A 57,671-nucleotide genomic window follows, 5' to 3' on the forward strand; every position below is an offset into this window, starting at 1 on the left:
CACCCCTGCATCATACCAAGAGGGCTTTTTTCTTTCAAGTCCCCGAAAACCTTTCTAACAGGAATGCTCCTTAAATGTTTATATTTTCACGCGTTTCAAACGAAGCGCGTTTGTCACAACGGATACAGAGCTAAATGCCATCGCTGCCCCAGCGATCCATGGTTGTAATAACCCAGCCGCAGCGACTGGAATGCCAACGCTATTATAAAATAATGCCCAAAACAAGTTTTGCCGAATGTTGCGCATCGTTTGCCGACTCAGTTCAATCGCTTTTGGAATGTGCAGCAAATCGCCACCAACGAGCGTCACGTCCGCCGTTTCAATCGCGACATCCGCTCCTGTGCCAATCGCCATCCCAATATCCGCTTTCGCAAGAGCTGGAGCGTCATTAATGCCATCACCGACCATCGCCACTCGTTTCCCTTGCTTTTGCAATTCCTCGACGATGTTCGCTTTGTCTTCCGGAAGCACCTCTGCATAGACATGATCGATACCGACCTGTTTGGCGATCGCTTCGGCTGTTCGTTTGTTATCGCCTGTCACCATATACACATCGATGCCCATTTGTTTTAATGTCGCAATGGCTTGTTTCGATGTTTCTTTGATCGTATCGGCAACAGCGATCATTCCAGCAAGCTGTCCATCGATCGCAACAAGCATGACTGTTTTTCCTTCGCTTTCAAGCTTTATCATTTGTTCCTCATATTCTGCAATATCGACTGCACGTTCATTCATTAACTTGCGCGTACCGATGAGTACATGCTTTCCGTTTACCGTCGCTTCCACTCCATGACCAACGAGCGCTGAAAATTGCGTCAACGGTTGCGCGACGATTCCGTTTGCTTTTCCGTACGCCACAATCGCTTGCGCTAGCGGATGTTCGGAAGCGCTCTCGGCCGAAACGGCATAGTCGAGCATATGTTCTTGAAATGACAAAACATCTGTCACTTCTGGTTTTCCTTTTGTCACTGTTCCGGTTTTATCGAGTAAGACCGCGTTGATTTTATGCGTTCCTTCTAAATACTCACCTCCTTTAAAAAGAATGCCATGTTCTGCTCCTTTGCCTGCACCGACCATAATCGATGTCGGCGTTGCAAGACCGAGCGCACAAGGACACGCAATGACGAGAACGGCAATCGCCACTTCCAGCGCAGTTGGTAAATCATTTGGAGCCACAACGAAATACCAAATGAGAAATGCTAACACGGCAATTCCGACAACAATTGGAACGAAAATGCCGGAGATCGTATCCGCCATCCGCTGAATCGGAGCTTTCGACCCTTGCGCTTCTTCAACGATTTTAATGATATTGGCGAGTGCGGTATCTTTCCCGACTTTTTCTGCGCGAATGGTTAGTACCCCATTTGTATTAATGGTTGCCCCGATCACATAGTCGCCTTCCTTTTTATCCACCGGAATCGATTCACCGGTAATCATCGATTCGTCTACGGAGGATGCTCCGGCAATAACCGTACCGTCTACCGGGATTTTTTCTCCTGGCTTAACAAGGATCGTATCGCCGATTACCACTTCCTCGAGCGGAACTTTTCTTTCTTCCCCATGACGAATGACAGTAGCTTCCTTTGCCTGCAGGCTCAACAGCTTAGAAATGGCTTCTGTTGTTCGCCCTTTCGCAAGCGCCTCAAAGTATTTTCCGACAAGCACAAGCGTAATCAAGACGGCACTCGTTTCAAAATATAATCTTGGCATATATTCAGGATTCCCAAGCGTCCGAAAAGCTTCATACAAGCTGTAAACGTACGCGGCTGATGTGCCAAGCGCCACGAGGACGTCCATGTTCGCGCTCTTGTTTCGTAACGCCCGATACGCCCCGACATAGAAAGGACCGCCGATGTAAAACTGAACGGGTGTCGCTAAAAGAAGCTGGAACCACGGATTCATCAAGAGATGCGGCATCGGCAAGCCGATATGAAACGGCATATGGGCAACCATTGTATAAAGCAAAGGGAGCGATAAGATGATGGAAATGGCGAGTTGCCGCTGTTTTTGTTTAAGCCACTCTTCTTTCCGGCCAGCATCGTCTTGTTCTTCGTTTCGAATTTGCCCTTTGTACCCAAGCTTTTTGATTTTCTCTAAAATGGCTTCGACCGACGTTACGCCTTCTTTATATTCGACCACCGCACTATTTGTCGCTAAATTCACCGTAGCGCTTGTCACGCCCTCCATCCGATGTAACCCTTTTTCAATCCGTGTCGCACATGCGGCACATGTCATGCCTTCAATATCGAGCGTCACTTTTTCAGCCGCCACGCCATACCCTAACTTTTCAATTTTCGCTTCAATATCGGCAAGGCTATATTTATTCGGGTCGTATTGAACGGTCGCTTTTTCCATCGCTAAATTGACGGTCGCTTCCACGCCGTCCATTTTATTAAGCACTTTTTCAATGCGGGCAGAACAGGCGGCACATGTCATGCCAGTCACCTTCAGTGTCACGGTTCTTTGTTCATCCATCCACCTTTCCCCCCTTATTTTGAGAATTGCTTAATGACATCCATTAATTCACGAATCGATTCTTCTCCGCTTCCTTCGCGGATCGCTTTCGACACACAATGGCTGACATGGCGTTCTAACAAATTCAATCCGACTTTATTTAACGCGGCCGTAATCGCAGAAATTTGCACTAAAATATCGATGCAATACCGATTGTCTTCGACCATTTTTTGCACCCCGCGCACTTGTCCTTCAATGCGCTTCAAGCGCTTCATAATGCTTTCGATTTCCTGTTCCGTTCGTGGAACCATTTTTTTATCCATATTATGATCTTCGCAATGGTTCATGAAATATCACCTCTCTGGTTACATTATACCGGTAATGGGTATACAACACAACAAAAGAGATTGTTGACACATCGTTATCGTCAACAATTTTCCATCATTTATTCACATTTTTTTCGACAGCCGTTCAAACTCCTCTAAAGAAATCTCTCCTTTGGCTAATCGTATTTTCAAGATTTCCATCGGAGAGAGTTCTTCTTTACGATCATTGATAAAGCGATATAAGAGATAAAAACCAACGGCGATTAATACAACCCAAAATAACATCATCCCAACCATCATGAAAGAACCGCCAAACATCATTGAGTTCCCCTCCTTTTCCTAACTTTAAAACCAATAAGTGATCGTATCTAATATACCAAGTAAAACCATCACGATTCCGGCTGCCTTTTGAACAACCCCCCCTACCTGCCTTCCTTTTTTCATCAGAGTGCCGCTAAATCCTAAGTACCAAAGGACAAAGATAAAGAAAATAACAGGTACAGAAGTTCCAACGGCAAAGATGCTCGGTAATAGCACCCCATAAGACGTTGAATAGACGAGAGGCATGAGAGTGACAAAAAACAGCACAAACATCGTTGGACAAAAAGCTAACGAAAAGCCAAATCCCATGAAAAACGAACCGATTTTTCCTTTTCGCCATCTCTCAGGCACTTTGAACAAAGTAACGTTCCAATACATTTTAAAAAGCCCAAACAAATATAAGCCTACAAGAATGAGAATGGGACCAACGGGCTTTCTTAACCACGGAAAATACAATGTTAGCGTACTTTGAATCTCTTTCCCCATGAGCCAGACAATCAAGCCTAAACCGGAAAAAGCAACGATTTTACCGAAAATAAATAAAAGCAACTCTTTCCAAGCCATTCCTTTTTGCAAAGACTGATTACTGTATAACGTGATCACTCCTAAATTACTGGTGAGTTGGCACGGAGCCATCGCTCCCACGATACCAAGGAGAAAGGCTGACAAAATAGGAATCGCTGTCATGCTATTTGCCATATTAAGAAACGGTTGACTTAGAAAGTTACTGATTTGACTCAAGAACGAATACACCCTTCTTCTCACCTTCTTCTTTATCTGATGTATACATTGTAGCAGTGAATTTTGCAGAAATTGTGGAGCGGTATATTTCAGTAAGCAAAAAGACATGCACCCGCATGTCTTTTTATATTTTCCCTTTCGATGCTAGTTTTGTCCAGCTTGCACCGTTATTTTTTGTCATGAAAATATCCCCGTTCATCGTCGCAATCACTATTTCGTTGTCATTTGCTGGATTAGAAGTGATATACATGATATGATCCTTTTCATCCAATGCAGGAACGGAAAGAACTTCTTCTTGTTTTGTGTCTAGTGATTGTTTGATTAGGATCGGCTTATCGTTCTCTACAGCTGCAAATACAATGGATTTTTCTTGGAACGCAAACGTCGTCGTATTGATTTTTCGCGTGAACCGTTCAAACGTATTCCCATTATCTCTTGAAACAAAAATTCCTTCCGATGTACTAATTCCAACCATATTTTCATCCGTTGGGTGGGCAGCAATCGTTCCCGCTGCCGTTTGCGGCAAGCCGTCCAATTGACTTGGCGACCACGTTTTGCCGTCGTCTTTACTGTAAAATAGCCCTTGTCCGAGCGTTTTGTTTTCTTCTTGGTTCACGACATAAATCGTATGGCTTTTATAGCCTACTGCCATATAATGAAAATCAGATTCTTTATAAAACCCTAAGTTCATCAACGTTTGTCCATGATCAAGACTTTTTACAAGACCAAGCGGATTTCCTAAAGATGAACCTTCTTCCGGATGCCCTGATGAGTAAAAGCCGTCGTCTGTAGCCGAAAAGCCCATATAATCATGTTTATTGGAAGTCGTTTCATACCACTTATTATTTTGGTAAACAAGTAAACCTTCATGTGTAGCAAAGTAAATCGCATTTTGGTTGCCTGCATAACCAATTCCATGTAAATGTTCGAACTTTCCTTCTTTTTTTTCTTTAAAGAAAGGATTATTGGTAACAGATACATTCGATTTTGCTTGTTCTTTGCTTGTAATAAAGGCTTGCTCTTTTTCGTTGGATGATGAACAAGCGCTTAGAAGAAAAATGGCTGATGTCATGATGATCGCTTTCGTCATTTTTGTCATGATTGATTCTCCTTTGTATAAACGTAGATTTTGTATATGCAAGATGTAATGGGGCGTTTACGTCTTGTTCTGAACAACTTTTTTCCAAGTAAACAGAAATAAAAAAACAGCAAAAACAGTCGATATCACTTTCCCTTGCCATGTCCAATTCATCACTTGATACACCGAGTATGCTTCTAACAAAAGGGCTGGGAGCTTTCCAAGCGAGCTGGCGGCTGTAAAAAGAAGGAGCGACATGCTCCCGATCGCGGCAACGAACGTGACTATTCCTGATGGAATAAACGGAAGAAGACGCAAAGATACAACAAGCAAAAATGCTTCTTTTCCTTCTGCCGCAAGCAAACGTTTGACTTTCGGATAGGAAAGCCATTTCGTTTCCGAAAGTTTCCGAAAACCTTTTCGATACAACAGAAACGAAACAATCGCGCCAACCGCTTCCCCTACAAACGATAAAAAGGTGCCTTTCCAAAAGCCAAATACCACCAAATTAGCTGCAGTGAGAAATACGCTCGGTACAACGCCTAAAATACTGATCACGATATTGATTGCAATACTAATGAGATAAGCAACGCTTTCATATGTATGAAACAGTGTAATGAGCCTCTCTTCCATTTCTTTTTACCTTATCCCCCCCATTTATATCCTACACCCCAAACGGTCTGCAAACATTCATCGATTGGAAAACCAACTTGACGGAGCTTTTCGCGAATATTTTTCACATGCGAATCGATTGTCCGTTCTTCTGTATTGGCGTTATACCCCCATAATGTAACGATGATCTGTTCTCGGCTAAATACTTGGTTTGGATGTGTGAGAAAAAGACCTAAAATGGCAAACTCTTTTGGGGTGAGAAAAATATCGTGCCCATCATAGTGGACTTTATGCTGCTCTTCATCCCAAACTAAGCCGTTAAACTCGAGTTTCGTTTGTTTTCCGACCGAACGGCGCAATACCGCCTCAATCCGAGCGAGCAATTCGGATTCGTCAAACGGTTTTGTAATATAATCATCCGCGCCAATTTTTAGTCCTTGAACAACATCTGTCGTTGCATCCCGTGCAGTAACCATAATGATCGGAACGTTTGAAAACTCCCGTATTTGTTGGCACGTTTCCCATCCGTCCATCTCTGGCATCATCACATCCAGCAACACAAGGTCCGCTTTATTATTTTCTAAATAGCGAATCGCCGCTACTCCTGACTCGCATTTCACACAACGGTACCCGTTTGGGATCAAATACAACTCTAGTAAATCCAACATTCGTTTTTCATCATCCACTAGTAATATCGTGTACATGTTCATCCCCCTTCGGTAACGTAATAACTATCTTTGTCCCTTTTCCGAATTGGCTCGTGGCGGAAATCGAACCGCCGTGCGCTTCGACAATTTCTTTCACAATCGCCAAGCCTAATCCCGTCCCTCCACCTGTTCTCGATCTTGATTTATCCACCCTATAAAATCGTTCAAAAATATGCGGCAAATCTGCTTCGGGAATTCCTATTCCTTCGTCGGAAATCATGATCATCACGTTCTTTTTCTTCATTTTTACGTCAATGGAAACGGTAGAACCTTGGTGAGAATATTTTAACGCATTGTCCAAAAGATTCATCATCACTTGCTCAAACCGCTGTTGGTCGATATGGACGGTGATGTTTTCCTCGCAGCGGTAGACAAGAGCCATATTTTTCGTCTGAAAAGCAGGATACATCTTCTCGTATATTTTTTTAAAAAAAAGACATAGTGGAGTTGGCTCTTTCTCGATTTGAAACGAATGTTGATCCATTTTCGCGAGTTCAAACAAATTTTTCACTAATTTTTGCATATGCTCTGCTTCTTCATAAATAATGGACAAATATTTTGCTCGTTCTTCCTCGGCGATGTTCGGTCTGCGCGCAATGTCGGCATATCCTTTCACATAAGTAAGCGGAGTGCGCAACTCGTGTGAAATACTCGCTAAAAATTCATTTCGTTCTTTCTTTAAATATTCCAAATCGGTCGCAAGGGTTTGAATCGCTTTTCCGAGCTGTGCTAACTCATCTTCTCCTTTTACTTGCAAACGAACTGAAAAGTCCCCCTTGCTTAGTTTCTCAGTCGCTTGTTTCATTCGAACGAGCGGAATCGTAATCACCCTCGATAAAAAAAAAATCGTCAAAATCGTCAAAAAGACAGAAAGAATGCCGACAACGAGAAAATGGTGTTTTAATTTGGCAATCATGTTTTGAATGGAAGCCGTCCGCTGAAACATATAGACATGTCCTTTTGCTTTGCCGTCCATCCGAATCGGGCTGGCGGTGGCGATATACGATTCATTTTTCCAGTTGCTTTGCACGACCATTCCGCTATGTGGAATGTGGCGGACATCCACAGACGGAATAAGTTTTTTCGCAAACGGCAAAATATGATCAGAAAAATACAACATATTCCCTTTCGCATCGGTAATGACGACATCCGTTTCCGCTTCCGACTCCATCATGACGACATGTTCTAACGTGGAAGGGTGATAGCTTTTTTCCAATACATCCCGGTGATTGTTTCCTCTTGCCAGCAACTGCTCAAATTCTTCATTAATCCTCGCGTTCACAAGTGTCACGTATAACGACGCAAATAATACCGCTTCGATTCCTAGTACAAAGACAAAAAACAATAGCCCTAACTTAAACGAAAGTTTTCGCACAAAAATTCCTTCCTTACTGGCGTTTTTCTTCATTATAGCAAAAAAAATATGGAGAAAATGTGGAGGGACGATATGCACCTGTGGAGTTGTGATAGTGGACTAGCATGATCGCTCCGATATTTGCATCGAGTATTTCTATATTTATCCAACATTTTTTTAGATTAAACATCGCTTTCTTGATTTTGCAAAATTTCAATTCCTTCTGCCTCTATAAACTTCTTCTCACATTTTCTTTGTTCAAAAAACTAGTCGATCATGATAAAATATTATCCAATTAGGAAGATGGAGGAAATCAAATGCATAAAAATATGTGGATGTTTCTTTTTACAATCGTTGGAATATCACTCTTTTACTTCATCCAAAAAGATGATGATATCATAACAAAAGCGAACGTAATTATTTATACCGATGGAAAAACATCATCTGAAAAAGAAATAACAGACCTAAAAACATTACAATCATTACAGCGCGTATTTACAAAAATTGAATGGAATCGATATATAGAAGTGAAAATGGTTAGACAAGAAGATGCCGAGCTCATTATGTTCAGACAAGTGAAACAACATATGCCTGAAAAAACGCTCCAGTACAGAATATGGTTCGAACATGCAGACGTTGGGGCAACGATAATAAGCAGTGATCCAGAAGAAAACATAGGTACGTTAAACAAAAATGATGCAGAAACATTAGAGGACATCATATATCAAAAATAACAAAGGGGCGGAGAGGGGAAAAACAGAGAATGGAAACACTAGTCACGATATGTTTGGAAATGTTGGGTGGATTGTTAGATTTTTTATTGTTAGGCCAGTTTAGTTACCTCAGCGCAAAACGAGGATTGAAACATATGCAAGCAACAAAAGTCATTGAAACACAAAAAACGTTCGATCGAAACACTGTAAAGCGTTTGTTAAAAGATCCGAGCATTTCTACCTATTTATTTTCAAAAACAAACTACAAAACACTTTTACATGATAAAGATATACAAAAACAGTTTAACGAAGCGATCAGCAAATATGTATAAATCGCCCACGACAAAGGTGGGCGATTCGTTTTATTCCTCACCCCAAATATCTTGCAACGTCCATGCCTCAACAGAAAGCACGGTCAATTTTCCACCCTCTGCAAATAATTTGATTCTTTGGCTCGTTTCAGAAGGATATATTCTCCCTGTCATGACAAGTCGCCCGTCGTTGACAAATAGTTCAACAGAAGAACGGTCAATGAAGAAATGAAACGTGACGACGTCTCCTTTCTTATCCAATACAGCGCGACGAATACCGCCCTCTCCTTTTCCGGAACGGTTTCGGTCAAACGTCACGATGGAGTCTTTCACATCATAGCGGAACATCGTTTCTTCGCTTCCGTCTTCTGAACAACGCACTTTGACACCAAATGCGTTCCCATGAAAATCACCTAAGGAAAAACGAACAAGCAACTCAAGTCGGTCACCTTTCATCGGCAACGCATATGTTCCCTCATTTACTGAAATCGATTCCAGACGCATATGTTCTTCGCGCAATAATTGTAATTCCGGCACTGGCTTCATCAACAGTTTCTCATCATCCGTCAATTCCAACAGACGCGGAATCGTTAACGCCCCTGCCCATCCGTGTTGTTGCGTCGGCATTTGTGACTCCCACATATCCATCCAGCCGAACAAAATACGTCGCCCTCGTTCATCTTCAAACGTTTGCGCGGCATAAAAATCAAACCCTTTGTCGAGTTCCTCAAACGCTCCGTGCGCTAGTTTTCCCGTTTCATAATCAAGCGTACCAACAACATAACCTGTTTGATGAAGGTTTTGAAAGCGATCGCCTTCTGGTTCGATTCCTTGCGGTGAGAACAACAAAATATCTTTGCCGTTCACATGAAAGACGTCTGGGCACTCCCACATATAGCCTAAACGACCATCGCTCTCCGCAAGAATGTTTACATATTCCCAATGGCGTAAATCTTTCGACTTGTATAAAACGACTTTTCCGTTATTCCCCTCTCTTGTCCCAAGCACCATATACCAGTCGTCGCCACGTTTCCACACTTTCGGATCGCGAATATGCCCTTGGCAGTCAAATGGTGGCTCAGAAAGCACCGGATTTTTCGGGTCTTTTTCAAAATGGATGCCATCTTTGCTTGTTGCAATACATTGATATTGTTTCAGTTCTGTTTGTTCTTCATTTAGCCAAACGTTTCCTGTGTAAATGAGTGTCAGGACACCATTATTATTGACTGCGCTTCCAGAGAAACAACCGCCTTCGTCGTACCACTCACTCGGTGCAAGCGCAATCGGTGCACGCTCCCAATGCACAAGGTCTTTACTTTTCACATGCCCCCAATGCATCGGCCCCCACTTTGGACTGTCGGGATGGAACTGATAAAATACATGGTACTCTCCATTCCATTGAATCAATCCGTTTGGATCATTCATCCAGTTTACCGGCGCCATAATATGGTATGCTAAGCGATACGTGCTGTCCATTTTTTCTTTTGCCTGTTGTACTCGTCTTTCTGCTTCATAAATGTGCTTCGTGTGTTTCGACATACATTTTCCCCTTCCTCTTTGTTTATATATCAAGAAATGAAAAAATATCATGTGTAGAGAACTGTATATTTGGAAACAAAGTTGAGACAAAATGATCGTTTTGCGCATCATATACTTCTTCTAGTTGCAAACGATCGTTATAAAGGACATATTTTTCAATCGTCTGATGCTGATAATCAACAATCCAATATTCCTTTACCTCTGCTTTTTCATAGTAATAACGCTTTAATAATCGGTCATTTCTTGCAGTGCTTGGAGAAAGAACTTCGACAACAAGGTCTGGGGCGCCATAACAACGCTTATTGCGCAGTTTCTCTTTCTCACAAACAACCGAGATGTCCGGTAACACCGTGACATTTTCTTTTCCTTTTTGCTCATCTTGGAAAAGAAACACAACTTGCAAATTGCTTCCAAACACAAAACAAGGGCTACCTTTTAACGCGAATGTGATTTCCCCAACTACATTCGCTACAACCCCCTCATGCTCGTATGAGGCTGGAGCCATGAGCACAGGAACACCTTCGTACAACTCCATTCGTCGTTCTCCGACAAGCTCAAAAAACTCCGCAAGCGTATACAGCTGTTTTTCTTCACGCTCACTCATCCATCTCACCTTCACTGGTTTTTCCGTTCCTATTCATCCATTGCTCGACATGATGCACAGCGATGCCAGCAAAGTTTTTTGTTCGTGCGTAGTACTTCTGAACAATCGCCAATTGCTCGTTCATGTACGCCTCGTCTTCTTCAAAAAACGAAACGCTATCCCCTTCGTCAACTTGTCCTGTTTCAACACCTACAACAATTTGTTTTTCGTACTTTTTAGCTATTTGCATTTCTTTTTTTACAATGTTAATGATTTTCTCCGCTTCATCGCGATACGCCATGATCGTCACACCGTCCGCATGTGCAATCACCCATTCCGCTAAGTTCGTACTGCCGTATGATACTTCATCAAACCAAAACGGAATATCGACTTCAAAACGTAACGATCGTTCTTTCGCAAGTTCATGTGCTCGTTGTAACAACGTTTGATATGAAGCGACCGCCTCTTTTTCATTCGTTCGCCACCATGCGTGCAAATACGGCTCAACATCTAAGTGTACACCGAAAAACTTTTCATTCTTCTCGGCAACGCTTTCATATTGGTCAAACCATCGAAATAAACGTTCTAGTTCTTCTCCGTTTTCAATCCAATTTGGGGCGCCATCGAGCGCATACACACGAATTCCTTTTTCAGTTGCCCGACGGACAAATTGGCGATACGTATCGACGGGGACCTCAACATCGATTTGGACGTATACATCGCTTATTTGCTTTTTTTCTAAAAATGACAAGACACGATCTTCATTTTCCACAAGCAACCATGGATTCCAAAGCCATGTTGCGCGCACTAGTTGTTTTTCTTGTGCGAACAAACATACTCCTCCTGCAACGAGTACAATTAAAAATGTCATGATACCAACTACTTTTCTCAATTTACATCCCTTCCCGCATATCGACTATTTTTATTTTACTATGTTTTGCGTAGAAAAGAGAATGACACAACAACTTTTTTCACATCATATATAAAAAAAGTGGGGATGAAAAATGAACGTACTTTTCTTATTTTTATCTTTCTTACTTACTGCATCAACACCTGTACATCGAACGAATGATGATATCGTTTGGAGCGTTCCGACAAATGAAAAAATGGTTGCCATTACATTTGACGATGGACCAGACATACTATACACTCCTGACATTTTAGCGATTTTAAAACAATATGATGCGAAAGCGACTTTTTTCGTCGTCGGATTTCGCGCGGAAAAGTATCCTGACATGATTAAACGTCAAATGAACGAAGGGCATGAGATCGCCAATCATACATATAAACATATCGATTTTCGTGGAAAATCAAAACAAACGATTGAGGAAGAAATAAAAAAAGGAGGCGATGTACTGTATCACATTACCGGAAAACGCCCGACGTTATTTCGTCCCCCGCTCGGCTACTACAATAAGCAGATCATTGACACCGCCAAACAACAGGGATATACCGTTGTAATGTGGTCAAAACATCAAGACACGTATGACTGGCAAAATCCTGGAACAAGACGAATTGTCCGCCGTGTCGTTGAACATATTCAGCCTGGACAAATTATTTTATTTCATGACCACGGAAGCGGTAGCCGAAAACAAACTGTTCAAGCATTAAAAGAAATTTTACCGATTTTAAAAGAAAAAGGATATATATTTGTTACTGTTTCCGAGCTGTTAAAACACCATCCAAACTATCGCGATTTGAATTTGTAGCTCCTTCCATATGAGCATATGTTTTGCATTTGTAGACAATCCATCTCATAATAAAAGGGACAAATATTGGAAAGGAGCATGGAGATGAACAGTTTACAAGATGCCGCGATGTTACATAACGGTGTCCGTATGCCTTGGCTTGGTTTAGGGGTCTATAAAGTGCAAGAAGGCGACGAAGTCATTCGCTCTGTTCGCACAGCGCTTGAAGTCGGTTATCGTCACATTGATACCGCTGCATTTTACCAGAACGAAGAAGGTGTCGGTCAAGCGATTCGCGAATCAGGTATTCCTCGCGACGAAATTTTTGTCACAACGAAAGTATGGAACTCCGATCAAGGATATGAATCAACGTTAAAAGCGTTTGATACAAGTTTAAAAAAGCTCGGGTTCGATTATATCGATTTGTATTTAGTGCATTGGCCTGTTAAAGGAAAATATAAAGAAACGTACAAAGCGCTTGAAAAGTTATATAAAGACGGTTTTGTGCGCGCGATCGGAGTGAGCAACTTCCAAATTCATCATTTAGAAGACATCCTTGCCGATTGCGAGATTAAACCGATGGTTAATCAAGTGGAGTTTCATCCACGTTTAACACAAAAGCCACTTCTTTCCTTTTGTAAACAACACGACATCCAACTCGAGGCGTGGTCACCACTTATGCGTGGCGGCGATTTGTTGAACGAGCCAACGCTTGTCAACATTGCGCAAAAATATGGCAAAACATCGGCTCAAGTTATTTTACGTTGGGACTTACAACACGAAGTCGTCACCATTCCGAAGTCTGTCACACCTGAACGCATCGCACAAAACGCAAACATTTTTGACTTTACTTTAACAAAAGAAGAAATGGATGCGATTGACGCGCTAAACGAAAACCACCGCATCGGTCCAGATCCGGATAACTTTGATTTTTAATATACATAAACCCGAACAGCGTCCGCATTAAGCGAACACCGTTCGGGTTTTTTCTCTTCTCATCCCTAAAGGAACGTATACGCAAAACGGTTCACTTTCCATATAATCTCCCGTGACCGCATATGCCCGAGCACGCGATCCGCCACAAACGTAACGAAATTCACAAATGCCACATTTCCCTTTATATAAATCTGGCTGGCGCAACTGTTTCATCACTTCCGATTCGCGATAAATGTGCGATAACGGTTGCTCGCGCACATTGCCGCATACGATCGGAAGTAAACCACTTGGCATGACATCTCCTGTATGGGAGACGAAAACGAAACCGTTGCCGTCATTGACACCTTTTGGCGCTCGTTTTAATCCATCAATCATCGAAGCATGGTCAGTCGTAATCGCATGCTCATAACGAATATCCCCTGCATCAATGCGTTTTTCACGCATTTTTTGTTGAATGACAACACGACGATAATGTTGCGCCGCTGTCGTTTTAATATCATACGGTGCTGTTTTACTCAATTCATACAACCAACGAAACACTTCTTCATGCTCGGTTGGAGTAATGCAATCATTCATTTGCCCACGACCAGTTGGTACGAGTAAAAAGATATACCACATCACCGCCTTTAACTCCGCAACTAATTTCGCCATTTGTTCTAAATGATCGTAGTTATAACGCGAAATGACCGTGTTGATTTGCAGTGGCATATGTAACTCGTTCAAATAACGAATATTTTCAATTGTTAAATCAAACGAACCCGATGTACCACGAAATCGGTCATGGATGTCGGCCGTCGGTCCATCTAAACTAAACGCCCAGCGCGACAATCCGATCTCTTTTGCTTTTTTCATTTTTTCTTTCGTTACATTCGGGGTTGCGCTTGGTGTAATGGAAACACGCATTCCTTTTTTTATCGCATACTCAGCAAGATCAAACAAATCTTCGCGCATCATACAGTCCCCGCCCGTAAACACAAGCATCGGATTGTTCATGTCATATATGTCATCAATTAATCGAAGCCCTTCTTCATATGTTAGTTCGCGCGGATCGGGGAACGGTTGAGCATCGGCACGACAATGGACACATTTTAACTGACACGCTCTCGTCACTTCCCAAATGACAATAAACGGATTTTCGTTATAATCGATCGCACGCGCATGTTTATGCATCTCTCATCACCAACTTTTTGTGTTATTGTTCACATTCATTATAGACTTCGTATTGCATCATGCACTCACGCGTTTTTGACGATTTTTTTAAACATAGCGCTTTGCTATGGTACAATGAAAACAGGAAAATAAAGGAGTTGAAAAAAGATGAAATCAGAAAAAGAAAAAATGGTAAGTGGTCAATTGTATCGGGCTACCGATCCAGAGTTAGTGAAAGAACGAGAACATGCTCGTCGCTTAACAAGGCTATTTAATCAAACGTTAGAAACAGAACATGAACGACGCATTTCTTTATTAAAAGAACTATTTGGCTCAACAGGTCAAAACGTATATGTTGAACCCCCTTTTTATTGCGACTACGGATACAACATTCATGTCGGGGAAAATTTTTTTGCGAATTTTAATTGCGTTTTTTTAGATGTATGTGACATTCGTATCGGGGACAACTGTCTCATTGGTCCCGGCGTTCATATTTATACGGCAACGCACCCCATTGATCCAATCGAAAGAGCGTCCGGTTTAGAATACGGAAAACCAGTAACGATCGGCGATCATGTATGGATTGGTGGCGGAGCAATCATTAATCCGGGCGTAAACATCGGAAATAACGTTGTCATCGCTTCAGGAGCTGTTGTCACAAAAGATGTTCCTGATTACGTAGTCGTCGGAGGCAATCCGGCAAAAATTATTAAAAAACTGAACGAATAAAAGGCTCCCGTGCAAAGGAGCCTTTTATTTATGCAAAATAAACGACATAAATGACCGCCGCAAGTACGATGCGATAAATCGCGAACGGAACGAGACGCACGCGGTTAATTAAACGTAAGAAAAAGCGAATAGCTAACAATGCAAAAACAAAAGCACTAATAAAACCAACAACGAAAAATGGTAACGCATCAAACGTGATGTACTCCCAGTTTTTCAACAACGAAATGGCGCTTGCTCCTGCCATAATTGGCACTGCCATAATAAATGTAAAATCAGCTGCAGCACGATGGCTCATGCCAACAAGTACGCCACCTGAAATGGTCGAACCTGAACGCGAAAACCCAGGCCAAAGCGATAAACATTGAACAAGACCGACAATAAACGCCTGCTTATACGTAATGTCATCTACAGTTTGTGCTACTGTTCGTTTTCCGAAACGATCCGCTGCGATCATCAACAAAGCTCCAAGCACGAGCCCAATAAGCACCGTTTTTGTGGAAAATAAATGTTCATCAATATAGTCTTCAAATAAAACCCCCAACACTCCAGCAGGCAAAAGACCAACGAAAATGTGCATCAGCGTCAAGCGTGGTCCTTTTCTCACTTCACCTTTTCGTAAATAAAGCAACTCAAAAAATTTATCTTTAAACACAACAACCGCAGCTAAAACTGAACCGAGCTGGATGACGACTTTAAACGTATTCGCCCCATACTTTCCTAAAAACTCGCTCGATTTTAGCCACATGTCATCAACAATAATCATATGGCCTGTCGATGAAACAGGTGCAAACTCTGTCGCTCCTTCCACTAGCCCTAAAATGAGCGCTTTAATTAGCTCTATGATATGCATGTATGTCCATCCTTTCTTGTTTGGTTAAATATGTATAATCCCTTACAGGCGCCTACTCTATTGTACTACAAACATTTTCATTGTACTACTTACATGCGAAAATTACTTAAAACAAGAAAAAAACGGCCACGCACAAAGGTGCGTATGGCCGTCTTTTAAGAAGTCGATGCTATTTTTCGTTTATTCTGATATTCACTCACATATCTGCGAAGATACGGAATTACCCATCGATCAATCCCAAACTTTCCTGCATTCGCTCCTGCAACAAGAATGAAAAATGTTAATAAAACCATTTGTGGGTTTGTACTTGTTGTACCTGAAAACATAAATGCGAAATTCATTACAGCTCCCATCAGAGCAGCAAATGTTGTAAACACACCTAAAAGTAACGCAATGCCGACAAGCACCTCTCCCCATGGTACGAGAAAGTTAAAAAATCCAACATTTGGCAACGCTACATGTTCAATAAAGGATGCCCACCATCCTTGTACTGCTGGATGCTCCCCTGTTGCTTTACCAAGCGCTCCTTTTAAAAATCCTGTCGCATCAAATCCCCCTGTTACCTTATGCCATCCTGCCATAAACCATTCATAACCGAGATACAAACGAAACACTGTCAAAACGGCCGCTGCGCTTACATGCTCACGTAACCATTTTACTACCATGTTTCATCTCTCCTTATTTATTATTTTTATTACATCTTTATCATACCACTTTTTTAATTACGAAAATTGTTTTTGCTCAACATTTCACATTATGTTCAAGAACATTTGACTATATTGTTACGAAAATATATTGAAAGCAACTATTGCCTGAATATAAAAAATAATTATATAACAGTTATTGATTTTTTAAATCTGTTATAATACAATGTAACTAACAAAAGAAACGTGCGAAAGGGGTTTTGTTTATGGATATGTATACGAAAGCTTACCAAAGATACGTTGAAAAATGTCGTGAGTTCGGCATTGAAGCAATTGATTTAATCGAATTTATTCGCAATTTGACAACTGAACAAGTCCAACATATGATCCAGAGTTAAAGATTGGAGTGAAACGATGAACGGAGATACGGATGTAAACGTATAAATCCCCCATTTTATTCTGTAAACAGAATGAAATGGGGGATTTTTATAATTTTTTGATAAAAATATTTTTTATACTTTACTATTAAATATTAATTTAGTATAATTCTAATGTACTAATCATTATCACTTCATTGTGTATACAACTGAGAGACAATTCATTTTATTCATATGCTAGAAAGGGGAATAAAAGAATGGAAAACAAAAACGAACACGTATCCAAATGCCCATTCCATGGGAGCGTGACAAGTCATGCTTCAAACAAAACAACAAACAAAGACTGGTGGCCAAATCAACTAAACTTAAACATCCTTCATCAACATGACCGAAAAACGAACCCACATGACGAAACGTTCGATTATACGGAAGAGTTTCAAAAACTTGACTATTGGGCGTTAAAAGAAGATTTGCGCAAACTGATGACGACAAGCCAAGATTGGTGGCCTGCCGACTACGGCCATTACGGACCGCTATTTATCCGCATGGCTTGGCATTCGGCAGGAACGTATCGCATCGGTGACGGACGAGGTGGAGCATCAACAGGCACGCAACGTTTTGCCCCGTTGAACAGCTGGCCGGACAATGCGAATTTAGATAAAGCACGTCGCCTGCTGTGGCCGATTAAACAGAAGTATGGCAATAAAATTTCGTGGGCGGACTTAATCGTATTAGCTGGCAACGTAGCCATTGAGTCGATGGGTGGAAAAACGATCGGGTTTGGCGCTGGCCGTGAAGACGTATGGCATCCAGAGGAAGACATTTATTGGGGTGCGGAAAAAGAATGGCTCGCTTCGGAACGTTATACAGGCGATCGCGAGTTAGAAAATCCGCTTGCTGCTGTGCAAATGGGACTCATTTACGTCAATCCAGAAGGTCCGGACGGTAATCCAGATCCGCTCGCAGCCGCACGTGACATTCGTGAGACGTTTAAACGAATGGGCATGAACGATGAAGAAACGGTAGCGCTGATCGCAGGCGGTCATACGTTTGGTAAAGCGCACGGAGCTGGCGATGCATCGCATGTCGGTCCGGAGCCAGAAGCCGCTCCAATCGAAGCACAAGGATTAGGTTGGATCAGCTCATACGGAAAAGGAAAAGGACGCGATACGATTACAAGTGGCCTAGAAGGCGCTTGGACACCTACACCTACAAAATGGGATAACAGCTATTTACAATTGCTTTTTGAATACGAATGGAAGCTAACAAAAAGTCCAGCTGGTGCGTATCAATGGGAAGCAGTGAACTTAAAAGAAGAACATCTCGCTCCAGATGTCGAAGATGCGAACAAGAAAGTGCCACCGATGATGCTGACGACCGATTTAGCGTTACGGTTCGACCCAGCATATGAAAAAATTGCTCGCCGCTTTTATGAACATCCTGAAGAATTTGCTGATGCGTTTGCACGCGCATGGTTTAAACTTATTCATCGCGACATGGGGCCGAAAACGAGATATCTCGGTCCAGAAGTACCGAAAGAAGATTTCATTTGGCAAGACCCGATTCCAGCAGTCGACGTGGAATTAACTGATGCAGAAATCGAAGACATCAAAACGCGCATTTTGCAATCAGGACTAACAGTGAGCGAGCTTGTAAAAACAGCTTGGGCGTCCGCTAGCACATTCCGCAACTCCGATAAGCGCGGCGGCGCAAACGGTGCGCGTATTCGACTCGCTCCGCAAAAAGATTGGGAAGTAAACGAACCAGAGCGACTTGCTAAAGTGCTTTCCGTTTACGAAGATATTCAACGTGAGCTTCCGAAAAAAGTGAGCCTTGCCGATTTAATCGTACTTGGCGGTAGCGCCGCTGTCGAGAAAGCTGCACGCGACGCTGGTTTTGACGTTCGTGTACCGTTTATGCCTGGACGAGGCGACGCAACCGAAGAACAAACCGATGTCGAAAGCTTTGCCGTATTAGAACCGGTTGCGGACGGATTCCGTAACTACCAAAAGAAAAAATACAGCGTCACGCCTGAGGAGCTGCTTGTCGACAAAGCGCAGTTGCTTGGCTTAACCGCTCCAGAAATGACTGTATTAGTTGGTGGATTGCGCGTGTTAGGGGCAACGTATCGCAATCTTCCTCACGGCGTATTCACAGACCGTATCGGCGTGCTAACGAACGATTTCTTCGTCCACCTCGTCGACATGAACTATGAATGGGTACCAAAAGAAGACGGCTTGTACGACATTCGCGACCGGAAAACAGGAGAAGTTCGTTGGACTGCCACACGTGTCGACTTAGTGTTCGGTTCGAACTCCATTCTCCGTTCGTACGCCGAATTTTACGCCCAAGACGACAACAAAGAAAAATTCGTCCACGACTTTATCAAGGCTTGGGTAAAAGTGATGAACGCTGACCGCTTTGACCTGCGGAAAAAAACAAAAGCATCCGTTACAGTGTAAACGAAAAAGCAGGCGGACGATTGTCCCCTGCTTGTTTATTTCTCATAAATAACGACTCCGTAACGCTTAATTTGCTGTGCGATTTCTTTGTTCAACGAGTCAGCAAACAACACATCAAACGAATAAATGCCAACGATTTCATCAATCGCATCGATGACTTTCCACTTTTGCTTTCCTATATAATCGATGCACAAGTCAATATCGGAGTTGTAGCGCGCCGTTCCTTTCGCCCGCGAACCGAATAAAATAACTCGTCGGATCTCTTCTTCACTTTGAAAATATGCCATTAAGCGTTCAAATACGGTTTGGTTAATTCCATATGTTTTCACGATCAATCACTTCTTCTTTTATTTTTTGCAACAACGCCTCGATTGGCTGGACATATTCATCAACAATTTTTTGCTTAATTTGTTCATAATCTTCTTCGTTATATACATGTGCCGTTGCATTACGCGAACTTAACATATCGTTCCATATGTCAATATGTTCAATCCACCCTTCTTTAAAAGCCTGCCGATAGCACGCCCTCGGACTGTGTAATTCTAACCCAGAAGCTTTAAAAATTTTCGACAACAACTTCCAAAGTTGATCTTCGAGAATTTCATATTTCTTTACGATTGAGTCCCGATATACTTCTTTCATTAACTCATCTTCCGCTGGAATTTGCTTAGAGGCAGCAATAACATTTTTCAAATGAAGCAATAAGCGAAACGCATATTGATAGGATAAAACAATCGATTCTTTGTAGTTCTCCAATGAATGGCTCACATATATACACCCCTTTCCGCGTATTTTTATTATCGTGTACTACCTCTTCTGCTTTTTTCTTAGCTTCCGATCTCCCCACCACGTCTCTATACCTAGAAAAACACCTGGAAAGCCTAATACAACAAGAACGAATCCAAGTACTCAGTCAAATGAGCCCATCGGATCACTTAGTCTAAAAATACCGCTAATCCCAAGCAAGAAAGATAAAAGGCTAAATATAATTAGTGCAAATGCGTTGTTTATGTACATGTATCTCACCTTCCTTTTTTTTCATTATACAACATCCTCTCCTCATTTTCGTATGAAATCACAAAAAGGACGCCTAAATGACGTCCCTTTTTCCACCTTGCATCCGCATCACTGTTACACCTTCTCGATTAGCCATACGCACATCTCGCAACATTCTTGAAAAGTCTCGCCATTGATTAAGCACCGCTTGAATGAGTTGCACCGTTCCGTAACAAGCATCCGTATCTAATGTTTCGTCGTCTGTATGTTCCCACTCGTATCCTGCAGATAAGTTTACACTTTGAATGCCCTGTTCTGCCCAAATTCTCGTATCGCTGCTTCCACCAGCAGTACATTTCCAACCAGTTAATCCCGCATCGTAAGCTACTTGTTCAAAAAACTGTCCATAGCGAATATCGCAAAATGGCTGAGTGGTACCACATGATGTGACGATATCCCCTGTTCCCCGCCGATCAACGACAATCGCCGCATCTACATCCCATAGAAAATATTTCTCTAGCTTCCGCGCTCCAACAAGCCCGCACTCTTCTTCTACGGTAAAAACAAATTTTATCGTTCCGTTAAATGAAGATGTGTCAAGCCATTTCGCCATTTCAAGCAACACCGCCACCCCAGCGCGATCATCCGCTCCTAAAATCCCTTCGCTGCTCGACCAAATCTCTCCTTGTTTCACAATCGTTCTTCCTGGTACGAAGGATTCTACCGTATCTAAATGCGCATTCAGCAAAATCGTTGGTCCATTCCCTGTTCCTGTTTTGCATGTCTTTTGCGCCAGCAAATTTCCGTAGCGATCGATTGTGATGCGATCGACATATGGCGCAAGTTTTTCATATACAACTGCACGAATAGCATCTTCGTTCCCACTCTCCCCTGAAACGCTAAGCAATTCTTCAAGCTCATGAAGAAATAGCATTTTGCGGATATAGGCTTCCCCTTGTTCTAACCAATCGATTCGTACTTTCCGCATTTGTTCAGCAAGATCAAGGAGTCGTTCTCTTTTTACGGAAAACACGACCCTAGGAAAACGAGATGGCCGCAAACTCACATCAACTTGCAATGCATGGAACAACTGCATCACTTTTTCCATATTCGTCTGCTCATCGAAAGATACATAAGGACGATGTTGACCATGACCATCACAACAACACACTGTCCGCAATCCAAGACGATTCAACTCACGAATGACACCGCTCATATACGTATCTAACTCAAATACTTTTGGTTCTTCTACCCCGATTGCTTCCCAAACTCCACGCTTTGGAAAATCGACTACTTGTAGCCATTGTTTTTCGCTAATCGGCGGGCTATCAATCGTTAATACATCAGCAAAAAACAAATACTTCACATTCGCTTTATCCAAGCTTTCTAATAAAAACTCAACGTTTTCTTTTCTCTCATTCGTGCAAATAAACTCATTTGGACTTTTTTCCTCTACCACAAACCCTTGGCGAGTAAATAATTGATTCCATGTTTTCATCTCATCATCGCTCCTTTTCATTATTTACAAACTTAGTATAAAAAAAGAGCGATGACACACATGTCATCACAATTCGTCACGAAACAAAAACGTATAGTCACTGCGATACATGACGATATAATCGACAGAGCCGTTATAATAGTAGGCGGTTTCCCCTCGAAACTGACATGAGTCGATCAGAGCAGGCACTTGAACATATCGCAGCCTTTCCCGAAGACGCCTTATTTTTTGAACGAACGTATTTGTAGGAATGTCCCCAACCCGTCTCAATTGAAAAAATGCCTCCATATCATATTTCGTTGCCGGACGCGCTTCATTTGTCTTCACTAAAAAATAACAAAGCATCTCCGCAGGATCGCGTGGCAAACATACTTTCCTATCGTGATAAGATACAACGTTTTCATGATCGGAAAAATAAAGAACGACTGTATTTTTAGGAGGATCCATCATCACTTGTTCACATTGTTCTTTTGAACAATACTCTTTTCCGCTCGACGTCCGTTTCGTAAATGCTTGCATCGTTAAAATAGCTTCATTGCGCTGCAACCATTCATGCAAAAATGAAAGTTCCGCAGGTTTCTCTTGATCGCTTATGTAATCAGGAAATTTCTCAAGCGATTGATACGTTTTTTCTGCCACAAACAAAGCGCTATTCGCCAAATACAGATGAGCATAATATAGCTGTCGTTCATTTAAGCAAAACTCCGGATTCGAATATCCCTTTTGATATCCAAGCGCTTTTTCAAAGTAACGCTGCGCCGTTGCGTACTCTTTCTCCTTATACGCTAAAAATCCGAGACGATAATGGGCAATCGGATTTTCCGAATCATATCTCAACGCTTTTTGAAACGCTGTTTTCGCCATACGCTCATCTTTTTTCAGCTGCGTTTTCAAATACGTCCCGTAACGAATCAAATATTTGACTAGCTGTTTTTTCACATATTCAAACCCGTGTTCTTTTCTCTCTTCTATCGAACATCTCGATAAGCGACGGCATATTTCTTCATACACACCTACAATTTCATGATAAATCCAATCTTTTGCCTCACCGCTATTTAGCTCTTCAAGAAGTTGTTCCTCACGATCATATAATTCATCTATGGTCATTTGTGATAATCTTCTCATAAAAAATGCCCCTTTAGTGTCTGGCACGGTTCTTCTTTTCCTTCTGCAATCTGCTCAGTCGCACTTGTTCAAAATAACGCGTGAACTCTGACTCTCCTGAATAAGACAGACATAAGTATTCTTTCGCCCTTGTCATGCCGATATATAGTAACGAAACTTCTCGCTCACGGTCTTTTTCAAGCGCAAACGGCATATTGTCGACATTGACGATAAAAACAGCTTGGAAATCGAGTCCCTTACTGCTTTCAATCGTACTAATTTTAACGGTTTCTTCATCACGGGAAAATTCCCTCTTTGCTGTTTCATCTTCCGCTAGCCAATAATAAGGCACTTGCTCTTTTTTCAACGCCCGCTGAATAACCCCAATAATATTTTGTTTATACGTTCGTTTCACCCGATACAAAATAAGCATTTCCGAGTACGGTACGTTCTTCTCGTCATGCAATCGTTTTATTTGCCTTGCAACAAGTTGCATCTCTTGTCCAAAGCTTGCTGCTTTCACAATAGCCGGCTCCGGTCCTTTCCGCCGCGTGCTTTGCGGGGCAATAATTTCTCCTTCAAACTCGCGTTGGGCAACTTTATCACTTAATACCGAATGTTCACGATAAAAATCCCACGCAAATTTCACAATTTGTGCCGTATTGCGATAATTAATCGTCAATACTTTTGAACGGCCTTGAAAACTTAATCCCGTATCTTGCACATATGAGCGTTTTCGTCTATAAATCGTCTGTGCACGATCTTCCACAAGAAGAAGCGATTGTGTTTCTGGGTTTAGTAGCTTACTAACGAGCGCAAGCCATTCGGAAGAAAAGTCTTGCCCTTCGTCAATCAAAATTGCGTCGTACATCGGCAAAATCGCTTCTTTTTTATCAATCTTTTCTAATATGTGCGAAATTTTTTGTTCTGATATTTTTAAATCATGTTTCAACCATTCGTGAAAGTTGCGCACGATAATTTGCTCACTCGCTGTGTTTGCCATCGCATTTTCTTTTGTAAAATCAAAATCGAATAGCGAATCAGGTTCACTTAACATGTGCGCAAGCATTTGTCGAATCCCCTGCGCTAGCGAAATGTTATAACACAAAATTAAAATTTTCCAATCGGGATGTTGTTTCGCCAACAGTTTTGCGCGACTAGCTAAAATAAGCGTCTTTCCGCTTCCTGCTACTCCGCGAATCAGACGGTTTTTATCTCCAAGCTGTTTTGCTAAGTTTTCTTGATGTAAATCCATCGCTTTAATGTCGTGAAGCGATAAAAGCACTTGATCTTGATACGGGGTTGGTGGACGAAACTCCGCGCTGATGCGCACCTCTGGAAAAAGATGATAACGGATCGCATCAATTTCCTCTTTCGTTAACGGCGTGCGCAATCGATACGGAACGACAAACATATTCCATATTTTTTCAAACAACACTTCTTCGCTAAATGTTTCTTTGTCTGGATCAATTTCATCCCGCAACAGACAAAAATTCGGATCAATAACTGGATACAATTGCTTTTTCACTAAATCTTTTTGCGAGATTCTTGTAAACACAACCCCATAACCGTAAGGAAACTTTAACTGAAACTGATACTTTCCTTCTAAGTGGACTAAATTTTTGTCTTTTTTTAACACATCAACAATGTGAAATGCGTTATCTCTCGCTTGCTTAAACGGGCTTTTTACTGTCGCCTGCTCGCCAGCGCTATTTACAATCGTCCATTCATCATTATTCAAATGAAACAACGTCGACAATGTGTAGTCTTTCACTTCAAGCACAACAAGCCCTAAATCAGGTCCGATAATGACAAAATCCGGACGTCTTCCCCGAATCTCCGGTTCATAATAGACAATATAGTCATCTGGTAAATACGTTTTTAGCGTTCGAAACAACAGCCGCTCCCCTGCTGTTGCACTCGAACGAATCGTTTCCGGAATCGTGTACGCCATCTCAACCAGCTCCAGTGGAAAATAGGATTTTTATACCATTATAATATAAAATAGGTGGGTTGTGGCTAGAAGAATGAAAGTTTCTTTAATGGTCAATAAAATCGCTCACTCGAAAGTGGAGTGAGCGATTAATTTTCCGACAGTCGAAAAAAATGGCGAACAGTGCCAGGCACTGTTCGCCAATCTTATCTCTCTTACATTTCTCAATCTTCCCATGCTCGATACTGGGCGGGGCGGTATGCAGTTGTTAGGGAACAGTTCCCGACACCACTGCCATCATTCGTTCACTCCGTGTTCACGAATGATGAAATATTGCACGTGTACTTTGGCAACCATCATGTCGTCAAAGTCTAAAAACGGAGATTCGGTCGAAATAAATTCATCCGTTAACCATTTTTTTCAGCTCTGCCAAAGAACGTCCTTTCACAAGGTTCCCAATTTCCTGACCATTTGATAAGAAGAAATCCACTGCACACTCTTTCAAGATTGCTTCTCCTTCCTACTCACTACGACTCAATCATTATTTTTCAGCGGTGTTAGCTGAGTATTAGCACTCAACTAACACCACAGGTAACAGGTATTTATGAATAAGAACATACACAAGGAACAGTGTCGTCCGGCTTCTTCAAAAATCTCTCTACACCTTCTCGCTCCATCTGTTCACGATATTCTTTTAAGGTAAACGGTTTTCCATCTTTTTTTAAGATAGAGACATTTTTTTGAAAATAACTACGAAATCTCTCTTCCATCTCTTCCTGTTCTTTATAACGTTCCGGCCAAATTTTGTAAAGTTGCGCATAGTGTTGAAATCCTCCTCGTACACAACGTCCACCGCAATTTGCATGAGCAAATCCTAATTCATACATGCGTGGTAGCCTAATTCCCCATTCATTCTGAATAATTGTCTTTACATCGATATCAGCCATAAACGTTTCAATCATCGGAAATCTAGTCTCCACAGGCTCAAGTGGCACATGCTGATAAAACTCTCTTAAATTATCAGCTCGATGCTTTTCGTGTGGACCAATTCCAAAATATAAAATTGGTTCTAAGTTATGTTCATCTCGCAGCTCTTCGATGAACATAACAGTCTGTCTAACCTTTAGTTCTTCTGAGCATTTAGCTAATCTAGAGTTACCTAAAAAACGGTAATCATAAAAAACTTCTTCTGGCGTACGTCCATCTATTCTTTCAGTAATCTCAATTCCTATATACTCCGCAACCTCTTCCATAAAACGATAGTTATCTTCATCTTCCCAAAGTGTATTGGTAAAAAAGAGGATACAATTTTCTTTTCCATATGTCTGAACCATTTGGTACGCGACATAGGCGCTAGCTGCTCCTCCACTAAACATAGCTACGTGTACTTTTTTTCTCTCAGCCACGGTAACACTCCTTTATTTAACAAATTCTTTTACCAGTTCATAAATCAAATATTCAATCTCTTCTTGCGGGACAGTTCTTCCACCATTTTTAATAATTCGATAAACATTTTGATAAAGTGTTTGTGATTTAGGAGAAAGATTTACCCGAGAAATAACCTTTGTGTCCCCATCAACAACTAAACGAATATTTTCCTCCTTGTTAGCATTTCCGTTTGCCAACTGACTACATTCATTACTTATCTGATTAAAAAACATTTGCACAGTATTATCAGACCACGCATCAAAACTTACTCCTACCATATGATCAATTAACAAGTCAAGCCAATTTTCAGAATTCGACTCTAAAATAGTTGATACAAGAGGATTTTGTTTTTTAAAAACCGGATCCTGCTTATGAGCCCAGCAAACCAACTCATCGTAAGAGGAAACTTCTACAATCTCATATACGTTTCTCTTGATTTCTTCTTTCATGCTGGTATAAAAATTTTCTATAATCTCTATATGATCTTTTAGAACATTTAATTTGTCCTGATATTTTTTAACTAACTTCTCAAGTGCATGATTAGGATTTACCTCCATCTGACGGATTTTCTCTTTAAGGTAAATTAAATCCTCTTCCATCTTAGAAGTTACCTGTGTGAATCTCGGTAACGATCTCATCCACCTTAATGTGGCTTTTACCACTCTGATGTGCTTAGGAGCGCCTTTCAATTCTTCATCTATATATCTTTCAAAAATCTCCTCGAGCAAATTAAACAAGTCTTCATATTCACGACCAAATTCGTAATAAAAATAGATGTAATTCTCGGCTTCAGCGACCATTTTAAACAAGTTTTCCCCGTTAATTTCTGAAACATACATATCATTTCTATAAAAAGAAATGTTATCCCACTTATCACGTAAAAGACTAACAATGTAAATAGGGATTAGCGGCTCTCGAATCCCAAATGGTGAATTTCGAAGTATATCCACTAAATCTCTTAAACACCCTGATGGGTTTTTTTCTAATTTTTCTACTAATGCTTGACGTAACAATCGAAAGTTTTCATTTTTTATATCATTTAAATCCCCAATATTTAACTTGTTATTCTTGAATATCGTAGCATAAATTAAGTAATCGGGTCCATTCCCAGTGATATTGAGATGAGGTTTATCGTAATATTTGATGACATGATCTACAACATTGTATGCAGCCTTCAACTGAACACGATTAACAAACTTCCTATTAAATGAGTCATTTCTCACTTCAGGGGTATAAGGATAAATACTAAACATAATTTTGGATAAAACTGATTCTAAGATATACTCATTTTTAATTTCTCCCCTTTCACCACATACAATCCACTCTACATTCCTTTTAAAGTTAATATATTGATCCAAAAATTTCTTAATATTAAAAGACACTTCTTCCTTTTTCAAGATCAACTCCTGTTTTAAATATGGATCATTTTTTAATAGCTCACCATCTCTTAGAAGTGCACTAACTACCTCATACTGTTGAACGTACTTATCTACTGATACACATTCGAAATTAGGAATGCAATAAATATCGTATACATCTTTTTGAGTCTCCAATATTGCAATTACTTTTTCTCGATCTTTAATAGAATCTAATAATACGAAATAAATCAATAAATCAGATTGTTTTTTATAGCTCGGAATTGATAAATCTCCGTTTAAAATATCAGAACTAAAAACTAAATGAACAGATGCGAAGCGAGTCATACTTTTTACATCATTATATTCATTAGCTAAATAAAACTTCTTAGTCAGGTGCTCTTCAAGAATTTGTACCTTTTTGTCCTTCGATAAATTCAGTAGCGAGATCCTGCTCCCTATTAACTCATCAATATTGAATGAACTACCGTCAAACAATTCCCAATAACCGCGGATAGAATTAAATCGGACAGCTTTCACTTCTGAAAGTTCATTTAAAAAAACTCTTACTTCGTTAGTGTTCATATCCATAGCAAAAGCGATAAATTCTAAGGTCAAAGGACACTTTGACTGCATACCCGACAAATTCCACAATGTAATAAACTTTAGAATATTCCAATGATCTTTTGATAAATTAGGAATTTTTTTTATTAATTTTTGATATATATTTAAATCATCAAACTCTTCGTATACTTCCATTTCCTCTGTACTTGGAAAGAAATAATCAAACAAATTAGAAGCTGTATATACACCGTTATGACTAGATATAAAATTAAGAAACCCTCCTACTTGAAAGCTTTCTAAAAACGTAAATAAGGTTCTCTCGTTTTGCCCAAAAAGACCAGAAAGTGCAGGCAATAAAACCAAAGATACCGGATGAAGCGGATACGCTCCTTCAATCACTAATTCTTCGATTTCTACTTGGTTCAACTCAGGAAAAATAGGGAATTTGCGCAAAAAACGCACGTACTCTTCTTTCTTGACTTTTGTAATCTTTTGTTCCTTATTTAACTCACCGATAACATTTTGTATTAATCTTATATAGGTTGCTCGATCATTTTCAATGTGATAAAGAGCGTACCTTTTTTCAATTCTCTGAAACTCACTTTTATACTCGTCACTATACTTTAAAAAATAGTGCCGCAAATTCTTATGAGTAATAAACATTAAATGTAAATTATCAACATTATGATCAGCGAGCTCAGCCAAATCTTGAATATCCTGCATTGTTTGATGAACTTGTCCAATATGCATATTTTGAAGAAAGCGTCCAAATTCATCATACACCATGAAAATCCCCATATTTTTTTTATCGAGCTCTCCTAACACATAACGTATTTGAGATATAAAATCTTCTTCATATTCTATTATAAATTCAGCTCCCGACGTAAGAGAAGGGTAGATACTTTTAAACCATTCAACTTCTTTTTCGTTAAAACTAAGTAACTCTAACCTCCAAAGCTCTAAATCTTTCTTATATTCATGTAGCAGTTTTAGAAAATTCTCGTATGTTTTAGGATAATCATTCTGCCAAATATCTATAACAGATAGGATTCTTGACACAACTCCTGGAACGGTAATCGAAAGTCTATTTTCTCTAAGCGTTCTTATTATTGCTGACAATACAGATTGACGGAAAGCACCTTCGTATCCATTTAAAATTACTGGTAAGTATACTCTTTCATGGTTACGTACTCTCTCTAATTCTCGATAAACATCATCATCGACTCGATTAAATTTTTCTACAAGTGAATCGAATACTTCTCTCTCAACTACTTTTGAAACAATGCCACTCACTAAAGTACCAAGAAGAGATTTTCCAGTTCCATAAGGACCAACAACAATATGCGCTTTTGTACCAACACCATTAAATCCTCTTAGCAATCCTCTGAGTACTTGTGCATGTGAAGGAGTAGGGATATATCTTTCGAAAAATTCTTTTTTTCCAAAATCAAACTTGATGTTAACACTAGCCTTAAAGCTCATACTAAAACCTCAACCTTTCTTTCATACTCATATTTGATATAGTCAATTGCAGAAATGGATGGGAGTTTTACAGTATCAAGATTGTTAGTACGTATAAAAGAAATCTTATATATTGGATGATTACTCAAAATTTCTAATGCCCCCACAATAGTAGCTCGATTCATATTGAACACTCTGCCCCACAATCCTTCTTCTGTTACAATTTCATCAACCGCTACCACTTCTACCCCTTTTCTTTCTCCGTAATCCAACAGCGAATACATTAAAGCTGTTAAACCTATATTCTCTAAGTCTCCTTCCTTCTTTCTTATGACACCACCCATATCTTCTATCAATCCTATCTTGTGAAGTGGACTTTGAATAATCTCTTCTGGATCAAAGGTGGTTTGTCCAGCAGTATACAATTTAATTAAACACTCGATGTCACGTTTTAACGATTTTACTGATATTTCTCTTTTTTCTTCTCTACTAACCCATTCAACAAATAATTGCAATAGCTCTTCTTTAGAAAACATTGGTTGACGCAAAATATTGAAAAACCAATACCAAACAGTAGCAGGCTCCCTTTCTTTAGTTAGTTCATAGTGCAAAATAGATGCTGTGTCACAAAATCTAACAAATTTGTCAAATTCATATATCGTGTAACCTAATGGAGTTATATGATGTATTTTCTTTTGTTCACTATTAAACTTTTCTTCCACCATACGAGTAGCAACAAGCCAAAAGCGTAGTGATTGTAGCATGTTTTTTCCAAGACCAATTATTTCGAATGAATCTTTATTATAAAAAAATCTTTCATCGTTCATTAAATGTTTTATACCTTTACTCAGCCAGCGATCTCGTAAGTAAAAGCTTTGATGTTGACCGTAAGCCATTCTTTGTCTCCTCCTACTATTGTTGGAACATTTCATCCAATACAGTAATGTAGCGAAAAGAAGGCATCTAGATAAGTCATTATCTAGATGCTTCATTTTTCTCAAAATACTTTAGTAAGGCTCTCTTTACCTCAGGTGTTAAATACGGACTCTTTCCGCGAATTGGATTTCCATCTGTTCTAGCTAGAAAATCACCCTTTCCAGCCAGCTTTTCTGCTCCTTCTTGGTCTAGAATAACGTGCGAGGCAACAGCATCCGCCGCCTTCAAAGCCAATCTTCCTGGCAAATTAGAGCGTATTTTTGTGTTGATAATCTCAGCTTTCGGATATTGAGTACAAATAATCAAGTGAATTCCTGCAGCACGTGCTTTCTGCCCTAATCGCTGTATAGATGTTTCTACCCTTTTTGCAACTTCCTTATCTTGAATCATAAAATCTGCAAATTCATCAAAAACAACAACAATTCTCGGTAACTTTTGACCAGTAATACTTATAAATTCTTCTAAATTACTTACATATTCTTTATTCATCATTGAATAACGCATATCCATTTCATCAACCAATGATTCTAAAGCCTTAACAGCCTCATGGATATCCGTAATTACTCTCATCGTATGTTTCTTATTCTCGTAAAAATTGAATTCAACTTGTTTAGGATCAATAAATAGAAACTGGACATCTTCAGGGTTATATAAACACATGATACTTAGAATTATCGAGTTTAATGTAACGCTTTTTCCGCTCCCTGTTGTACCTCCAACAAGTAAATGAGGGGTAGTAGAGTCAGATAAATCAACACTTACTACATTGTTTAAGGGATCTAGACCTAAAGGAGCAATCAGATTTGTGTTATTAATCTTGGTGCCTAACTGTTCTCTCACGAGTTTCATAAACTCTTCAAAATAGATAGTATCAGGTTTTTCACGAACAATATCCATATATATTCCTCGATTATCAATTGCAAAGTTCGGTTCATTGTTTAGCTTAAGCCAAACTTGAATATCTTGAGATCGTGAAGTAATTTTCTTTGTTGTTATTTCACTTGGTACATCTAAATAAAATCTTATTACACTCGATCCCACTATACTCTCCTTAATCTTAATGTTTAACCCATTTCTCAAAAAATTTCGCACTAAAATTTGTTCTAAATCTTTTGTTATACCTTGGTAATTCTCTGTGTTTTGTTGATGTATTATACTTACCCCTTGAAGCGCCAACTCTTCTGGATAGCCATGCTGAGAAGAACAATTGTACTCCTCATAGTTTGAGTTTGTTTGTGATCCCTCGGCCTTTTCATCATCTATATTTTGTTCACTTTCTTTTGCATTAGTGAAATGATTTTCGGATACTTCATGACGATAAATACTATTAATTTCTTCGTCACTAATAGCATGTCCATCTTCTGTATTATGCTCTTCATATTGAGGAACAATGTCCTCATCCGCGCCTAAACAATGAAGAATATAGTGACGATTGTGGATAAAGTTGCTACATTGATCTATTACTTCTATATATACACCTTCTTGAACTTTTTTCCATGTTCTATCAGTAAGATTAGATGTATAACAGTAGACATCAATCGATCCGGCTAAATTCACTTCTATATCATTAGGCGACACTCGTTGGAGCTGTTTTAGGATCTCTACTTGTTCAGGAGAATAGGCTCTTTTTTCAATTAAGTAGTGCACTAACTCATCTCTCCAATAAGCAGCATCAAAATGACCCTCTGAGAACAAGAATCTGCCCTTGTACTCATTCAAACCTACCTCTACTTGCTTAAACGCATCTAATCTTTCACGTTCTAAAGTGAGATGACTTACAAATTTTAATTCAATTACTTCAAAGTCTATAACAATTTTTCCATTACGCATATAAATAATGGTAGAAATTAGATCTGGGCGTCTTTTGTTAGAAGAAAACCATGGTAGTTCATCACATAAAGACCATACATGTAGAATGGCATCTTCTTTTTTTCTCTTCTCTATTGATAAATAGGTTGCCAGCATTTCATGTGCATACTTACCTGGACCAATGACTTTTAAAACTAATGCACCTGAAATATCTTTTACTTTGTTTACTGCATCAATTATAACATCCCGATGAATATTATTATTTTTTAGGATATTAGACAATTTTTTATATAATCGATCGTAATACGCGTGATCCTTAGAGTCATTACTAAGTTTTCTTATATACTCAGAGGAAGATAAAATGAGCCTAAAACTCTTAGTCTTACCTACTCTAGACTTATATTGAATGATTTGAGCTTTAGATGATGCTTTTTGCAACAATGACTTATCTAAGAAACGATCTATAATCATTACCCAGTTAAAGTGATCATGCATAAAATCAATTAAAAGCCCGTCACTGAAATGACTCGCTGATATTGTAACATTGAGAAGATGTATCTCGTCTTTCGATGGCATGCACTTACTATGAATAATGTATTGCATTTGATAAAAATGTTGCAAAACTTCCGGGATACGATCGCTCACATACGGGATACGTTTAATTGCTTCTTGATCAGAAAGTGGTTCTTTATAAGGAGCTATGAACCAATCATCTGTATTCTCTGGTTTTATTTTTTGAAACATGTACCTTACATGATCATTTTGTCCAAAATAATCCATAAGCACTACCATGTCTGCATCAAACATTTGTGAGTTAACCTGTGAAGATATTTCCCTTATGTTTTTACCATCCAATATATTTATTTCTAATTTAGGGAACTTTTTACTTATTTCTGACGTTCTATATTCTTCCCTTAATTCAATCCAGCTATTTAGTTCTTTGTGCAACTGAGCCGCTTGGGTACTGTGAACAGTTAATTTCAATTTGGATAGCTTAGGTATTTTTCTGAAAAGTTCATCAACTGTTTTAGTTACGACATCAGCACCTTGACAATATAAGAATAGAAGGTCTAAACCATCTTTAGCGTATGGATAAACTTCTAGGTAATTTTTAACAACATTTACAACTTCACCTGAAAGCTCTTTAGCAAGGTAGTTGCTTGAACTAGCTGATTGTGTACTAGTAACAAACAGTCCATTCCCGAACTTCCCTGTTACTTCTAACAAATATGTTTGTTCATCCTCGTTTACAAAATATCTAGGAGACAGCTTTGAGTATCTGTCTATAATGTAGTTGAGATAGTCATCTATTTTATAAATAGTGAGTTTTTCTTCTGTTGCTTTTCGCAACCATTCTTCCAACTGCTGGTTGACTGATTTCATTCGATTTCCATAACTCAACAACCGAATTGGATTAAATACACTAACAATTCTCTCACAAGGTGCACTGGCCTCTTCACTCTCTAGATTAAATATATCTATTACGCCAATGTACTGTAGCCCCTTATAAATAGAGTTAACTACATTTACAGATGAGTATATATTGGATAAAAGTTCAAGAAGTTTCTTATTCAATTCATCGTAATCAATGTTACATAATCCTTCTTTTGTAGCCCCTTTTAGGATGACTAGATATTCATCGATAAAACTACTAAAACGTTCGAAGTGTTCACCCATTCCTTCAATTTTAGCAGTCATGTAGTGCTTTACTTTATTTTCAACAAATCTCTTCACATCAAATTTTTCTACTTCCTGCTGTGAATATACTCTAACATAAGGAAGTTCGTCCTTTTGCACTTCTTCAAGTAGCTGATAAGCCTCGTTCTCTGTAAAATTGAGTACTTTAAACTTTTTCGATCCTAGAATTTGTTCATCCACAATTAGAGACAACTCAAACGTAATATCTGTTTCACTAGCCTCATTAAAATATTCTTGAGGAATGCTCCGCTCATCAAATTGAACAATAGGAATGATATTAGACAAATTACGGAAATATAAGACTAATAGTTTCTGTGCCTTTTCGCTTACTTTAGAATTATCTAGTCTTAATCGGAAGAAACCCTTATCTAAATTCTTTTTATCTATATTTTCATCAATCAAAATAAAACCTTCATATAATAAGGCAGCATGTATATCTTCATACTCGGATGGATGTTTTAACTTTTCTACTAACCTATTTATAGACTTAATAATACTTGGATAAACTGAGAGTTCCTTTCCGTACTCCTCAACAAATTCTTGAATATCTTCAGGATTCTCCTCTCGATTGATGGCTTCAAGCCCTCTCTCAATTTTCTCTTTATCCTCACGTTGTTCAGGGCTTAGAATGTCCCTAACTCGTTCAACTAATGTTCGCTTTACCTTGAAGTTAAAAATTCCTTCAATAATTTCATAATCATACTTTAATAAAGCCTTATCAGCAGATCGAATAAAAGAAATAGCTTCTTTCCGAAACTGCTCAGGAGACACCTCATCCCATAGTTCACTTATCCAATTATTACTCTCCTCATATTCCAGAAAAGCGTTTAATTTATCTAATAGGTTTTCTGTGTCTAATAGCGATGAACCTTTCTGTAAGTTAGCTAACATGTAGTTGCTTCTTAATCGTTCAACACGTTTCTTATTAATTTGCAGCTTTGAGTCCCTGAATAATCCAAAAATAGGTAAACTATGTTGTATTTTATGAATGATGGCTGGACCATTATCGTTTAAAATAGAAACTACAAATTCAACAAGATTACGAAGCTGTGGCTCAGCCACACCATTCATCATCTCTAAAAAGATTTTAAGTTCTTTAATTTCATCCGTTGCTAGCCGAAACTCGTCTGCCAATAACTCGTATAGAACATCTAATCCTTTTTGTGAGAGGAGATAAGATTCGTCTATAGCAAATAAGTTTTCTAAACTTTGTGCCTCTGGAGTCATCTTGTTAATTATTAAAACTAAAGCTTGATTAGACTGTATATTGTTTCTTAACCATGTACTCGTTTCATGCTGTTGAAATTCAAATTGATTGAATCCTGAAATAGGAGTAATAGTACGAATAACAGGATCATAATAACTCGTAAGAGAAGTCATCTTATCTACTAACTCCTCTAAAACAAAACAAATATCTCTTTCAGTAAGTCCATTAATCTTTATAAATAATTTTTCCGAACGCCCTTTCTGTTTTCTAAAGTGGTTTAGTAACACTGCTCTAACCCATTTGGCTAGAAATTGCTCACTAGTTATCATAAAATCACCTTTTCTTTTATTGATTGATAAGGATTTTTTATCATAGCAGTAGCATCAGAATATTCTATCAAAAGACCATTTTTCTTCAACTTCTCTCTTAAGGCATTCTCGTTTCTCTGAAAATAACTAATATTTAATCGAGACTGTTCATATAGACCACTAATTTTTGCTTGCTCTTCTCCTATAACAAATCCATATTTTGTATATATTAAACTTAAGAATTCGGAAAATTCCACCGAACATTGTGGTTCGACATTGGTGAGAACAAGCATTTCAACGAATTTATCAGTCATGAAGTAGCGATAATTCGTACCAACACGAAATCCCCCCATTCCACCATCTCTGATTACTCCTCTGACAACAGCAAGCTGGTGCTTTTTCAACTGAGAGGAAACTATTTCTTGTACAACATCTGCAGCTTGATCAACGAAATCATCCACAGATTTACACATATTTAATAGCTTTTCTATGCGCTGTTTTCCGTTTTTAGTTTTACCAAATCCTACATATTCGAAAAATTGTTTAGGATTTTGACGCCATTGTTCCAAACCACCAATTTGCTCTTCTATCTCCTTTATCTTCATAATAAATTGCTCTTTTATCATTCGATTAAACATTTGTTGGATCATAATTTCGTTTTGTTGAAAGGATTGAGCAGAAAGCTTCAATATCTGACTGACTTGCCCATCCATGCAATCTACAAACATCAGTACTCTATCGTCTATACATTGCTTTGTCCGATCATACATATAACGTGCTAACTGAAAACACACCAAACTCACTAGCAAATGAAACATTTCATTAATTTCTAACTTCAAATGAATAAGTTGATGAAATTCCTTTGCAAACTCAGGAAACAGTGGGTGATCTGTTACCGGTAGTTCTGGATATTCTCGTTTAGTATTAGGGTCTTTTTTTAACAATCCATAATCTGAATCTTTCGTCTCCACGTCACCATCTAATATCTCTTTCATTTTTTTAACTATATTGCTAATAGGTTTATTTTTTTGAAGCAATTCTCTCATTCTATTTTGGATTTCTCCCCTAATATCTCTTGCATGTTCGGTTCCGTAGGATAACATTAAATAATAAAGTTCTCCTCCGCGTGCGAAAAAGTTTCTCTCATAACTCACATTTTCACCCTTTTTTCGTAATTCAAAAAAAAGTAATGATTCGTGCAATGGATATAGACTCTTTGCATACCATGAACGATTTGCTAGATTTCCCTTTCCATCGTAAAGAGGAACCTCGAGATTCCTAAAAAATTCTCGAACGACCGCTACTCTATCTTTATCTCCAATTATTTCGTACAGTTTCTCTTTTTTGTTTTCCTCTAACTTAACAATTCCATTTTTACTTCCTTCTTTATCTCCCTCGAAAATAAATTTTCTGAACCCCTCGGCCTTTTCCCTTTTATACTTGTCAGAATTTAATCGATAATCAGCACCAACTAATACATTTAAAAACTCTAAGACGTATTCAGGTCCTCTTTGCCCATCCATAAAACGATGCCCCCATACTTGGGCAGCTACTTGTGCTGCAAAACCTTCTGTACCTGTTGCCATGTTTTTTTCACCTCTCACTTATCTTATTTTCATCTTATATGGACAACTCATCTTCAACATATAAACCTTTTTCTCTATCAACCCTATAAATTTCCAAAATCGATTCATCTGGTTCGCTAATCTGTATTAATTCATTTTTAAACGTATTAAGTAAGATCTCTACATCTTGACTTAAGATATTAAGCATTCCTCCACCATTTAGCCTCATTAAGTATTCAAAAACTAACAAATTAATTTTAAGTTTCACCCTATCATCTACCGACAAATAAAACTTTGAAGGACTATGATCCAAATCATTACGACTAGGCTCTTCATACAAATGAATTTGTCCTTTGTTAAACGAACCATAAATCACTAAATTTTCATTTGTTGCTTTTAACTGAAACGATGATCCCTTGCTTTTCTCTACGAGCCTTCTTGAAAACGCTCTGTTTAATCCATTAACAATTTCTTTACGCATTTTGGATTGGTTATTCTTATCACCAAACATGCTGATATATTCCGTAACATATTCAAATGGGAGAAGACGTAATGTAGAAAAATATTTTTCATTTTCTAATTCGAAATACAATTTTCTACGTAAACGCGGCATCCACTCTTCTAAAAAACCTTGATCTCCCTCCCCGTAGTTTCGATAAAATTCTATCATATTTCTAAAATATTGGAATTCCATATCTAACCCATTGTCAAATAACTTTTTGTGCATTTCTTCTATATCAGTATCCCCATGTATATCACCATTGATGATAAAATCATCAATCACAGAATAAGAATATAAACCTGGATCCAGGGATTTAAAAACTTTTAAAGCACGCATCTCAGAAAAAGCTTCTTCTCCTGCATTAACACCATAGAAATTTTGATAATATACTTTCATCGCTTTTTCTTTTCCCTTAGCATAATCAGCTTGCCAAATGTCAGTACAAACATATCCTCCTGTTAGTACATAGCTCATATGTATTAGCATCTCTCTCAGGGTAATATGAGTCTCTAAATAGTCTAATAAACGGTATTGATCTACGATCTTTTGTTTCACATTAGGAAGAGCTGTTCGTTGATGATTGAAATAAATAACACAATTTTCTTTCTTTTCGCATTTATCACAAAAAATCCAGTTATCACTATCATTCCATTTTTCCAAAACCTTACCTACATATACAGAAGAAGTAACATCTAGCAAATTTAACACACTCAATCGAGTATCATTATTATCATAGTGCTCAAAACGTGCGATTATTTTTTCACGAATAGGCTCCAACTCTTTATATTTTGATAACGTTTTTGTTAATTTTCCTTCGTTTGCAGCTATAAGAAAGAAAATTCCTTCTTGATGACCACCCAGAACATATTTCTGAAGCTCCATCAAAATGTTGTATATAATTTCTTCTTTCAATTCGGACAAGTCTTTTACAATTTTTATAGTTCCTTTCTCATAAGGGACTGCAACAATCCCCTCTTCTGGCCAATTTTTTAATTTTTGATCAGAGAAATAATCATGAATTAATCTACACATTCTAGTTTTTCCATCCCCTGCGTTCCCTGTCAAAATAACGCTATGGGGATTAGATGAGAAAATATTTTTTAAATGCTCCTCCACCTTTGTAGAGATAGTAAATTCAAATGAGTGCTCTAAATCTTTTTCATGAGTATATTCATCATATATCTTGGAATGGTTAGGCGATAATACATTAAACTTATCAAGATACATAACAAATGGATTGATAAACATAATTTCTCACTCCATTATCATTCGGTTTTTTTATCTTCTTTAAAATAAATTCACTTCCAAAAAATTTAATCCAATTGCTAGAATTACACTAATTTCAATAAAGCATATTGTATTGTAGCAAAAAAAATAACACGAAAAATGTCAAATTGTGTCGATTTTTAATTTGTAATTTTCACCACTAATTAACCATCAAATCTCGAACCAATTTATTATAAACAGGCATCGTATCCTCTCTTCTTCTGTTTCTCTCTTTCTATCTTACAATATTCCCCACTCTTTTGGAACTTACAATATTCCCCACTCTTTTGGAACGAGGAAGCTACGTGTTATGGCGTTATTTGTATCGCTTCAACCGTTCTTTTAGCGCCTCGGAGTTTGTGGGATTTCCCATTGATTTTGATATTCTTGAGGCTAACTTATTATTTAGAACAGTATTTCGTTAGCTCATCATGACTTCCTTTTGTTCCACTTCAATATGTTGCTTTTACAGCTCTATGTGATTCAGCCGGTACGATTTCGTTTGGTCGGTTTTATTGCGATTAAAATTGCCGAATTCGATGTAGCCTAAGCGTTCTAGGCAGTACACGACGTGGCGGAGCGTACTCACCGACCAAAACGGGAGGCGCTTTTGCCATTCCTTGTACGTCATCACGATCCATTCCCCGCCCGTTTCTTGCAAAAGCTGATAAAGATCGCAAAGAACAACGCTTTCATTCAATCTAATTTGGCAAGCAAGTTAACTTGACATATACATCTTCTCACCATTCGTATGAAGAACATACAATTCTCGATGAGGATTTTCCTTATGAAGATGTTTATACTCACTCATTGCTTTCATTGGATCCGAAAACGTTTCAATCGGGATTAATTTGTTTAAAACACGTTCGTTTTTCTCATTTGTATAAGCATCGACCGCCTCAATGAGCATCCAACGATTTGGAAAAGCTTGTCGAATCTCTTCCCACTTCATCCTCTTTCCCCCATTCCTTTTTGTTTTTATCTTAACACAAACAAAGAAAAAACGGATCTTTTTGACAAACCAACGGTCTGTGGTAATCTTGTGGAAGCGGTGGCCTTCCACCACTCCCTAAGCGAAAAACGAAACTATTATCCAAACCGTCGCTATCGTACATACAATGAAACTCGTTTGTAGTTTTCTTCTTTCTTCCTGATTGCTAGAAACAGAAAAGATATACTTTCTTGTCGCGAATCCGATCGCTAACGTGCCAAATAAAAGCAATGCAATCCCGAATAAAAAGAGACCGTTTGGAAATTGGTTCACTTCAAAAATTCCAAAAAAAGCCAAACGAAATGAAACATATGTAACTATCGCAACACCAAGCGTATGAAATAACAGCGCTGCCCAGTTTCTCATCTTGTTTTCATCCCCTTCACAGAAAAACGACTAGCTAAATACAACGATAGGTGCGTGCCGCCCGAGCAAACATCACAATCCATCCATTGCTGTTATTCGCTGCAGGACGACCAATTCCTTGCTGAGTTTTAAACAAACAAGCAGCCCACCCACTCGTGGACTGCTTCGTTACATGACACAGTAAAAATCTTTTATTTCCCCTCTAACAACTCCCGCAATTCTTTCACATATTCCTCTGAACCGGTGATGATCATGCGGTCGCCGATGCGCATTTCGGTGTCGCCGTGTGGAACGATCGATTCGTGCCCGCGGAAAATGCGGACGATGATGCAATCGCCTAGAAATGGGAATTGGCGGAGAAGCACACCGTGATAAGCCAAGTTGTTCATTTCGATTTCGTGAAGTGCGATATCTCGTTGTGTTAACATATGGACGACGTTTGGTGATTCGATAAACGCTTTTAACATCGCTCCTGCTGAGAGGGCGAGAGAAATCGTTTCGACGTCTATGCTTTTTAGTTGTTGAACAACCGATGGCGACTCTGCGAAGGCGATGACGCGCGGGGTTCCTTGCTCTTTTGCCCACGTTGCGATTTGGGCGTTCGTCTGTTCGTTACCTGTTAAAACGACGACAACGTCAGCTGTTAGTGCCTCATGTGCTTGTAACGTTTCGAATGAATAATCATCGATATCGACAATTGGGAAAATGTGTTCCGTTTGTTCAATTTTATCTTGGCGAATATGGTATAGCGTTGTTTCATATTCATCTGGAGACAAATCACGAACAGCTGCAAGCGTAAATTGATTTGTGCCAATCAATTTGACCATCTTTTTTCGTTCTTCTTTTTCCGCGCGATACAGCTTTTTAAACATAATCGGTGAAACGACGCTCGTGAGCACAGCGACTAAAATCAAGGCGCCTTTCATATTTTCATCAATCATCCCCATTCGCTCTGCGATCGTTGCCGCTGCGATAACAAGCGACAAAGTAGAAACGAGTAGAAACCCTGCCGCAAGCGTTGTATTGCGATCATACCAAATGCGCAATATGTACACCGGAACGACTTTAGAAATGACAAGTGCGACAAATAAAAGCGGAATAAGCAACAAAATATCGAATTGCGTAAACAATGGCCGAAGATCTAAATTGACACCGACCATTACAAAGAAAATCGGGATAAAAAAGCCGTAGCCGAACGAATCGAGCTTATGAACGAAATCTTGATTTGGCGCCAGTAAAGAAACGAGAACACCAGCAAGAAACGCACCTAAAATATTTTCCGCACCAAGCGTTTCCGATAGCGCAACGAGAACGACAATCAACGCAAATACAGCGCGCGTGCCAATTTGAATCGTCCCTTTTGCCATCGTTTCGATAAACGAACGCTTTTTAAAATATTTACCTGCAAAGTAAAAAATAATGCCAACAAGAAACAATCCAAGCAACAACCATACATTTCCATGACTCGGATCATACGTTGATACAAATACAGCTAAAAGAACCATTGTTACTAAGTCCGCAATAACCGCAATTAATAAAATCGTTTGTCCAATCGTTGTTTTCATGAGTTGGGCATCTTTTAACGTCGGAACGACAACGCCAAGCGAGATCGTCGAAATAATAAGCGTCATTAAAAAGGCGTTATCGATATAACCGAGCCAAACGAACATGTACGAAAGAGCGAGCGAAACGAGAAAAATGCCAAAAAATATATTAGAAGCGACAAAAAATGCATTCGGCTCTTTTTCTCCTTTTTTCTTCGTTTTATTCGCAAAAGCAGAAAAATCAATTTCTAAGCCACTTAAAAACATTAGAAACAAAAACCCTAACGTCGATAACGTCTCTAACCACATATCTTGTTCAACAATATTGAATCCCGTTTTTCCGATGATAATCCCTACAATAATTTCCGCCACCACGACAGGAATCATGTGCAGGCGAAAACGGTGCAATAAAAGTGGCGTAAGGAAAGCGGCAACAATAACGATAACTAATGATGAAAGCGATGCATGCATCCTTCATTCCCCCTTCCAATCTTTTCACCCATTATATAAGTTTGTGAGCAAAGTTACAATTTTTTCGCATAAACGGGGCAAGATAAGAAAAAAGAAAGGAAGATGTATGATGAAACTTCACGGATTTAACAACTTAACGAAATCGCTCAGCTTTAATATGTACGATATTTGTTACACGACAAGTGCAAGCGAACGGGAAGCATATATTGCATACATTGACGAAGTGTATAATGCCGATCGATTGACGAGTATTTTGAAAAATGTAGCCGATATGATCGGGGCGCATATTTTAAATGTCGCCAAACAAGATTATGTGCCTCAAGGGGCAAGTGTAACGATGCTTATTTCAGAAGGACCGATTGAAGTGCCAAAAGAACAACCGCCTGTACCACAAGCGGTCGTTTGTGCACTTGATAAAAGCCATATTACAGTACATACATATCCCGAATATCATCCGAACGATGGAATTAGCACGTTTCGGGCTGATATTGATGTCGCCACGTGTGGGGAAATTTCACCGTTAAAGGCGCTTGATTATTTAATTCGTTCGTTTGAAACCGATATTATGATTATCGACTATCGTGTGCGCGGATTTACACGCGATATTTCTGGGAAAAAGTTATTTATTGATCACGATATTACATCGATTCAAAACTACATTCCTAACGACATTCGCAAACAATACGACATGATTGATGTAAACGTGTATCAAGAACATATTTTCCATACGAAGTGCAAATTGCGTGAGTTTGATTTAGATAGCTATTTGTTTGAGCTGTCAAAAGATCAACTGACTAAAGAGGAGATAGAAACCATTACACAAAAATTGCGCATCGAAATGGATGAAATTTTTTACGGAAAAAATATGACACCACCTAAGTGATGTCAATAAAAATGCAATGATATGTTGCGCGAATCAGTCCTTGTTCCGAAAAACGTTGTTCATATTCATGCATCATTGTTTTGAATACAGATGGTCGTTGGCAATAGCGACCCGACGTGCTATTTGTTGCACCGATGTGACGAAGCGATAAGAAGAAATCACGTACAGATGGAAAATATTCAACTTCAAACTGTTCGTGTCCACGCGCTCGAACATGCATAGCGAGCCACTCGGAAAACGTCGGAAACGATGGGCCGATGCGAAGCGGCTCGTCAATTTGTTGAATGGCGAGCGCATACGCAAATGAGGTGTGCAACTCGTGAAACGTTCGATCGCCAAATGTTGAAAAAAGAAGTTGTCCTCTTTCGTTTCGTTGTTTGGCGAGTTTGGCGATCGTTTGTTTTGGAGTCATAAGCCATTGAAACGTCGCGTTAGAAATAATGAGATCGTACGTTTCATGTAACTCAGCTTCTTCAATGTCTGCGCACAGCCATATAATTGGTGCATCATTTAGCCTTTGTTTCGCTTTTTCAATCATGCCTGGAGCGATATCAACTGCTGTAAGTTTTGCCTGCGGATAAGCGTCATGTAACAGTTTCGTTAAATATCCCGTACCACAGCCAATTTCTAAAATCGTTTTAGGTGGACGATCGATGCGTTTTATTAATTCATGTGCCATCTTTTTTTGGACGTTCGCAAACTGATCGTATGTCGTTGCTCGTTCGCTAAATCGTTTTTGCATCAATTGTTTGTCAATCATTTTTTCCACCGCCTAACCACGTTCGAATGTAATGGGCACACGTGCTTGGTTGTGTGACGTGCGGGGCGTGCCCGACATTTGGCATAAGCATGAACGTACAATGATTGGTTCGTTCATATACATATTGAGCGGCTTGCGGTGGACAAATGCGATCACGCTCTCCATGAATGAGTAGGAGTGGTACATCGATTTGTTGTAACTGATCCCGTACGTCTGTCGTTAATAAGTAATCTAATCCTAGCAACAAGTCTGGGATATGATGATGCATATAACGGAACGGTTGCGCTTCTTCCTCGCCCCATAACATATCAATAAATGATTGTATTGTTTCTTCCGGTTGGTGCATTAATTGTGTCTTCATTCGTTCCACAACGCGTGCATGCCAGCCGATCGGATAATCGTCTGTCATCGTAAACCGACTCGTCCCTCCGATGCATACGAGCGCTTGCGCATGTTCATGCATAGCGAGCTGTAAAGCAACGAGCGAGCCAAGCGACCAACCGATCACAATCGACGGGACGGTTAAAGCGTCTTTTGCTTTCGCTAAAAAATGATTAACATCATGCATATGCTCCCATGCGACGACGGTAACATGGCTTGGCTGAAGAGCTTGAATAAGCGGGGTAAACACTTCTCCTTTCATTCCCCATCCCGGCAATAACAATATGTTCATACGATCAGCCCCATTTCTTTTCCGACTGCGGTAATTTCAGCAATCGCCCAATCGAGTTGCTCTTTTGTCATCGTCGCCATAAGTGAGAAACGAAGGCGCGCCGTGCCGTCTGGTACCGTTGGTGGACGAATCGCAACCGCAACAATGCCACGTTCACGCAAGCGGACGCTAAAAGCAAGCGCTCGTTCGTTATCGCCAACGATAATTGGCACAATATGCGTCGTGCTTTGACCAATATCGAATCCTGCCTGTTGCAGATGCGTGCGAAAATAATCACTTAACGCATGTAAATGATGGCGCAATGATCGTTCTTGTTGTACGATCTCAATAGCTGTACAAATGGTGCCGAGCACGCTTGGAGGTAATGCGGTTGTGAAAATAAATGGACGCATCGTATTAATGAAATAATCAATAACGACTCGCTTTCCCGCCACATATGCCCCGTATGCGCCGAGCGCTTTACTGAACGTTCCCATATGTACGTCAATCTGTTCAGCAATCTCGTGTTCGTGAGCCATTCCTTGCCCTTTTTCTCCATATATACCGCTCGCATGTGCTTCATCAACGACAAGCATCGCACCGTATGTTTCTTTTAACGCGACGAGTTCGCGTAGCGGGGCAACGTCCCCGTCCATGCTGAAAATCGTGTCCGTCACAATAATTTTTCGTTTATGTCTTTCGGCTTTTTTTAATAGCGTTTCTAAATGATCCACGTCCGCATGGCGATAGCGTTTCACTTCCGCTCGGCTTAAAATCGCCCCATCTACAATGCTGGCATGGTTCCATTTATCGCTGAAAATGACCGCATCCCGTCCTGCTAAGGAAGAAAGAATGCTGACGTTTGCTGTGTATCCGCTATTGACGATGAGTGCAGCTTCACACCCTTTCCAACGAACGAGCGCATCTTCTGCTTGTTCATATAGCGGATGGTTGCCAACAACAAGGCGTGAAGCCGTTGCTCCTACACCGTATCGTCTTGTGGCTTCCATGCTAGCGTGAATAAGCCGTTCGTCATGTGCAAAACCTAAATAGTTATTCGATGAAAAATTAAATAAGTGACGGCCATCGATATGTATAAAACATCCGTCGCTTTCTGCCTGAATCAACGTTCGTTTTTGCGCTTTTTCCGCAAGTTGTTCGATATGTATTTGCAATTCCTCCCACAACATACCTCTCCCCTTTTTGTAAACCTATGAAAAATAAAAGTTTACATTTATCGTATCATACGTTTATTTCTTTTTCCATAATAAATAAACAAAATAAGGCGCACCGATGATCGACACGATGACACCAGCAGGGAGGCCATCTGGTTCAATTAAATTGCGCCCAATCGTATCAGCAAGCAACAATAACGCACCACCCATCAGCATCGTCACAGGTAAACTTAACTCGTTTCGAGGACCAACAAGCGCCCGAGCAATATGTGGGGCCATTAAACCGACAAATGCGATACCGCCGGTGACGGAAACGGCCGATGCGGCAAGCGCCACCGCCGTCAATAGTAAAACGAGTCGTTCACGATCGAGCGATACGCCGATGCCAATGGCCACAGGATCATTCAATTGCAAAGCATTCAAGCGATGAGCTTTATATAAAACGAACGGAACGAGAATGATGAGCCACGGCAACAATGCGAGAACGAACGCCCAATCGAGCCCCCAAATACCGCCGGCTAACCATTTTGCAATAAAATCGACTCTCGTACGATCGGCTCCTGAAATAAGAACGATCATCAATCCCGAAAACGCCGTAGCAAAACCGATTCCAATTAACACGAGCCGAATCGGTTGAAGTCCTATTTGTTTATTGTACGACAACGTATAGATGAGAATCGCTGTAAGTAGCGCGCTGCAAAAAGCGACGAGCGGAATAAGGTAAGCAAATGATTGTGCTTGAATCGGAACAAATAAAAAGAACAAGGCGACACCAACACCTGCGCCCGCATTTATACCGATAACACCTGGATCGGCTAAGTCATTGCGCATCACAACTTGTAAAATGGCACCAGACAATGCTAATGCCACACCTGCAAGCAACGTAATAACGATGCGTGGCAAACGAATCGAAAACAAAATGAATTGCTCTTTAAACGTCCCGTCACCTAAAAGCACCGGAATGAGACGGTCGAAAGATAAAGAAGAATAGCCTGTTCCCATGCTGATGATCGTTATGAAGCAAATGAATATGAAAAGAACGAGCAAAATTATACGCTGTTTTTTTCGTAGCGGTGCAATCATAATCCTTTTTCCCCCTTACGCACGATGAAAAGAAAAAATGGAAGCCCCATGACAGCCACAACCGCGACGACGGGTGTTTCATATGGTGCGTGAATCATTCGTGCGACTGTATCTGCAAATAACATAAATGTCGCACCGCCGATCGCACTCATTGGCAAAATAAATCGATAATCCGTTCCAACAAACGAACGGACAAGATGTGGAATCATTAAACCGACAAATGCTAAATTGCCAACGAGCGCAACGGACGCACCAGCTAAAACGATGACGATGAAAAAGAGAATTGCTTTGACGCGCGTCAGTTGTTGGCCAAGCCCGACTGCTACTTCTTCGCTCATACTTAAAATTGTTAATTGACGACTTTGCCAAAAAGCGATAAGCATAGCCAAACAAATAAAAGGGGTAACGATTTTTAATTCGTGCCATGTCGTTCCCATCATACCGCCAGCTGTCCACATCGATACGTCTTTCGATACTTTATACAGAAGTCCGATCCCTTCTGCGACGGCGTATAAAAAAGTAGAAATGGCTGCACCAGCTAGGACGATCCGAAACGGTGAAAATTGTTTACCGCCCGCGCTAAAAACGAGCAAGCCTCCGAACGCAGCACCAGCAAAACAAGCGAGCACCGTTTGTATATAGTTTGTAGAAGGAAAAAAAGCAAACACGATCGCTAAAGCCGCATTCGCTCCTGCCGTTAGTCCAATAAGTCCCGGATCTGCAAGTGGGTTGCGCGTCATCCCTTGCATAATGGCTCCAGCAACGGCTAACGCTGCACCGACAACAACCGCGGCTACTTCACGCGGCAGGCGCACTTCGTGAATCATCGTTGCTATTTTGTTTGTTTCTGGCGCTGTGATCGCTAGCCAGACGTCTTTTATTGTCGTATCCGCCGCTCCGATCACAATGGCACAAACGAATGTCGTAATCAATAAAGTGAAAGCAAGTACAAATTTTTTCAGCATACGCATCCTCTCTTTTCTATTTACATAAAGAAAGAGGAATTCACGACGAACCCCTCTTTCTTTATATTACTCACCTAAAAAGTGCTTTTTGAAAAATTCAAGCTGATATTCTAATGTAATTGGGTCGTTAAAGTAAAATTCTTTCGCATTCGCTTCAAAAACACGATTATTTTTTACAGCCGGAATGTTTTTATATGTTTCTGTTTCTGTAAATGAAAGGTCACCATCTGCGTTTTTGCTGAAGATGACATAGTCTCCAGCAAATTGCGGAAGCACTTCAAGGGAAATCGCATAGTATCCGTCTTTCAATGCATGTTCTTCAACTGCTTTCGGCATTTTTAATTTCATTTCTTGATATAAAATTTCTGTACCACGACCCCAGTTATTGCCGAATACGTACAATTGCTTATCGAAGTTCTCAATGACCGAAACGGTTGCATTTTCACCAATTTTCGCACGAATTTCTTCACCGGCTTGTTGAGCGCGCTTTTTAAAGTCATCGATCCATTGTTTCGCTTCTTCTTCTTTATTTAATAGTTTTCCAATTTCCAAATGTTGTGTTAAGTAATCCACTTTTCCGTACGTGTACGTGACGGTTGGGGCAATTTCTTTTAATTTATCTAAGTTTTTATTTGTTGACGCTGCAATAATTAAATCTGGCTCAAGCTCGATAATTTGTTCCAAACTTTCATCTGTTACTTCCTTTGCACCTTTCAAATACGGCTCATAACGAGGGTTCATTTTCGCCCAAGAGTCAACCCCAACAATCGGTACATCGAGCGCCATGACACTACCTGCTAAAAAGGAAGATAAAACGACAACGCGCTTCGGATTCGTAGGCACTTCGACTGGACCTGTTTCAGATTGATATGTCATTGTTTTTGGCTCGTTTGCTTCTTTTGCTTCCTTTTCTTGTTCTTTTTCAGCTGCTTGATTACCGCACGCACTCAAGATGAGCACGAACAAAAGTAGAATGGACATCATTCGCTTCTTCAACATGTTCTGCATCTCCTTTTATTAAATGGTATGTGATACACATCGGTTTGTTTGTTCGAGGGTCACGGCCAATTTCTGCGTCGATATGAAACACTTTTCGTAATACGTCGCGCGTCATCACTTGTTCGCACGTTCCTGCTTGAACGATTTTTCCGTCTTTCATCGCGATCATATAATCTGCAAAGCGTGCTGCTTGATTTAAATCATGCAACACCATAATGATCGTGCGCTTTTGTTCGCGGTTTAAACGTTGCAACAATTCGAGCACTTCTAATTGATGCGCCATATCTAAATATGTTGTCGGTTCATCTAAAAAAATGATATCGGTCTCTTGCGCAAGCGCCATCGCAATCCAGACGCGTTGTCTTTGACCACCTGATAGCGAGTCAACGGAGCGATGTTTAAATTCGATCGTTCCGGTCACTTCAAGCGCCCAATCGATGACTTCATAGTCGCGCTTCGTTAGCCGACCGAATCCTTTTTGGTATGGGAACCGTCCGTAAGAAACGAGCTCACCAACCGTCAATCCCCTCGGACTTTCTGGCGTTTGCGGTAAAATGGCCATTTTTTGTGCTAACAATTTCGTATGCTCTTGCGAAATTTGTTTTCCATCTAAAATGACCGCTCCTTCTTGATGGCGAATGATGCGTGTCATCGCTTTTAACAACGTCGATTTCCCGCAACCGTTTGGTCCGATAATCGTCGTTATTTTTTCATCTGGAATATGTACAGTTAACCGATCAACAATGACGCGTTCTCCATATCCGATCGAAAGTTGCTCTGTATACAACCGCGACATATGTTTACCCCCTCGAACATGTAGTCAACTAATCGATATTGAGAATTAATATCAATACACATTGTAATTTACATGAATTGATTATCATTGTCAATGATTTTTTATAAAAAAACCAACTTCAATCGTGCGGAAGTTGGTTTTCGATATATAATGTTGTAAAAAGATCGGCAGGCACAGGCTTACCGAGGACGTATCCTTGAATTTCATCGCATTGTAACGAGCGAAGAATGTTAAGTTGTTGCAACGTCTCTACCCCTTCAGCAATAACACGTAGTTTTAAGTTTTTCGCAAGAACGATAATCGCTTTAACAACAGCGACGTCTTCTTTTTCTTCTGTTATGCCATCGATAAATGGTTTTGCAATTTTTAACCGATCAATCGGAAATTTACGCAAGTAACTAAGCGACGAATACCCTGTACCGAAATCGTCAATTGAAATGTGAACACCGAGTTGTTTCAATTGTTGTAATTTTTGAATCGTATACTGCTCATTAAATACAGCAACTCCTTCTGTAATTTCTAAATCGAGCTGATCTGGTAGCAATTGTGTTTGTTGTAAAACAGCACGAATATGTTCGACAAAATTTTCTTTTAAAAATTGTTTTGGGGAAATATTTACGCTCATACGCAACGATCGTCCATGTCGTTCGTTCCATATTTGTATTTGTCGACATGCTTCTTCAATCACCCATTCACCTATCGCGATAATTTGTCCCGTTTCTTCTGCAATCGGAATGAACATAGCTGGCGAAATCACGCCAAGCTTTGGGTGAATCCAACGAATAAGCGCCTCCATTCCGATTAACTCTCCTGTTTGTACATCAAATTGCGGTTGATAAAATAATGTGAATTGCTTGTTGTCGATCGCCTCATGAAGCGCAGTTTCAATCATCGTTTTTTGTAACACGACGCGATCCATTTCACCGTTAAAAAATTGATATTGATTTTTCCCTTGCTCTTTCGCACGATACAGCGCAATATCAGCATGTTTCATTAACGTATCCACTGTTTCCCCATCGTACGGATATACTGCCACACCGACACTAAGCGAAATACGTATATCTAAATGTCGAATAGCGACAGGTTGTTGACTAATCGAGACGAGGCGATGAACAAAATGACGGAGTTCATCTACATGTTTAAACGGAGTAAAAATAATTGTAAATTCGTCCCCACCTTGTCGGGCAATGAAATCGGTTGGGCGAATTGTTTCTTTTAACAATCGTCCAACTTGGACAATTAATTCATCCCCAATTTGATGACCGAAATAGTCATTAATTTGTTTAAAACGATCCATGTCGATAAAAATAACGGCAAAATAATGTTGTTGTTGTTTTGCGCGAATTAATTCTTGCTCAAGCTTCACCACAAATGCTCGGCGATTGAAAAGCCCTGTTAAAACATCATGATTAGCTGCATAAGTGAGCTGTTCGTTTAACTGCATTAGCTCACTCGTGCGTTTCGCTACTTTTTGTTCTAAATTGTCGTTTAATGTTTGAAGTTGTTGTAATAGCTGTCGGTTCTCTTTTAACATCATCCATTGGCGAAGAAAAATACATCCGATCGCCAAAACAAAACATGTTATGACGATGCGATCGTTCGGATAAATAAAAGGGGCACATAGTAAAAGAAGAAAACATACATATGGGAACATAATTTTGATGACGGAAGGTTGTTCGCTTTTTTGAAACGTCAAATTCCCATCTTTTGCATAGTACCCTGACAGTGCGATCATAAGCAAACTGAAAATCCATAACGGATCTAGCCATGAATTGGACTCATAATTGAATTGCATCATTTGTATGAAATAAACTGTATCTGTAAACACAAACAATCCGACACCGACCATATTCCATAACCAAATGCGACGAACGTTTGTCACAAAAAAAAGATGTAGAAGTAAAAACAACATAACAAGGTCTAAAAGCGGATAGGCAACTAAAACGGAAATGTATAAAATGCTCTCTTCTAAACGAATCATTGGCTCAACGATATAGATCCAACTATATGCCATCACGACACACATCACGATCGTAGCATCTAACAATGACTGCCATACGACAACTAATTTACGTTGCTGCATGATGACATATAGCAACGCGACGATATACGCGCACGAATACAAAAGATAAAACACATCTGCGAAAATCGGAAAAGGCGGTTCTGTTTGAAGCATCCATTCATATATGCGATAAATCATTTCAGCGATAAAATAACAAATCGAACCAATGGTCATCCATTTCCAAAATGTACGTTCATTCGTTCTTATACGAATGGACGCTCTCCATAACAAAATGATCGCAAAAAGTATGCCACCTAATGAAAAGAATGTGCTAACCAGCACTTCTGTTTTCCCAAACATGACGAATAGTGCTACGTAATACATCATCACGTAGACGAAAACAACCCACTGCACGTATCTCCCTCCTTCTCTCCCATCATATGCATGAAATAAAGAAACGACTAGGACAACTATCCGTCTTGTAAAATTGTTTTTCTTTTTATTGTTTATTTAGAACACTGTTTAATAAAAATAAAGAGAGCATAAATAAAACGGTTTTCGACTAGGAAAACCGCTTGAGCGTACGGGCAAGGTTACGTGCTTTCGTATATAAAAGAGAGTGTGCTAATTGCATACATTGCTCTACTGTCATCGGTTTGGTTGCAATCGCATCACAAGTAACGAAATATTCATATAGTTTTTCAAACCCGTCACCGAGGCTACCGGACAATAAAAAAGCAGGAACATCATATTGTTTGGCTAATTGACCAACATAAAACGGAACTTTTCCGTATAGCGTTTGTGCATCACTTTGTCCTTCGCCTGTAATAACGATGTGCGCTCGTTTTATTTTTTCTGGCAGTTGCACCATTTCCCCAACAAGTTTTGCTCCAGAAATGAATGTCCCTCCAAGCAATAAAAAGGCAAAACCTAAGCCACCTGCTGCTCCCGCTCCCGGCGCATGTGCATATGAACGACCGATTTGCTGTTCGATTGTTTTTGCATACGTATATAGCCATCTATCTAATGTGCGAACCGTTTCACGATCCGCTCCTTTTTGCGGTCCGAATATGTAAGATGCTCCGCGCTCTCCATAAAGCGGGTTATCGACATCACATGCAACAAGAAACTCGCTTTCGTATACACGTCGATCAACGGATGTCATATCGACATGGGCAATATGGGGCAAAGAAGACGGTATGGGAGGCAAATGTTCCCCTTTCTCATTCGTAAACGTTGCCCCAAGCGCACATAACATGCCGAAACCACCGTCATTTGTACTACTTCCGCCAAGTCCGATGACGAAACGGCGATACCCCGCGTCAAGTGCTGCCGCGATCACTTCGCCCACACCATACGTGGTCGTATGAAGCGGGTTTCGCTTTTCATTCGGAACGAGTGGCAAGCCGATTACTTGGGCCACTTCAATGACAGCTGTATCGTGAACAACACCATATGCCGTTTGTCGCGTTTCAAAAAGAGAACCATGGGCTGTCACATACCGAACAGAACCGTTCGTTGCAGAAACGATCGCTTCCATCGTCCCTTCTCCCCCATCTGCCATCGGAACCGCAATGACAGTCGCTTCTGGGTACTCATGTTGAAACGCTTCTTTTATAATTGTGCATACTTCGCTCGCTAATAAACTTCCTTTAAACGAATCTGGCGCAAGAACAACATTCATCCGCTCACAACCTTTTTTAATCTATTTTTTCCGTCTTGTCGAGCAAACAAAACGGTCATGATCGTTCCACGTTCGCGCGAAAACGGCTCGTCTGTCGTCATTCGTTCATAATCGCGATAAGGAGAACGATATAAGTCAAATAAAAATGTTGTCTCATCCACCGAATCGACAAATACAATTTCCGCAAACCATTCCCCGTTCACGTACGAAAGCGGAGACCCATCTTGTCGTTCAATCGAAATAAGCTTTTTTTCTTCATCGGTTTCATAAAAAGCGATGCCTACGTCATCTCCTGCACAAAAACCAATCATCCGCTCTGGTGTTGTAAACGTCAACGTCTCTCCCTTCACTTGTACATCAATCGCTCGTTCATCGGCACAAATAAACATCCCTTCAACATAAAATAATTGTTGATCGCCACATTCCATAGTTCATTTCCTTTCTCGCTATGTTTCTTTCTCAATCATAATACAAGTGAAAATGTTTTCACAACATCCTTCGTTTTGTTAAAATGAGAATATGCTTTACAACAAGGAGGAGTTGTTATGTTAGAAAAACAGTTACAAAAATATGCCGAACTCGCTGTACGTGTTGGGGTTAATATTCAACCTGGACAAACGTTGTTTATTAACGCGCCACTACCGTCTGCCCCACTTGTGCGCGAAATTGCTAAAAAAGCGTACGAAGTGGGGGCAAAACATGTGCATGTCGAGTGGAGCGATGAAGAAATCACGTACATAAAATTTAAACATGCACCAGAAGAAGCGCTTCATGAATACCCGTCTTGGCTTGCGAAAGGACGCGAGGAAGTCGCTGAAAAAGGTGGAGCGTTTTTAAGTATTTATGCACCGAATCCAGACTTATTAAAAGATATTGATCCTGCGCGCGTTGCTGCGGCGACGAAAGCGGCAAGCATGGCGTTGCAACATTACCGTAGTCGCCTAATGGCTGATCATAACTGTTGGTCGTTAATTGCTGTGCCGACGCCAGCATGGGCAAAAAAAGTATTTCCGAATATGAATGAAGACGAAGCGATCGCAAAATTGTGGGACGTCATTTTCCAAGTGACACGCGTAGATCAAGATGATCCGATTGTGGCATGGAAAACGCATAACGAAAAATTAGCTCGCATCGTTGATTATTTAAATAACAAACAATATAAACAACTCATTTATGACGGACCAGGAACGAATTTAACCGTCGAGTTGCCAGATGGTCATGTTTGGGCTGGTGGCGCTGCAAAAAGTACAGACGGCATCGTATTTAACCCAAATATGCCGACAGAAGAAGTGTTTACAATGCCACATAAAGATGGAACGAACGGCGTTGTGCGCAATACAAAACCGCTTAACTACGGTGGAAATATTATTGACGGCTTTACGCTTACATTTAAAGATGGCAAAGTCGTTGATTTTACAGCAGAAGTCGGTTACGATACATTGAAACATTTGCTTGATACAGACGAAGGCGCACGCCGACTAGGAGAAATTGCGCTCGTCCCGCATCGCTCCCCGATTTCTCAATCGAATCTTGTTTTTTATAATACGTTATTTGATGAAAATGCTGCCTCGCATTTAGCGCTCGGCAAAGCATATCCAACAAATATTGAAGGCGGAACAAATATGCGCACAGAGGAGTTGCTTGCACGTGGCGCGAACGATAGTTTAGTGCATGAAGATTTTATGATCGGTTCGCATGAATTAAACGTCGATGGGGTTACAAAAGACGGTGTGCGCGAACCGATTATGCGAAACGGTGAATGGGTCATTTCGATTTAAAAATGTTGCGGCGTTTGTCCGCAACATTTTTTTTCGTTCGCATATATTGGCAAAGAGAGGAGGAGCGGACGATGATAAAACAATTTATTGCCAATAGCGGCATACTTATTGCTGGTTTTTATTTAATTAGCAAATTTTTCCCTTCAACGATTCATAAACAATCCTCTGTTTATATACGTCTACTTGCAGGCGCTTGTTGCGGTTTATTGAGCATCGTGCTTATGTTTTTTTCCATTCCGCTTGGACATGGAGTCATTGCAGACTTGCGCCACGTTCCGCTCGTTGTCATTAGCTACTATGGTGGCATGCCAAGCGCTCTAGCGGCAGGTATCATCATGGGGGCAGGACGATTTTTATTCGGAAATATGTTCGCGTCAATCGTTTCTTTTTTTATTTCTGTTGCGATTGCGATCGGTTGTGGATTCATAAGTCGCTGGATGAAACGGCATATCATAACGACAACTTTTTGGATGAACACCTACAGCATGGCGCTCATTTCATTTGCTTTGTTTGTTAATATTCCAGATCACGATATTTACACGCAAACGTTATTCACTTTTTGGCCTATCTCCATTATTGCGACATATGTCTCTTCTAATATTTATAAAGATATTCGCCAATCAAAAGAAATGTTGCAACATTATAAAGCATGGGCAACGACGGATTTTTTAACCGGGCTTTATAACGTTCGTCAATTTCATACCGTGTTAAATGAAAAAATGGAACAAGTCAAGCACCAAAACAGCTGTTTAACGCTTATTTTATTTGATATTGACCGCTTTAAATGCATTAATGACTCGTATGGACACGATGGCGGAGATGTCATTTTACGTCATCTCGGGGAACTCATTCGCTCGCTCGTCCCGAAAAACGGTTTCGCGTTTCGCAACGGCGGAGAAGAATTTTCAATTTTACTTCCAACTTGTGAACGTGAAGCGATGACGTTTGCTGAACATATTCGAACAACGATTGAGCAACATTCGTTTTTCGTGCAACAACAGACAGTGCATATTACGATTTCCATCGGTATTTCTGTTTTTCCAACGCTTGCAACAAATGAATCAGAGCTGTTTAAGCAAGCAGATATCGCTTTATATGAAGCGAAACAACAAGGACGAAATCGCACCGTTGTATATAAAAAGGAATACTTGCATGAAACGTAAAACTATACGACAATAAAAGTAAAAACAATTAAAGGAGCGACAAAGATGAAACAACGGTCGAAGTTACTTATTAGCATCGTTGCGGCTGTTACATTGCTTTCCGCTTGCAACGAACAAACAACTGCGCCAGCAAAACAGCCTGTTGCAAATGAAGAGCAACAAAAAAAACAAGCACCGCTTGAATTGACACCTGTTGAAAGTACAAATCAACCGTTTACGATTTCATTATTACCGAAGTTTAGTTTAGAGGCAGAAGAGCCAGGAAAAGATGTCGTTATGCATGAAAGTGAGCAAGAGCAATGGATGCGCATTGAACTTTTGCCAAAAGAGGCGAAAGAGCAAATGGAAACGTCCGCAAAAGAACGGGCTATGGCTGTCTCTGAGGAAGCTACTCCGTTTGAAGGGACATTGCCGTTTGAAGATGCTATTGTATACGAAGCATCTGTCGATAATAGTGTCGTATATATTATTGGCGTAACAGAAAATGCACCGATGTTTTTAACGGTGTTTACGAAAAAAGAAGATAATTGGCTTGATACGTTTATGACGATGGCGAAAACGATTCAACGAACCGAAACGGAAATGAGTGAACAACCGAACGAATCATTTTTCACATACAAAAGTAGCAATCAGCCGTTTCAAGCAAACATTTTAAACGGTTATCAAGCCGAAGCGGTCGAACCGGGCAAAGATATGATTTTTCTCGACGAAGAAAAAGCATCGATGACAGTAGAACTTATTGATGATGGTGCGGACTGGTCGCTAATCGAGGAACAAGCAGAACAGTACGTAAAGGCAAGCAGTAAAGACGGCACAGTCGAAAAAGTAACGTGGACAAAAGGAACGCTTTTAAACGGAGCGGACGTATATAAAAGTGCCATTACAGATGGAGAAGTATATGTATTTGTTGTAAAGAGCGGAACTCCGATGCGACTCACCATTTTCGTTCAGCAAGCTGATGAGTTAGACCCATTTTTACAAATGGCAGAAACAATTGAACGTATTGACTAAGGAGGGGGTTAGATGGAGCTATTAGACGCCTATCGATCATTATGGTTCAATCGGTCGTTACCTGCCACGGAAAGCGATGCGGACGATGTATTGCTCGATGCGATTCGCCGCGATTTATTAGATGAAATGACGCATCCTCGTTTG

Annotated in this window: 50 protein-coding genes (1 of these 50 running past the window's edge); 12 read left to right on the forward strand and 38 right to left on the reverse strand. The window is 39.9% G+C overall.

The genetic code is table 11. The features are described from left to right. Nucleotides 1-78 precede the first annotated feature (78 nt). From LD028_RS02535 to LD028_RS02570, 8 genes are all read right to left on the reverse strand, one after another. On the reverse strand, nucleotides 79-2,475 hold the full coding sequence (locus tag LD028_RS02535; RefSeq protein WP_237810821.1) for a heavy metal translocating P-type ATPase: 2,397 nt from the start codon (nucleotides 2,473-2,475) through the stop codon (nucleotides 79-81). A 14-nt stretch (nucleotides 2,476-2,489) separates the two neighbouring features. Then, nucleotides 2,490-2,801, reverse strand: a complete 312-nt coding sequence (locus LD028_RS02540) for a metal-sensing transcriptional repressor (RefSeq protein WP_077428523.1) — start codon at nucleotides 2,799-2,801, stop codon at nucleotides 2,490-2,492. Nucleotides 2,802-2,903: 102 nt separating this feature from the next. After that, entirely contained in the window at nucleotides 2,904-3,101 is a 198-nt protein-coding gene (locus LD028_RS02545; protein WP_237810822.1) for an SHOCT domain-containing protein, read from the reverse strand. Nucleotides 3,102-3,125: 24 nt separating this feature from the next. Continuing rightward, nucleotides 3,126-3,854, reverse strand: a complete 729-nt coding sequence (locus LD028_RS02550; protein WP_237810823.1) for an urease accessory protein UreH domain-containing protein — start codon at nucleotides 3,852-3,854, stop codon at nucleotides 3,126-3,128. 112 nt (nucleotides 3,855-3,966) lie between these two features. Then, nucleotides 3,967-4,941 (reverse strand): F510_1955 family glycosylhydrolase, encoded by a 975-nt coding sequence (locus LD028_RS02555; protein ID WP_237810824.1) that lies wholly within the window; start codon nucleotides 4,939-4,941, stop codon nucleotides 3,967-3,969. Between the two features lie 57 nt (nucleotides 4,942-4,998). After that, nucleotides 4,999-5,553: a TVP38/TMEM64 family protein gene (locus LD028_RS02560; RefSeq protein ID WP_237810826.1), complete on the reverse strand. Its 555-nt coding sequence runs from the start codon at nucleotides 5,551-5,553 to the stop codon at nucleotides 4,999-5,001. 11 nt (nucleotides 5,554-5,564) lie between these two features. Then, the gene (locus tag LD028_RS02565; protein WP_237810827.1) at nucleotides 5,565-6,236 is read right to left on the reverse strand and encodes a response regulator transcription factor; all 672 of its coding nucleotides are present in this window, start codon (nucleotides 6,234-6,236) and stop codon (nucleotides 5,565-5,567) included. Further along, nucleotides 6,211-7,614: a sensor histidine kinase gene (locus LD028_RS02570; RefSeq protein ID WP_237810828.1), complete on the reverse strand. Its 1,404-nt coding sequence runs from the start codon at nucleotides 7,612-7,614 to the stop codon at nucleotides 6,211-6,213. Before LD028_RS02570 ends, LD028_RS02565 begins: the two co-directional genes overlap by 26 nt. A 296-nt stretch (nucleotides 7,615-7,910) precedes the next feature. Here LD028_RS02570 and LD028_RS02575 point away from each other — a divergent pair, with 296 nt between their 5' ends. Beyond that, nucleotides 7,911-8,327: a hypothetical protein gene (locus LD028_RS02575; RefSeq protein ID WP_237810829.1), complete on the forward strand. Its 417-nt coding sequence runs from the start codon at nucleotides 7,911-7,913 to the stop codon at nucleotides 8,325-8,327. Nucleotides 8,328-8,356: 29 nt separating this feature from the next. Continuing rightward, nucleotides 8,357-8,638: a hypothetical protein gene (locus tag LD028_RS02580; protein WP_237810830.1), complete on the forward strand. Its 282-nt coding sequence runs from the start codon at nucleotides 8,357-8,359 to the stop codon at nucleotides 8,636-8,638. Nucleotides 8,639-8,668: 30 nt separating this feature from the next. On the opposite strand, the gene LD028_RS02585 is transcribed toward LD028_RS02580, so the two are convergent. The 3 genes from LD028_RS02585 to LD028_RS02595 are packed head-to-tail and all read right to left on the reverse strand — an operon-like array spanning nucleotide 8,669 to nucleotide 11,631. After that, nucleotides 8,669-10,156: a glycoside hydrolase family 32 protein gene (locus tag LD028_RS02585; RefSeq protein ID WP_237810831.1), complete on the reverse strand. Its 1,488-nt coding sequence runs from the start codon at nucleotides 10,154-10,156 to the stop codon at nucleotides 8,669-8,671. Between the two features lie 22 nt (nucleotides 10,157-10,178). Next, on the reverse strand, nucleotides 10,179-10,760 hold the full coding sequence (locus LD028_RS02590; RefSeq protein ID WP_237810832.1) for a Uma2 family endonuclease: 582 nt from the start codon (nucleotides 10,758-10,760) through the stop codon (nucleotides 10,179-10,181). Further along, complete coding sequence (locus tag LD028_RS02595) at nucleotides 10,753-11,631, reverse strand: amidase (protein ID WP_237810834.1); 879 nt, start codon at nucleotides 11,629-11,631, stop codon at nucleotides 10,753-10,755. The genes LD028_RS02590 and LD028_RS02595 overlap by 8 nt, the downstream gene beginning before the upstream one ends. 112 nt (nucleotides 11,632-11,743) lie before the next feature. Between LD028_RS02595 and LD028_RS02600 the strand changes: the two genes are divergently transcribed. Further along, on the forward strand, nucleotides 11,744-12,448 hold the full coding sequence (locus LD028_RS02600) for a polysaccharide deacetylase family protein (RefSeq protein WP_237810835.1): 705 nt from the start codon (nucleotides 11,744-11,746) through the stop codon (nucleotides 12,446-12,448). Nucleotides 12,449-12,532: 84 nt separating this feature from the next. Beyond that, complete coding sequence (locus tag LD028_RS02605; protein WP_077428535.1) at nucleotides 12,533-13,363, forward strand: aldo/keto reductase; 831 nt, start codon at nucleotides 12,533-12,535, stop codon at nucleotides 13,361-13,363. Nucleotides 13,364-13,390: 27 nt separating this feature from the next. Here the strand turns inward: LD028_RS02605 and LD028_RS02610 are convergent, their stop codons facing one another. After that, a complete protein-coding gene (locus LD028_RS02610) occupies nucleotides 13,391-14,533 on the reverse strand; it encodes a TIGR04053 family radical SAM/SPASM domain-containing protein (protein ID WP_237810836.1) in 1,143 nt (380 codons plus the stop codon). 147 nt (nucleotides 14,534-14,680) lie between these two features. Here LD028_RS02610 and LD028_RS02615 point away from each other — a divergent pair, with 147 nt between their 5' ends. Next, complete coding sequence (locus LD028_RS02615) at nucleotides 14,681-15,241, forward strand: sugar O-acetyltransferase (RefSeq protein WP_237810837.1); 561 nt, start codon at nucleotides 14,681-14,683, stop codon at nucleotides 15,239-15,241. A gap of 28 nt (nucleotides 15,242-15,269) precedes the next feature. On the opposite strand, the gene LD028_RS02620 is transcribed toward LD028_RS02615, so the two are convergent. Beyond that, entirely contained in the window at nucleotides 15,270-16,091 is an 822-nt protein-coding gene (locus LD028_RS02620; protein ID WP_237810838.1) for an undecaprenyl-diphosphate phosphatase, read from the reverse strand. Between the two features lie 155 nt (nucleotides 16,092-16,246). Further along, nucleotides 16,247-16,756, reverse strand: coding sequence for a DoxX family protein (locus LD028_RS02625; RefSeq protein WP_077428540.1), 510 nt, complete (start codon nucleotides 16,754-16,756; stop codon nucleotides 16,247-16,249). 245 nt (nucleotides 16,757-17,001) lie between these two features. Between LD028_RS02625 and LD028_RS17995 the strand changes: the two genes are divergently transcribed. Further along, entirely contained in the window at nucleotides 17,002-17,133 is a 132-nt protein-coding gene (locus LD028_RS17995) for a hypothetical protein (protein WP_006319602.1), read from the forward strand. 236 nt (nucleotides 17,134-17,369) lie between these two features. After that, nucleotides 17,370-19,574, forward strand: coding sequence for a catalase/peroxidase HPI (gene katG / locus LD028_RS02630; RefSeq protein ID WP_041638277.1), 2,205 nt, complete (start codon nucleotides 17,370-17,372; stop codon nucleotides 19,572-19,574). 35 nt (nucleotides 19,575-19,609) lie between these two features. On the opposite strand, the gene LD028_RS02635 is transcribed toward katG, so the two are convergent. From LD028_RS02635 to LD028_RS02700, 14 genes are all read right to left on the reverse strand, one after another. Further along, the gene (locus tag LD028_RS02635) at nucleotides 19,610-19,903 is read right to left on the reverse strand and encodes a nucleotidyltransferase domain-containing protein (RefSeq protein WP_237810839.1); all 294 of its coding nucleotides are present in this window, start codon (nucleotides 19,901-19,903) and stop codon (nucleotides 19,610-19,612) included. Further along, on the reverse strand, nucleotides 19,884-20,342 hold the full coding sequence (locus LD028_RS02640; protein ID WP_237810840.1) for an HI0074 family nucleotidyltransferase substrate-binding subunit: 459 nt from the start codon (nucleotides 20,340-20,342) through the stop codon (nucleotides 19,884-19,886). The genes LD028_RS02635 and LD028_RS02640 overlap by 20 nt, the downstream gene beginning before the upstream one ends. Before the next feature lie 322 nt (nucleotides 20,343-20,664). Further along, complete coding sequence (locus LD028_RS02645) at nucleotides 20,665-22,068, reverse strand: M20/M25/M40 family metallo-hydrolase (protein WP_237810841.1); 1,404 nt, start codon at nucleotides 22,066-22,068, stop codon at nucleotides 20,665-20,667. A gap of 66 nt (nucleotides 22,069-22,134) precedes the next feature. Next, nucleotides 22,135-23,193 carry a tetratricopeptide repeat protein gene (locus LD028_RS02650; protein ID WP_237810843.1) on the reverse strand — a complete coding sequence of 353 codons (1,059 nt, stop codon included), beginning with the start codon at nucleotides 23,191-23,193 and terminating at the stop codon, nucleotides 22,135-22,137. Between the two features lie 13 nt (nucleotides 23,194-23,206). Further along, nucleotides 23,207-25,126: a 3'-5' exonuclease gene (locus LD028_RS02655; protein ID WP_237810845.1), complete on the reverse strand. Its 1,920-nt coding sequence runs from the start codon at nucleotides 25,124-25,126 to the stop codon at nucleotides 23,207-23,209. 581 nt (nucleotides 25,127-25,707) lie between these two features. Continuing rightward, nucleotides 25,708-26,511, reverse strand: a complete 804-nt coding sequence (locus LD028_RS02660) for an adenine nucleotide alpha hydrolase family protein (protein WP_035018603.1) — start codon at nucleotides 26,509-26,511, stop codon at nucleotides 25,708-25,710. A 12-nt stretch (nucleotides 26,512-26,523) separates the two neighbouring features. Next, nucleotides 26,524-29,934 carry a hypothetical protein gene (locus LD028_RS02665; protein WP_237810846.1) on the reverse strand — a complete coding sequence of 1,137 codons (3,411 nt, stop codon included), beginning with the start codon at nucleotides 29,932-29,934 and terminating at the stop codon, nucleotides 26,524-26,526. After that, on the reverse strand, nucleotides 29,931-30,809 hold the full coding sequence (locus LD028_RS02670; protein WP_004890009.1) for a DUF4007 family protein: 879 nt from the start codon (nucleotides 30,807-30,809) through the stop codon (nucleotides 29,931-29,933). The genes LD028_RS02665 and LD028_RS02670 overlap by 4 nt, the downstream gene beginning before the upstream one ends. Nucleotides 30,810-30,888: 79 nt before the next feature. Continuing rightward, nucleotides 30,889-35,892, reverse strand: a complete 5,004-nt coding sequence (locus LD028_RS02675) for an FtsK/SpoIIIE domain-containing protein (protein ID WP_237810847.1) — start codon at nucleotides 35,890-35,892, stop codon at nucleotides 30,889-30,891. Beyond that, on the reverse strand, nucleotides 35,889-37,457 hold the full coding sequence (locus LD028_RS02680; RefSeq protein WP_237810848.1) for a hypothetical protein: 1,569 nt from the start codon (nucleotides 37,455-37,457) through the stop codon (nucleotides 35,889-35,891). The genes LD028_RS02675 and LD028_RS02680 overlap by 4 nt, the downstream gene beginning before the upstream one ends. Nucleotides 37,458-37,491: 34 nt before the next feature. Further along, complete coding sequence (locus LD028_RS02685; RefSeq protein WP_237810849.1) at nucleotides 37,492-39,186, reverse strand: hypothetical protein; 1,695 nt, start codon at nucleotides 39,184-39,186, stop codon at nucleotides 37,492-37,494. A 736-nt stretch (nucleotides 39,187-39,922) separates the two neighbouring features. Further along, a complete protein-coding gene (locus tag LD028_RS02690) occupies nucleotides 39,923-40,156 on the reverse strand; it encodes a hypothetical protein (protein ID WP_237810850.1) in 234 nt (77 codons plus the stop codon). Nucleotides 40,157-40,273: 117 nt separating this feature from the next. Then, complete coding sequence (locus tag LD028_RS02695; protein WP_004889994.1) at nucleotides 40,274-40,561, reverse strand: hypothetical protein; 288 nt, start codon at nucleotides 40,559-40,561, stop codon at nucleotides 40,274-40,276. Between the two features lie 191 nt (nucleotides 40,562-40,752). Next, the gene (locus tag LD028_RS02700) at nucleotides 40,753-42,576 is read right to left on the reverse strand and encodes a monovalent cation:proton antiporter family protein (RefSeq protein WP_237810851.1); all 1,824 of its coding nucleotides are present in this window, start codon (nucleotides 42,574-42,576) and stop codon (nucleotides 40,753-40,755) included. 109 nt (nucleotides 42,577-42,685) lie between these two features. Here LD028_RS02700 and speD point away from each other — a divergent pair, with 109 nt between their 5' ends. Next, nucleotides 42,686-43,459 carry an adenosylmethionine decarboxylase gene (gene speD / locus LD028_RS02705; RefSeq protein ID WP_171700337.1) on the forward strand — a complete coding sequence of 258 codons (774 nt, stop codon included), beginning with the start codon at nucleotides 42,686-42,688 and terminating at the stop codon, nucleotides 43,457-43,459. Here speD and bioC read toward each other — a convergent pair. The 10 genes from bioC to LD028_RS02755 form a co-directional block, all read right to left on the reverse strand. Beyond that, entirely contained in the window at nucleotides 43,452-44,219 is a 768-nt protein-coding gene (bioC, locus tag LD028_RS02710) for a malonyl-ACP O-methyltransferase BioC (RefSeq protein ID WP_237810852.1), read from the reverse strand. The two genes, speD and bioC, sit on opposite strands and share 8 nt — an antisense overlap. Next, on the reverse strand, nucleotides 44,212-44,892 hold the full coding sequence (locus tag LD028_RS02715) for an alpha/beta fold hydrolase (RefSeq protein WP_237810853.1): 681 nt from the start codon (nucleotides 44,890-44,892) through the stop codon (nucleotides 44,212-44,214). Before LD028_RS02715 ends, bioC begins: the two co-directional genes overlap by 8 nt. Then, nucleotides 44,889-46,061, reverse strand: a complete 1,173-nt coding sequence (gene bioF / locus LD028_RS02720; RefSeq protein ID WP_237810854.1) for an 8-amino-7-oxononanoate synthase — start codon at nucleotides 46,059-46,061, stop codon at nucleotides 44,889-44,891. The genes LD028_RS02715 and bioF overlap by 4 nt, the downstream gene beginning before the upstream one ends. A gap of 60 nt (nucleotides 46,062-46,121) precedes the next feature. After that, the gene (locus LD028_RS02725; protein ID WP_004889976.1) at nucleotides 46,122-47,129 is read right to left on the reverse strand and encodes a FecCD family ABC transporter permease; all 1,008 of its coding nucleotides are present in this window, start codon (nucleotides 47,127-47,129) and stop codon (nucleotides 46,122-46,124) included. Then, nucleotides 47,126-48,100, reverse strand: a complete 975-nt coding sequence (locus LD028_RS02730; protein WP_237810855.1) for a FecCD family ABC transporter permease — start codon at nucleotides 48,098-48,100, stop codon at nucleotides 47,126-47,128. Before LD028_RS02730 ends, LD028_RS02725 begins: the two co-directional genes overlap by 4 nt. A gap of 60 nt (nucleotides 48,101-48,160) precedes the next feature. Continuing rightward, nucleotides 48,161-49,093: an iron-hydroxamate ABC transporter substrate-binding protein gene (locus tag LD028_RS02735; protein WP_370642774.1), complete on the reverse strand. Its 933-nt coding sequence runs from the start codon at nucleotides 49,091-49,093 to the stop codon at nucleotides 48,161-48,163. Next, complete coding sequence (locus tag LD028_RS02740) at nucleotides 49,029-49,889, reverse strand: ABC transporter ATP-binding protein (RefSeq protein ID WP_237810856.1); 861 nt, start codon at nucleotides 49,887-49,889, stop codon at nucleotides 49,029-49,031. The genes LD028_RS02735 and LD028_RS02740 overlap by 65 nt, the downstream gene beginning before the upstream one ends. Nucleotides 49,890-50,007: 118 nt before the next feature. Continuing rightward, nucleotides 50,008-52,305: a putative bifunctional diguanylate cyclase/phosphodiesterase gene (locus LD028_RS02745; RefSeq protein ID WP_237810857.1), complete on the reverse strand. Its 2,298-nt coding sequence runs from the start codon at nucleotides 52,303-52,305 to the stop codon at nucleotides 50,008-50,010. A 148-nt stretch (nucleotides 52,306-52,453) separates the two neighbouring features. Further along, nucleotides 52,454-53,575, reverse strand: coding sequence for a glycerate kinase (locus tag LD028_RS02750; protein WP_237810859.1), 1,122 nt, complete (start codon nucleotides 53,573-53,575; stop codon nucleotides 52,454-52,456). After that, nucleotides 53,572-54,003 (reverse strand): hypothetical protein, encoded by a 432-nt coding sequence (locus LD028_RS02755; RefSeq protein ID WP_237810861.1) that lies wholly within the window; start codon nucleotides 54,001-54,003, stop codon nucleotides 53,572-53,574. The genes LD028_RS02750 and LD028_RS02755 overlap by 4 nt, the downstream gene beginning before the upstream one ends. Nucleotides 54,004-54,120: 117 nt before the next feature. On the opposite strand from LD028_RS02755, the gene LD028_RS02760 reads away from it, so the two are divergent. The 4 genes from LD028_RS02760 to LD028_RS02775 form a co-directional block, all read left to right on the forward strand. After that, a complete protein-coding gene (locus LD028_RS02760; protein ID WP_237810863.1) occupies nucleotides 54,121-55,353 on the forward strand; it encodes an aminopeptidase in 1,233 nt (410 codons plus the stop codon). 71 nt (nucleotides 55,354-55,424) lie between these two features. Then, complete coding sequence (locus LD028_RS02765; protein ID WP_237810864.1) at nucleotides 55,425-56,516, forward strand: diguanylate cyclase; 1,092 nt, start codon at nucleotides 55,425-55,427, stop codon at nucleotides 56,514-56,516. Nucleotides 56,517-56,561: 45 nt separating this feature from the next. Next, entirely contained in the window at nucleotides 56,562-57,527 is a 966-nt protein-coding gene (locus LD028_RS02770) for a hypothetical protein (protein WP_237810865.1), read from the forward strand. 12 nt (nucleotides 57,528-57,539) lie between these two features. After that, a protein-coding gene (locus LD028_RS02775) for a hypothetical protein (RefSeq protein WP_237810866.1) crosses the window boundary here: on the forward strand, nucleotides 57,540-57,671 show its 5' portion. It continues 129 nt past the right edge of the window; only the first 132 of its 261 coding nucleotides appear in the window; it begins with the start codon at nucleotides 57,540-57,542; its stop codon lies beyond the right edge, outside the window.

This window comes from Anoxybacillus sp. LAT27 (assembly GCF_022030075.1).
Lineage (GTDB): Bacteria > Bacillota > Bacilli > Bacillales > Anoxybacillaceae > Anoxybacillus > Anoxybacillus kestanbolensis.

What these genes read in the sequence shown, in the direction of transcription:
- LD028_RS02740 (WP_237810856.1), bottom strand. Translation starts at nt 49,889, where the DNA reads ATGTCGCGGTTGTATACAGAGCAACTTTCGATCGGATATGGAGAACGC.
- LD028_RS02700 (WP_237810851.1), bottom strand. Translation starts at nt 42,576, where the DNA reads ATGCATGCATCGCTTTCATCATTAGTTATCGTTATTGTTGCCGCTTTC.
- bioC (WP_237810852.1), bottom strand. Translation starts at nt 44,219, where the DNA reads ATGATTGACAAACAATTGATGCAAAAACGATTTAGCGAACGAGCAACG.
- LD028_RS02755 (WP_237810861.1), bottom strand. Translation starts at nt 54,003, where the DNA reads ATGGAATGTGGCGATCAACAATTATTTTATGTTGAAGGGATGTTTATT.
- LD028_RS02585 (WP_237810831.1), bottom strand. Translation starts at nt 10,156, where the DNA reads ATGTCGAAACACACGAAGCACATTTATGAAGCAGAAAGACGAGTACAA.
- LD028_RS02650 (WP_237810843.1), bottom strand. Translation starts at nt 23,193, where the DNA reads ATGAGAAGATTATCACAAATGACCATAGATGAATTATATGATCGTGAG.
- speD (WP_171700337.1), top strand. Translation starts at nt 42,686, where the DNA reads ATGAAACTTCACGGATTTAACAACTTAACGAAATCGCTCAGCTTTAAT.
- LD028_RS02680 (WP_237810848.1), bottom strand. Translation starts at nt 37,457, where the DNA reads ATGGCAACAGGTACAGAAGGTTTTGCAGCACAAGTAGCTGCCCAAGTA.
- LD028_RS02560 (WP_237810826.1), bottom strand. Translation starts at nt 5,553, where the DNA reads ATGGAAGAGAGGCTCATTACACTGTTTCATACATATGAAAGCGTTGCT.
- LD028_RS02575 (WP_237810829.1), top strand. Translation starts at nt 7,911, where the DNA reads ATGCATAAAAATATGTGGATGTTTCTTTTTACAATCGTTGGAATATCA.
- LD028_RS02670 (WP_004890009.1), bottom strand. Translation starts at nt 30,809, where the DNA reads ATGGCTTACGGTCAACATCAAAGCTTTTACTTACGAGATCGCTGGCTG.
- LD028_RS02715 (WP_237810853.1), bottom strand. Translation starts at nt 44,892, where the DNA reads ATGAACATATTGTTATTGCCGGGATGGGGAATGAAAGGAGAAGTGTTT.
- katG (WP_041638277.1), top strand. Translation starts at nt 17,370, where the DNA reads ATGGAAAACAAAAACGAACACGTATCCAAATGCCCATTCCATGGGAGC.
- LD028_RS02540 (WP_077428523.1), bottom strand. Translation starts at nt 2,801, where the DNA reads ATGAACCATTGCGAAGATCATAATATGGATAAAAAAATGGTTCCACGA.
- LD028_RS02565 (WP_237810827.1), bottom strand. Translation starts at nt 6,236, where the DNA reads ATGTACACGATATTACTAGTGGATGATGAAAAACGAATGTTGGATTTA.
- LD028_RS02590 (WP_237810832.1), bottom strand. Translation starts at nt 10,760, where the DNA reads ATGAGTGAGCGTGAAGAAAAACAGCTGTATACGCTTGCGGAGTTTTTT.
- LD028_RS02770 (WP_237810865.1), top strand. Translation starts at nt 56,562, where the DNA reads ATGAAACAACGGTCGAAGTTACTTATTAGCATCGTTGCGGCTGTTACA.
- LD028_RS02750 (WP_237810859.1), bottom strand. Translation starts at nt 53,575, where the DNA reads ATGAATGTTGTTCTTGCGCCAGATTCGTTTAAAGGAAGTTTATTAGCG.
- LD028_RS02580 (WP_237810830.1), top strand. Translation starts at nt 8,357, where the DNA reads ATGGAAACACTAGTCACGATATGTTTGGAAATGTTGGGTGGATTGTTA.
- LD028_RS02695 (WP_004889994.1), bottom strand. Translation starts at nt 40,561, where the DNA reads ATGAGAAACTGGGCAGCGCTGTTATTTCATACGCTTGGTGTTGCGATA.
- LD028_RS02760 (WP_237810863.1), top strand. Translation starts at nt 54,121, where the DNA reads ATGTTAGAAAAACAGTTACAAAAATATGCCGAACTCGCTGTACGTGTT.
- LD028_RS02685 (WP_237810849.1), bottom strand. Translation starts at nt 39,186, where the DNA reads ATGTTTATCAATCCATTTGTTATGTATCTTGATAAGTTTAATGTATTA.
- LD028_RS02545 (WP_237810822.1), bottom strand. Translation starts at nt 3,101, where the DNA reads ATGATGTTTGGCGGTTCTTTCATGATGGTTGGGATGATGTTATTTTGG.
- LD028_RS02610 (WP_237810836.1), bottom strand. Translation starts at nt 14,533, where the DNA reads ATGCATAAACATGCGCGTGCGATCGATTATAACGAAAATCCGTTTATT.
- LD028_RS02665 (WP_237810846.1), bottom strand. Translation starts at nt 29,934, where the DNA reads ATGAGCTTTAAGGCTAGTGTTAACATCAAGTTTGATTTTGGAAAAAAA.
- LD028_RS02645 (WP_237810841.1), bottom strand. Translation starts at nt 22,068, where the DNA reads ATGAAAACATGGAATCAATTATTTACTCGCCAAGGGTTTGTGGTAGAG.
- LD028_RS02690 (WP_237810850.1), bottom strand. Translation starts at nt 40,156, where the DNA reads ATGAAGTGGGAAGAGATTCGACAAGCTTTTCCAAATCGTTGGATGCTC.
- LD028_RS02615 (WP_237810837.1), top strand. Translation starts at nt 14,681, where the DNA reads ATGAAATCAGAAAAAGAAAAAATGGTAAGTGGTCAATTGTATCGGGCT.
- LD028_RS02655 (WP_237810845.1), bottom strand. Translation starts at nt 25,126, where the DNA reads ATGGCGTACACGATTCCGGAAACGATTCGTTCGAGTGCAACAGCAGGG.
- LD028_RS02555 (WP_237810824.1), bottom strand. Translation starts at nt 4,941, where the DNA reads ATGACAAAAATGACGAAAGCGATCATCATGACATCAGCCATTTTTCTT.
- bioF (WP_237810854.1), bottom strand. Translation starts at nt 46,061, where the DNA reads ATGTTGTGGGAGGAATTGCAAATACATATCGAACAACTTGCGGAAAAA.
- LD028_RS02605 (WP_077428535.1), top strand. Translation starts at nt 12,533, where the DNA reads ATGAACAGTTTACAAGATGCCGCGATGTTACATAACGGTGTCCGTATG.
- LD028_RS02600 (WP_237810835.1), top strand. Translation starts at nt 11,744, where the DNA reads ATGAACGTACTTTTCTTATTTTTATCTTTCTTACTTACTGCATCAACA.
- LD028_RS02765 (WP_237810864.1), top strand. Translation starts at nt 55,425, where the DNA reads ATGATAAAACAATTTATTGCCAATAGCGGCATACTTATTGCTGGTTTT.
- LD028_RS02625 (WP_077428540.1), bottom strand. Translation starts at nt 16,756, where the DNA reads ATGGTAGTAAAATGGTTACGTGAGCATGTAAGCGCAGCGGCCGTTTTG.
- LD028_RS02535 (WP_237810821.1), bottom strand. Translation starts at nt 2,475, where the DNA reads ATGGATGAACAAAGAACCGTGACACTGAAGGTGACTGGCATGACATGT.
- LD028_RS02675 (WP_237810847.1), bottom strand. Translation starts at nt 35,892, where the DNA reads ATGATAACTAGTGAGCAATTTCTAGCCAAATGGGTTAGAGCAGTGTTA.
- LD028_RS17995 (WP_006319602.1), top strand. Translation starts at nt 17,002, where the DNA reads ATGGATATGTATACGAAAGCTTACCAAAGATACGTTGAAAAATGTCGT.
- LD028_RS02620 (WP_237810838.1), bottom strand. Translation starts at nt 16,091, where the DNA reads ATGCATATCATAGAGCTAATTAAAGCGCTCATTTTAGGGCTAGTGGAA.
- LD028_RS02725 (WP_004889976.1), bottom strand. Translation starts at nt 47,129, where the DNA reads ATGATTGCACCGCTACGAAAAAAACAGCGTATAATTTTGCTCGTTCTT.
- LD028_RS02735 (WP_370642774.1), bottom strand. Translation starts at nt 49,093, where the DNA reads ATGTTGAAGAAGCGAATGATGTCCATTCTACTTTTGTTCGTGCTCATC.
- LD028_RS02730 (WP_237810855.1), bottom strand. Translation starts at nt 48,100, where the DNA reads ATGCGTATGCTGAAAAAATTTGTACTTGCTTTCACTTTATTGATTACG.